General features: G+C 57.8%; 55 protein-coding genes, 3 tRNA genes and 1 pseudogene (2 of these 59 running past the window's edge). 31 read left to right on the top strand and 28 right to left on the bottom strand.

Annotation, left to right across the window (positions count from 1 at the left end; all coding sequences use genetic code 11):
* Positions 1-451: the beginning of an LOG family protein gene (locus KQP88_RS06265; protein WP_216705119.1), read on the bottom strand. 626 nt of this gene lie to the left of the window's left edge; the window shows 451 of its 1,077 coding nt (coding positions 1-451); the start codon lies at positions 449-451; the stop codon falls past the left edge of the window.
* A 225-nt stretch (positions 452-676) separates the two neighbouring features.
* Positions 677-1,096, bottom strand: coding sequence for a quorum-sensing-regulated virulence factor family protein (locus KQP88_RS06270; protein WP_200993487.1), 420 nt, complete (start codon positions 1,094-1,096; stop codon positions 677-679).
* A gap of 222 nt (positions 1,097-1,318) precedes the next feature.
* On the opposite strand from KQP88_RS06270, the gene KQP88_RS06275 reads away from it, so the two are divergent.
* The 3 genes from KQP88_RS06275 to KQP88_RS06285 all read left to right on the top strand — a co-directional run bounded on the left by KQP88_RS06275 (position 1,319) and on the right by KQP88_RS06285 (position 3,295).
* Entirely contained in the window at positions 1,319-2,029 is a 711-nt protein-coding gene (locus KQP88_RS06275) for a tRNA-uridine aminocarboxypropyltransferase (protein ID WP_198724964.1), read from the top strand.
* 177 nt (positions 2,030-2,206) lie between these two features.
* Positions 2,207-2,854, top strand: a complete 648-nt coding sequence (erdR, locus tag KQP88_RS06280; RefSeq protein ID WP_216705120.1) for a response regulator transcription factor ErdR — start codon at positions 2,207-2,209, stop codon at positions 2,852-2,854.
* 72 nt (positions 2,855-2,926) lie between these two features.
* Positions 2,927-3,295, top strand: a complete 369-nt coding sequence (locus tag KQP88_RS06285; protein WP_216705121.1) for a diacylglycerol kinase — start codon at positions 2,927-2,929, stop codon at positions 3,293-3,295.
* Between the two features lie 5 nt (positions 3,296-3,300).
* Here KQP88_RS06285 and KQP88_RS06290 read toward each other — a convergent pair whose 3' ends face one another.
* Complete coding sequence (locus KQP88_RS06290; RefSeq protein WP_025258983.1) at positions 3,301-4,227, bottom strand: LysR family transcriptional regulator; 927 nt, start codon at positions 4,225-4,227, stop codon at positions 3,301-3,303.
* A 123-nt stretch (positions 4,228-4,350) separates the two neighbouring features.
* On the opposite strand from KQP88_RS06290, the gene fpr reads away from it, so the two are divergent.
* Positions 4,351-5,130, top strand: a complete 780-nt coding sequence (gene fpr, locus KQP88_RS06295) for a ferredoxin-NADP reductase (protein WP_007923929.1) — start codon at positions 4,351-4,353, stop codon at positions 5,128-5,130.
* A gap of 47 nt (positions 5,131-5,177) precedes the next feature.
* On the opposite strand, the gene tsaA is transcribed toward fpr, so the two are convergent.
* From tsaA to KQP88_RS06325, 6 genes are all read right to left on the bottom strand, one after another.
* Positions 5,178-5,885, bottom strand: coding sequence for a tRNA (N6-threonylcarbamoyladenosine(37)-N6)-methyltransferase TrmO (gene tsaA, locus KQP88_RS06300; RefSeq protein ID WP_216705122.1), 708 nt, complete (start codon positions 5,883-5,885; stop codon positions 5,178-5,180).
* A 3-nt stretch (positions 5,886-5,888) separates the two neighbouring features.
* Complete coding sequence (locus KQP88_RS06305; RefSeq protein ID WP_198724970.1) at positions 5,889-6,350, bottom strand: YehS family protein; 462 nt, start codon at positions 6,348-6,350, stop codon at positions 5,889-5,891.
* 66 nt (positions 6,351-6,416) lie between these two features.
* Positions 6,417-7,127 carry an rRNA pseudouridine synthase gene (locus KQP88_RS06310; RefSeq protein WP_025258986.1) on the bottom strand — a complete coding sequence of 237 codons (711 nt, stop codon included), beginning with the start codon at positions 7,125-7,127 and terminating at the stop codon, positions 6,417-6,419.
* A gap of 140 nt (positions 7,128-7,267) precedes the next feature.
* Complete coding sequence (locus KQP88_RS06315) at positions 7,268-7,699, bottom strand: GNAT family N-acetyltransferase (RefSeq protein WP_095067031.1); 432 nt, start codon at positions 7,697-7,699, stop codon at positions 7,268-7,270.
* 97 nt (positions 7,700-7,796) lie between these two features.
* Positions 7,797-9,143 (bottom strand): 30S ribosomal protein S12 methylthiotransferase RimO, encoded by a 1,347-nt coding sequence (rimO, locus tag KQP88_RS06320; RefSeq protein ID WP_200993491.1) that lies wholly within the window; start codon positions 9,141-9,143, stop codon positions 7,797-7,799.
* Between the two features lie 166 nt (positions 9,144-9,309).
* The gene (locus tag KQP88_RS06325) at positions 9,310-9,597 is read right to left on the bottom strand and encodes a helix-turn-helix domain-containing protein (protein WP_216705123.1); all 288 of its coding nucleotides are present in this window, start codon (positions 9,595-9,597) and stop codon (positions 9,310-9,312) included.
* Positions 9,598-10,007: 410 nt separating this feature from the next.
* Here KQP88_RS06325 and KQP88_RS06330 point away from each other — a divergent pair, with 410 nt between their 5' ends.
* Positions 10,008-11,903, top strand: a complete 1,896-nt coding sequence (locus tag KQP88_RS06330) for a potassium transporter Kup (RefSeq protein ID WP_216705124.1) — start codon at positions 10,008-10,010, stop codon at positions 11,901-11,903.
* Positions 11,904-11,973: 70 nt separating this feature from the next.
* Here the strand turns inward: KQP88_RS06330 and KQP88_RS06335 are convergent, their stop codons facing one another.
* The 4 genes from KQP88_RS06335 to KQP88_RS06350 form a co-directional block, all read right to left on the bottom strand.
* On the bottom strand, positions 11,974-13,311 hold the full coding sequence (locus tag KQP88_RS06335) for a virulence factor family protein (protein ID WP_216705125.1): 1,338 nt from the start codon (positions 13,309-13,311) through the stop codon (positions 11,974-11,976).
* The gene (gene mprF, locus KQP88_RS06340; RefSeq protein ID WP_216705126.1) at positions 13,311-15,953 is read right to left on the bottom strand and encodes a bifunctional lysylphosphatidylglycerol flippase/synthetase MprF; all 2,643 of its coding nucleotides are present in this window, start codon (positions 15,951-15,953) and stop codon (positions 13,311-13,313) included. The genes KQP88_RS06335 and mprF overlap by 1 nt, the downstream gene beginning before the upstream one ends.
* A 442-nt stretch (positions 15,954-16,395) precedes the next feature.
* Positions 16,396-16,472: transfer RNA gene (locus KQP88_RS06345), tRNA-Met, on the bottom strand.
* Positions 16,473-16,624: 152 nt separating this feature from the next.
* Positions 16,625-16,701 (bottom strand) — tRNA-Met (locus KQP88_RS06350).
* Between the two features lie 247 nt (positions 16,702-16,948).
* Between KQP88_RS06350 and dinB the strand changes: the two genes are divergently transcribed.
* Entirely contained in the window at positions 16,949-18,010 is a 1,062-nt protein-coding gene (dinB, locus tag KQP88_RS06355) for a DNA polymerase IV (RefSeq protein ID WP_200993495.1), read from the top strand.
* A 29-nt stretch (positions 18,011-18,039) separates the two neighbouring features.
* Here dinB and KQP88_RS06360 read toward each other — a convergent pair whose 3' ends face one another.
* The 3 genes from KQP88_RS06360 to KQP88_RS06370 all read right to left on the bottom strand — a co-directional run bounded on the left by KQP88_RS06360 (position 18,040) and on the right by KQP88_RS06370 (position 22,294).
* Entirely contained in the window at positions 18,040-19,002 is a 963-nt protein-coding gene (locus KQP88_RS06360; protein ID WP_025258992.1) for a hypothetical protein, read from the bottom strand.
* Positions 19,003-19,069: 67 nt separating this feature from the next.
* Positions 19,070-20,785, bottom strand: coding sequence for a proline--tRNA ligase (locus KQP88_RS06365; RefSeq protein ID WP_095067028.1), 1,716 nt, complete (start codon positions 20,783-20,785; stop codon positions 19,070-19,072).
* Between the two features lie 174 nt (positions 20,786-20,959).
* Positions 20,960-22,294 (bottom strand): OprD family porin, encoded by a 1,335-nt coding sequence (locus KQP88_RS06370; protein WP_216705127.1) that lies wholly within the window; start codon positions 22,292-22,294, stop codon positions 20,960-20,962.
* A gap of 918 nt (positions 22,295-23,212) precedes the next feature.
* Between KQP88_RS06370 and KQP88_RS06375 the strand changes: the two genes are divergently transcribed.
* Together KQP88_RS06375 and KQP88_RS06380 are read left to right on the top strand one after the other, a co-directional pair.
* A complete protein-coding gene (locus KQP88_RS06375) occupies positions 23,213-23,638 on the top strand; it encodes an HIT domain-containing protein (RefSeq protein WP_216705128.1) in 426 nt (141 codons plus the stop codon).
* A 2-nt stretch (positions 23,639-23,640) separates the two neighbouring features.
* Positions 23,641-23,847, top strand: coding sequence for a SlyX family protein (locus KQP88_RS06380; RefSeq protein ID WP_095067205.1), 207 nt, complete (start codon positions 23,641-23,643; stop codon positions 23,845-23,847).
* A 65-nt stretch (positions 23,848-23,912) separates the two neighbouring features.
* Here KQP88_RS06380 and KQP88_RS25520 read toward each other — a convergent pair whose 3' ends face one another.
* A complete protein-coding gene (locus tag KQP88_RS25520) occupies positions 23,913-24,134 on the bottom strand; it encodes a cold shock domain-containing protein (RefSeq protein WP_004667445.1) in 222 nt (73 codons plus the stop codon).
* A 108-nt stretch (positions 24,135-24,242) separates the two neighbouring features.
* Positions 24,243-24,503, bottom strand: a pseudogene (locus KQP88_RS25525) (cold shock domain-containing protein membrane protein); the annotation flags it as partial.
* A gap of 459 nt (positions 24,504-24,962) precedes the next feature.
* Between KQP88_RS25525 and KQP88_RS06390 the strand changes: the two are divergent.
* The 17 genes from KQP88_RS06390 to KQP88_RS06470 all read left to right on the top strand — a co-directional run bounded on the left by KQP88_RS06390 (position 24,963) and on the right by KQP88_RS06470 (position 38,598).
* Positions 24,963-25,436, top strand: a complete 474-nt coding sequence (locus KQP88_RS06390) for a Dps family protein (RefSeq protein WP_216705129.1) — start codon at positions 24,963-24,965, stop codon at positions 25,434-25,436.
* 337 nt (positions 25,437-25,773) lie between these two features.
* Positions 25,774-26,115: a ribbon-helix-helix domain-containing protein gene (locus KQP88_RS06395; protein ID WP_051427717.1), complete on the top strand. Its 342-nt coding sequence runs from the start codon at positions 25,774-25,776 to the stop codon at positions 26,113-26,115.
* Positions 26,116-26,380: 265 nt separating this feature from the next.
* On the top strand, positions 26,381-28,156 hold the full coding sequence (aspS, locus tag KQP88_RS06400) for an aspartate--tRNA ligase (protein ID WP_200993499.1): 1,776 nt from the start codon (positions 26,381-26,383) through the stop codon (positions 28,154-28,156).
* Positions 28,157-28,273: 117 nt separating this feature from the next.
* Positions 28,274-29,020: a YebC/PmpR family DNA-binding transcriptional regulator gene (locus tag KQP88_RS06405; RefSeq protein ID WP_216705130.1), complete on the top strand. Its 747-nt coding sequence runs from the start codon at positions 28,274-28,276 to the stop codon at positions 29,018-29,020.
* Between the two features lie 130 nt (positions 29,021-29,150).
* Positions 29,151-29,675 (top strand): crossover junction endodeoxyribonuclease RuvC, encoded by a 525-nt coding sequence (gene ruvC, locus KQP88_RS06410; protein ID WP_025259002.1) that lies wholly within the window; start codon positions 29,151-29,153, stop codon positions 29,673-29,675.
* Positions 29,676-29,790: 115 nt separating this feature from the next.
* The gene (gene ruvA, locus KQP88_RS06415) at positions 29,791-30,399 is read left to right on the top strand and encodes a Holliday junction branch migration protein RuvA (RefSeq protein WP_117164654.1); all 609 of its coding nucleotides are present in this window, start codon (positions 29,791-29,793) and stop codon (positions 30,397-30,399) included.
* Positions 30,400-31,458: a Holliday junction branch migration DNA helicase RuvB gene (gene ruvB, locus KQP88_RS06420; RefSeq protein ID WP_200993500.1), complete on the top strand. Its 1,059-nt coding sequence runs from the start codon at positions 30,400-30,402 to the stop codon at positions 31,456-31,458.
* Positions 31,459-31,594: 136 nt separating this feature from the next.
* A complete protein-coding gene (ybgC, locus tag KQP88_RS06425) occupies positions 31,595-32,062 on the top strand; it encodes a tol-pal system-associated acyl-CoA thioesterase (protein ID WP_198724999.1) in 468 nt (155 codons plus the stop codon).
* Complete coding sequence (tolQ, locus tag KQP88_RS06430; protein ID WP_200993501.1) at positions 32,052-32,747, top strand: protein TolQ; 696 nt, start codon at positions 32,052-32,054, stop codon at positions 32,745-32,747. The genes ybgC and tolQ overlap by 11 nt, the downstream gene beginning before the upstream one ends.
* 14 nt (positions 32,748-32,761) lie before the next feature.
* Positions 32,762-33,226, top strand: coding sequence for a protein TolR (tolR, locus tag KQP88_RS06435; RefSeq protein WP_002554654.1), 465 nt, complete (start codon positions 32,762-32,764; stop codon positions 33,224-33,226).
* The gene (gene tolA / locus KQP88_RS06440; RefSeq protein WP_025259007.1) at positions 33,226-34,278 is read left to right on the top strand and encodes a cell envelope integrity protein TolA; all 1,053 of its coding nucleotides are present in this window, start codon (positions 33,226-33,228) and stop codon (positions 34,276-34,278) included. The genes tolR and tolA overlap by 1 nt, the downstream gene beginning before the upstream one ends.
* Entirely contained in the window at positions 34,275-35,576 is a 1,302-nt protein-coding gene (tolB, locus tag KQP88_RS06445) for a Tol-Pal system beta propeller repeat protein TolB (RefSeq protein ID WP_025259008.1), read from the top strand. Before tolA ends, tolB begins: the two co-directional genes overlap by 4 nt.
* Positions 35,577-35,628: 52 nt before the next feature.
* Complete coding sequence (pal, locus tag KQP88_RS06450; RefSeq protein ID WP_025259009.1) at positions 35,629-36,126, top strand: peptidoglycan-associated lipoprotein Pal; 498 nt, start codon at positions 35,629-35,631, stop codon at positions 36,124-36,126.
* 6 nt (positions 36,127-36,132) lie between these two features.
* Entirely contained in the window at positions 36,133-36,948 is an 816-nt protein-coding gene (gene ybgF, locus KQP88_RS06455; protein WP_038399765.1) for a tol-pal system protein YbgF, read from the top strand.
* A 171-nt stretch (positions 36,949-37,119) separates the two neighbouring features.
* Positions 37,120-37,767: a 7-carboxy-7-deazaguanine synthase QueE gene (queE, locus tag KQP88_RS06460; protein ID WP_216705131.1), complete on the top strand. Its 648-nt coding sequence runs from the start codon at positions 37,120-37,122 to the stop codon at positions 37,765-37,767.
* Positions 37,768-37,784: 17 nt separating this feature from the next.
* Positions 37,785-38,459 carry a 7-cyano-7-deazaguanine synthase QueC gene (gene queC, locus KQP88_RS06465; RefSeq protein WP_200993545.1) on the top strand — a complete coding sequence of 225 codons (675 nt, stop codon included), beginning with the start codon at positions 37,785-37,787 and terminating at the stop codon, positions 38,457-38,459.
* A 63-nt stretch (positions 38,460-38,522) separates the two neighbouring features.
* Positions 38,523-38,598, top strand: a tRNA-Lys gene (locus KQP88_RS06470).
* A 247-nt stretch (positions 38,599-38,845) separates the two neighbouring features.
* On the opposite strand, the gene KQP88_RS06475 is transcribed toward KQP88_RS06470, so the two are convergent.
* The gene (locus KQP88_RS06475) at positions 38,846-39,361 is read right to left on the bottom strand and encodes a DUF4142 domain-containing protein (protein ID WP_200993503.1); all 516 of its coding nucleotides are present in this window, start codon (positions 39,359-39,361) and stop codon (positions 38,846-38,848) included.
* 231 nt (positions 39,362-39,592) lie between these two features.
* Between KQP88_RS06475 and KQP88_RS06480 the strand changes: the two genes are divergently transcribed.
* On the top strand, positions 39,593-40,357 hold the full coding sequence (locus tag KQP88_RS06480; RefSeq protein WP_216705132.1) for an OBAP family protein: 765 nt from the start codon (positions 39,593-39,595) through the stop codon (positions 40,355-40,357).
* 108 nt (positions 40,358-40,465) lie between these two features.
* Here KQP88_RS06480 and KQP88_RS06485 read toward each other — a convergent pair whose 3' ends face one another.
* Positions 40,466-40,657, bottom strand: coding sequence for a hypothetical protein (locus KQP88_RS06485; protein ID WP_216705133.1), 192 nt, complete (start codon positions 40,655-40,657; stop codon positions 40,466-40,468).
* On the opposite strand from KQP88_RS06485, the gene KQP88_RS06490 reads away from it, so the two are divergent.
* Positions 40,656-41,924: an OmpP1/FadL family transporter gene (locus KQP88_RS06490; protein ID WP_216705134.1), complete on the top strand. Its 1,269-nt coding sequence runs from the start codon at positions 40,656-40,658 to the stop codon at positions 41,922-41,924. The two genes, KQP88_RS06485 and KQP88_RS06490, sit on opposite strands and share 2 nt — an antisense overlap.
* Before the next feature lie 25 nt (positions 41,925-41,949).
* Here KQP88_RS06490 and KQP88_RS06495 read toward each other — a convergent pair whose 3' ends face one another.
* A complete protein-coding gene (locus tag KQP88_RS06495) occupies positions 41,950-43,545 on the bottom strand; it encodes an ATP-binding response regulator (RefSeq protein ID WP_216705902.1) in 1,596 nt (531 codons plus the stop codon).
* 64 nt (positions 43,546-43,609) lie between these two features.
* Positions 43,610-44,233 carry a response regulator gene (locus tag KQP88_RS06500; protein ID WP_200993507.1) on the bottom strand — a complete coding sequence of 208 codons (624 nt, stop codon included), beginning with the start codon at positions 44,231-44,233 and terminating at the stop codon, positions 43,610-43,612.
* A gap of 200 nt (positions 44,234-44,433) precedes the next feature.
* Between KQP88_RS06500 and KQP88_RS06505 the strand changes: the two genes are divergently transcribed.
* Positions 44,434-46,035, top strand: coding sequence for an ATP-binding response regulator (locus tag KQP88_RS06505; RefSeq protein WP_216705135.1), 1,602 nt, complete (start codon positions 44,434-44,436; stop codon positions 46,033-46,035).
* Positions 46,036-46,275: 240 nt separating this feature from the next.
* On the opposite strand, the gene KQP88_RS06510 is transcribed toward KQP88_RS06505, so the two are convergent.
* Positions 46,276-47,169: a LysR family transcriptional regulator gene (locus KQP88_RS06510; RefSeq protein ID WP_200993509.1), complete on the bottom strand. Its 894-nt coding sequence runs from the start codon at positions 47,167-47,169 to the stop codon at positions 46,276-46,278.
* A gap of 291 nt (positions 47,170-47,460) precedes the next feature.
* On the opposite strand from KQP88_RS06510, the gene KQP88_RS06515 reads away from it, so the two are divergent.
* Entirely contained in the window at positions 47,461-48,477 is a 1,017-nt protein-coding gene (locus KQP88_RS06515; RefSeq protein ID WP_200993510.1) for an XdhC family protein, read from the top strand.
* 44 nt (positions 48,478-48,521) lie between these two features.
* Here the strand turns inward: KQP88_RS06515 and KQP88_RS06520 are convergent, their stop codons facing one another.
* On the bottom strand, positions 48,522-49,442 hold the full coding sequence (locus KQP88_RS06520) for a LysR family transcriptional regulator (RefSeq protein ID WP_216705136.1): 921 nt from the start codon (positions 49,440-49,442) through the stop codon (positions 48,522-48,524).
* Positions 49,443-49,620: 178 nt separating this feature from the next.
* Here KQP88_RS06520 and arfB point away from each other — a divergent pair, with 178 nt between their 5' ends.
* Entirely contained in the window at positions 49,621-50,034 is a 414-nt protein-coding gene (arfB, locus tag KQP88_RS06525; RefSeq protein ID WP_216705137.1) for an alternative ribosome rescue aminoacyl-tRNA hydrolase ArfB, read from the top strand.
* On the opposite strand, the gene KQP88_RS06530 is transcribed toward arfB, so the two are convergent.
* The 4 genes from KQP88_RS06530 to phhA all read right to left on the bottom strand — a co-directional run bounded on the left by KQP88_RS06530 (position 50,031) and on the right by phhA (position 53,131).
* Positions 50,031-51,242 carry an MFS transporter gene (locus KQP88_RS06530; RefSeq protein ID WP_216705138.1) on the bottom strand — a complete coding sequence of 404 codons (1,212 nt, stop codon included), beginning with the start codon at positions 51,240-51,242 and terminating at the stop codon, positions 50,031-50,033. The genes arfB and KQP88_RS06530 overlap by 4 nt on opposite strands.
* Positions 51,243-51,381: 139 nt before the next feature.
* Entirely contained in the window at positions 51,382-51,561 is a 180-nt protein-coding gene (locus KQP88_RS06535) for a hypothetical protein (RefSeq protein ID WP_025259024.1), read from the bottom strand.
* A 395-nt stretch (positions 51,562-51,956) separates the two neighbouring features.
* Complete coding sequence (locus KQP88_RS06540; protein WP_025259025.1) at positions 51,957-52,313, bottom strand: 4a-hydroxytetrahydrobiopterin dehydratase; 357 nt, start codon at positions 52,311-52,313, stop codon at positions 51,957-51,959.
* Between the two features lie 14 nt (positions 52,314-52,327).
* Entirely contained in the window at positions 52,328-53,131 is an 804-nt protein-coding gene (gene phhA, locus KQP88_RS06545) for a phenylalanine 4-monooxygenase (protein WP_200993513.1), read from the bottom strand.
* Positions 53,132-53,343: 212 nt separating this feature from the next.
* On the opposite strand from phhA, the gene acs reads away from it, so the two are divergent.
* Positions 53,344-55,168, top strand: partial view of an acetate--CoA ligase gene (acs, locus tag KQP88_RS06550; RefSeq protein WP_216705139.1) — the 5' portion only. Its footprint extends 131 nt past the window's final position; only the first 1,825 of its 1,956 coding nucleotides appear in the window; it begins with the start codon at positions 53,344-53,346; its stop codon lies beyond the right edge, outside the window.

The following is a 55,168-nucleotide window of genomic DNA, read 5'->3' on the forward strand; positions in this document are numbered from 1 at the left end:
GCTCGAAGGGCAGGGTGATATTGAAGCCCAGGCTGTTGTCACGTCCGGCGCCTTCATGTGCTGCAGCCATGATGCCGCCACCGGCACCGGTGATGACCATCATGTCGGAGCGCGCCAGCTTTCCCCCAAGATCCCTGGCCTGTGCATACAGAGGATGTTCCACCGGCGTGCGTGCCGAGCCGAATACCGTCACCTTGCGGCGCCCCTTGAAGCGTTCCAGCACCCGGAAGGCTCTGTCCAGTTCGCGCAGTGTTTGCAGTGTTATCTTGGCGTCCCAGCGATTACGGCCATCTTCGGCCATGCGCAGGACGGTGAGGATCATGTCCCGATAAAGGGGCAGGTTGGGACTGTCGGGAGCGACCTGGTTGATGTGCTCCTCGATCTTGCTGGTGATATCCAGACCATTGCTCTGAAAGTGTTGCGATAGAACATCGTTAGGTACATACGGCATTCAAGATTTCTCCTCCTGCAGAATGATTTGATCCTGACAAGACTCGTCTCAGGATCGCAAAGCATCGTACGTTGCCGCGCTCTTCAGGTTATATGATGGCTCGATAATGTCCCGCTTTCCTCTAAAAGGCTATCGATTATCGGTGGGTGGCAAGGTGCTGGAAGGGGGCTTTGCGAAGGAGCGCGCCGCCTCCAGGGCAGCGCGCAATGAAGCGAGGGATTTCGTTTACTTGCCGGATTTCTTGACCGCGCAGTCCGAAGCCTGGAAGGTCTGGCTGATGACAGGGCGATTGGTCTTGTATTCGGTGAATTGATATTTCAGCACGGCGCCTTTGGTCATCAACTGGCGATAACCGTTGTTGTGGCAAACGCTGTTGCCCAACTGGCTGCGGACGGCGTCCGGATTGGCACGCATCTGCTGCGCCTGGCCTGCACGCACGCTCAGGTGGTTGATCAACTCCTTGCCGTTGACGGTGTAACCCTGGTCCAGGATGTCTTCGTTGATTGCCCGTGGCGTGCCGACGCTGCTTTCCTTCGCGACTTTTTCCAGCATGGTGCTGAGTTCGAATTCCTGCTTTGACGCTGCCTGCACGGCCAGAGGGGCAACGAGCAAAAGCGTAAGGGTTGGGGCGATGAGGCGCAGCATCAAACTCTCCTGATTCAGTGGCTGGCGGTTTTGACCAGCGACTTCAACGTGTGTTCCGGATAACCTGCCCACGGCGCGGCTCCAATGGCGCGCCAGTATAGGTTAGGAGCAGTCGGCTCGAAAGCAGGTTGAACCGCCGGGGCTCTGGTAAACTGCGCGGACTTTTTACCCCTGTCGAGTTCTTGCTGTGTCGATGCCTTTCTTCAGCGGGCGTGTCTTTCCATGAGCCATGCTGTTTCCCGCCTGCGCGATCAGCGTCTGGCCCGTAGCACCAAGCCCTTCATCGCTCGCGGTTCCCGAGCACCGCGCTGCCCGGATTGTCGGGTGATTTCCAGCTATTGTCTGTGTGGCTGGCGGCCTAAAGTCGCGGCAACTTCGGGCATGTGCCTGCTGATGTATGACACCGAGCCGTTGAAACCGACCAACACCGGCTGGCTGATTGCCGATGTCATCGAGGACACCCACGCCTTTGGCTGGTCGCGCATCGAAGTCGACGAGCAACTGTTGGCCTTGCTGGATGACCCGCAGTGGCAGCCCTATATTGTTTTTCCGGGTGAGTTCGTCGCCAAGGAGCGGGTCGTGACCCGTGTGGCGCTTGAAGAGGGCAAGCGTCCGCTGTTCATTCTTCTGGATGCGACCTGGACCGAAGCGCGCAAGATGTTCCGCAAGAGCCCTTACCTTGAGCGGTTTCCGGTACTGAGCCTGGAGCCGGAGCAGATTTCGCGTTACCGGTTGCGTCGTTCCCGTCGCGATGACCACTTCTGTACCGCCGAGGTCGCCGCGCTCTGTCTGGAGCTGGCTGAAGATACCAGTGCCAGCAGTGTGCTGGATGCTTATCTGGACGTATTCAGCGCTCATTATCTGGGTGCCAAGTTCCAGAGGCCGATCGATCCGGATGATGCTGCTCACAGTTATCTGAAGGCTTTTCTTTGAAGAACCGAGTGCCTGTTGTGCGGATAGAGGCCGATTGCCATTTCGGGTTGGACTCAAGGCAGTATCAAGCTTGACCACTTTTACCGGGCTGGGCATGCTTGGCGCCGCCTGAGCGCTGAACTTGCTGGCCTGGCGTAAACGTGTTCCGGGCGCTCACTATAAAAACAGGATCAAAAAATGACCTACGACATCCTGATCGCCGATGATCATCCGCTGTTTCGTAGCGCGTTGCATCAGGCGTTGAGCATCGGCCTGGGGCCTGATGTGCGGCTGGTCGAGGCAGAGAGCATTGCCCAGATCGAATCTCATCTGGCGCAGAAGGCCGACTGGGATCTTGTCCTGCTGGATCTGAACATGCCGGGTGCCTATGGTTTTTCCGGGCTGGTGTTGTTGCGGGGTCAGTATCCACAGATTCCGGTGGTCATGATTTCGGCCCAGGAAGAGGCTTCAATCGTGGTGCGCTCCCGTGAGTTCGGCGCCAGCGGCTTCATTCCCAAGTCCAGTCCCCTGGAAACCATCCAGAAGGCGGTACGCACCGTGCTTGAGGGTGATGTCTGGTGGCCGCCGCAAGTCAATGAAGTGGTCAGCGTGTCGGATGAAGCCAAGGCAGCCAGTGCCGGCCTTGCCAGCCTGACGCCGCAGCAGTTCCGCGTCTTGACCATGGTCTGTGAAGGCTTGTTGAACAAGCAGATCGCCTATGAACTCAGCGTTTCCGAAGCCACCATCAAGGCTCATGTCACGGCGATTTTCCGCAAGCTCGGGGTTCGCACGCGCACTCAGGCGGCGTTGTTGCTGCAACAGCTGGAATCGGTTTCGGCCAATTGAGCGTCGGTTCTTCACGCTTTTTTGACCCGTGTTGCCTTAGATTTCCTCACCTTTCGACACAGTAGTCTATCCATGCCTTCACCCTTCAAGGGCCAGACCGGCCTGAAACGTATCCTCAATGCTGCAGGTTATTCCTTTGACGGTCTGTCGGCCGCCTTCAAAGGGGAAGCGGCCTTTCGCCAACTGGTGCTGCTCAATGTCGTGCTGATTCCGTTGTCCTTCGTGGTCAACGTCAGCCGTGGCGAGCATGCCCTGTTGATTGCTGTATGCCTGCTGGCCCTGATCATCGAACTGCTCAACTCGGCAGTCGAAGCGGCCATTGACCGCATTTCCCTGGACCTGCACCCGTTGTCCAAGAATGCCAAGGACATGGGCAGCGCCGCCCAGCTGGTCGCGCTGAGCATGATTGCCGTGGTCTGGGGAGTGATCCTGCTCGGCTGACCTTTTCAGTAAAGGCTAGGTATCACGATTTCGTCGCTGCGCTGGACCCCGGCGGTAAAGGCGCGGCACAACTCGAGAAACTCTCGCATGGCAGAGGTCTGGTACTTCTGCTTGTGCCAGATGAAGTAGAACTGCCGCGACAGATCCAGCTCCGGCGTATCCAGAGCCACCAGGCTGCCACGTCGAAATGCGTCGCGCAGTGCCAGCCGGGAAATACAACCGATCCCCAGCCCCGATTCCACCGCTCGTTTGATGGCTTCGGTGTGCTCCAGCTCCAGACGCACGTTCAGCCCGTTACGGTGATGACGCATGGCCTGATCGAAGGTCAGCCGTGTGCCCGAGCCCTGTTCACGCAGAATCCAGGCTTCACGTGTCAGTTCCGCCAGGCTGGCATGGCCGCGTTTGGCCAGTGGATGCTGGGGCGCGCAAAACACCACCAGCTCATCTTCGACCCAGGACTGCACTTCTATATCGGGGTGGCTGCAATCGCCTTCGATCAGACCCAGATCAATTTCGTAATGCGCCACCTGCTGCACGATATGCGCAGTGTTCTGGACATGCAGCTTGACCTGGCTTTCCGGGTGACGCTGCATGAACCCGCCGATCAGCAGGGTCGCCAGGTAATTGCCGATGGTCAGCGTGGCGCCGACCGCCAGTGAGCCGAAGCCCGACTTGCCGTTGAGCAGGTCTTCGATTTCCTTGGCCTGATCCAGCAGAGCCACCGCCTGGGGCAATAACTGGCGTCCGGTCGCGTTGAGGCTCAATCGCTTGCCGGCGCGATCGAACAACTGGCAGCTGGACTGGCGCTCCAGCTCGGTGATGGATGTGCTGGCCGCCGATTGCGAGAGGGAGAGCATGACGGCTGCCCGGGACACGCTTTCCTGCTGGGCAACGGCGACGAAGACTTGAAGCTGACGAAGAGTAAATCGCATATCTATATAACCGATAACCCATATCTTGATAATTAATTTAACAGATATTGTGTCTGCCACTAGAATGTCGCGCAATAGCGCTTATACCCGGCGCAGACGAATTTTTCAGGAGTTCCCACGTACATGAGCAACATGAACCACGAGCGTGTCCTCAGCGTCCATCACTGGAACGACACTCTCTTCAGTTTCAAGTGCACCCGCGATCCGGGTCTGCGTTTCGAGAACGGTCAGTTCGTGATGATCGGTCTGCAGCAGCCTAACGGTCGTCCGCTCATGCGCGCCTATTCGATTGCCAGCCCGAACTGGGAAGAGCATCTGGAATTCTTCAGCATCAAGGTGCCTGATGGTCCGCTGACCTCGCAGTTGCAGCACCTCAAGGAAGGCGACGAGATCATCATCAGCAAGAAGCCTACGGGCACTCTGGTGCTGGATGACCTCAAGCCTGGCAAGCATCTGTACCTGCTGAGCACCGGCACTGGCCTGGCGCCGTTCATGAGCGTCATTCAGGACCCGGAAACCTACGAGCGTTTCGAGAAGGTCATCCTGTGCCACGGCGTACGTTACGTGAACGAAGTCGCCTACCGCGAATTCATCACCGAGCACCTGCCGCAGAACGAGTTCTTCGGTGAAGCGCTGCGCGAAAAACTGATCTACTACCCGACCGTTACCCGTGAGCCTTTCGAGAATGAAGGCCGCCTGACCGACCTGATGCGCAGCGGCAAGCTGTTCAGCGACATCGGTCTGCCACCGATCAATCCTCAGGACGACCGCGCCATGCTGTGCGGCAGCCCGAGCATGCTCGATGAAACCAGCGAAGTGCTGAACAGCTTCGGTCTGACAGTCTCCCCACGCATGCGTGAGCCGGGCGACTACCTGATCGAGCGTGCATTCGTCGAGAAGTAAGCAGGTGTGATAGAAACCGCCTCCCTCTTCCTGAGCGAGGCGGTTTTTTATTGGGCGGGATTTGGAGCCGGTACAACCTCAAGCACCCGGATCAGCCCCGACTGCGGATAGTGCCAGCGCACGTCCATATCCCAGAACTGCGCGCCGTAGCGACGTTCCGGCGCAGGCACCTGATAGGCCGGGCGCGGGTCCTGGGCCAGGCATTGCTCGATCAGTTCCACCAGTGGCTCGCCAAGGCGTTGTGCGTGCTCACGGGCTTGCAGCAGCGCGCTGTCCTCCCAGTGAACAGGGATCAGTTCCGGTGCCGCGCTGGCAATGCGGTTGCTTGCATGGGGCAGGGCATCGGCATAAGGCACATAAGGCTTGATATCCAGCACCGGCGTGCCGTCGAGCAGATCGATACCGGAAATCCACAGTCGTCCCGCCTCAACCTTGTCCAGCCTGACCACGGATTGCCCGATGCCATTGGGCCGGTGCGTTGCACGGGTGGCGAACACGCCCATGGACTGGTTGCCGCCCAGGCGCGGCGGACGCACCTTGAGGCGTGGCTTGTCTTCCAGAGCCTGATGGAACAGAAACAGCAGCCAGACATGGCTGACCTGTTCCAGGCCTTGTACGGCTTCACCCTGATCAAAGGGCGCAACCAGCTCCAGGCAGCCACGGGCGGCTGGAGCCAGTTGTGGCTGGCGCGGAATCGCGAATTTCTCCTTGAAGCAGGAGCGCACGAAACCGACAGGAGAGACGTTGTAGGTCACGAATCAGCCGCGTACGCGCAAGGTCAGGCCCTTGAGGAAGTTGCGCAGCAACTGGTCGCCGCATTCGCGGTAGTTGTTGTGGCCGACCTTGCGGAACAGGGCGCTGAGCTCCGGTTTGGACACCGGGAAGTTCACGGACTTGAGGATGTCGTGCATGTCGTCCTCCTTGAGTTCGAAGGCGACACGCAGTTTCTTGAGCACGATATTGTTGGTGATCGGCAGTTCGATGGGCTGTGGTGGACGGCTGTCGTCCTTGCCGCGCTTGAAGATCACCAGGCCATCGAGGAAGTGGGCCATGATTTCATCGCTGCAATCGAGGTAGCCTTCTTCCTCTTCTTTCCTGGTAAAGGCAATCACGTCGTTCTTGGTGATTTCAAAGCCGGTGAGCTTGGTGATCTCGACAATCTTGCTGTCGCTGATGTCCAGCATATAGCGCACGCTGCGCAGTACATCGTTGTTCATCATGAGGCGTGAGTCCTGGTAAGTCGTTGTAACGGCGCACGAGCTGTCGTGCGCTGCAAAAAATGAAGGTTAGAATTTTTCCTTGGCCGTCATGTAGCGCCACTGGCCCTCAGGCAGTTTGCCCATGGAGACGCCGCCGATGCGGATGCGCCGGACTGCGACGATCTTGAGGCCCACGGCCTCGCACAGTTGGGCAATGATGCCGGGCTGCGGGTTCTTCATGGCAAAGCGCAGGCGGTTCTCGTTCTGCCAGCTGGCTTTGACGGCAGGCAGTTCCTTGCCTTTGTAGCTCAGGCCGTGGTTCAGGCGGTTGAGGCCATGGGCAACCATCTCGCCCGAGACTTCCACGACATATTCCTGTTCTATCTTGCTGCGGTCGTCGGTGAGCTTGCGCAGGATTTTCCAGTCCTGGCTGAACACCATCAGGCCGCTGGCATTGGCTTGCAGGGTCGAAATCGCTTCAAGGCGCAGGAAGTGCCCCTTGAGCGGGCGCTTGCCGAAGCTGTGTTCCTGGGAAAGGGTGCCCGGGGTAATCATTTGCAGCGCGCTTTCGACACTGGCCGAGGCGGGTTTGTGCAGAATGATCGTGACGGCTTCCGGGGTTTCGGCCCTGGCGTCGGGGCTGAGTTCGACCTTCTGGTTCTCGACCTTGAACTGCGGCTCTTCGACCACCTCGCCATCAACAGTCACCCAGCCGCCCTCGATATACAGTTCAGCCTCGCGACGGGAGCAGCCGACCAGTTCGATAAGGCGTTTGGAAAGGCGAATGGGGTCTGTCATGAAAAAGAAGCCGTTACTGATGGGAAAGACGCCATTGTACCTGCGCACGCCTGATAATCGGTGCGAATAATTGATGGATGCCTTGTCGCAGTCAGGGCTTTCCCCGCGTTTGTTGGATCAACTCAAGCAGGGTCGCGCTTCTAGCGCCGCATTCTCAGGATCGGATAAGGTTGCCCCAGCCCGTCCAGTTCGCTGCGGTGGATCACCTCGAAACCTTGCCTGCGATAAAACCCCAGGGCCTGCGGGTTTTGTTCGTTGACGTCCAGCTCGTTGATATTGAAATACTCGATGGCATGGTCGAGCAGGTACTTGCCCAGGCCCTGGCCGCGATGTTCGGGATCGACGAACAACATTTCCAGCTTGTACAGGCTGATGCCTGCAAAACCTGTGATCTTCAAGTGTGCATCGCGGGTGCAGAACAGGGTGACCGAACCCAGGTACTGCGTGAGCAGCAGCTCTTTGAGCATGGCAATGTAGCTGTCGGGCAGGAAGTCGTGGGTCGCACGTACCGAGCGTTCCCAGAGGTTGGCCAGTTCCTGAAAGTCGTTTTGCTCGGGCGTGTACAGGTCCATTTCGATGGGCTCTTGTGGTGGGCTGCATGATGTAGACAACCCGGACCGATAAAAAAGCCCCGCCGTTTTCAAGGGCGGGGCTGATTCGGCTTCAACTTCAGTCGATGATTTCGGCCCACAGATCGTATTCGTCGGCGTCGGTCACGCGGCACATGATCTTGTCACCGGGTTTGACCGGGCTGTCGTCTTCAAGGCCGATGTAGACGTTGCCGTCGATTTCCGGCGCATCGAAGAAGCAGCGGCCTACGGCACCGCGCTCATCGACTTCATCGATCAGGACTTCGATGTCCTTGCCGATCTTCATCTGCAGGCGGGCAGCGCTGATGGCCTGTTGATGGGCCATGAAGCGATCCCAGCGATCCTGCTTCACGTCGTCCGGTACGATTTCTGCGTCCAGCAGATTGGCTGGCGCGCCTTCGACCGGCGAGTACTGGAAGCAGCCGACGCGGTCGAGCTGGGCTTCGGTCAGCCAGTCCAGCAGGTACTGGAAGTCTTCTTCGGTTTCACCGGGGAAGCCGACGATGAAGGTGGAGCGGATGATCAGGTCCGGGCACTGTTCGCGCCAGTTCTTGATGCGCGCCAGGGTCTTGTCTTCAAAGGCCGGGCGCTTCATGTTCTTGAGCACTTTCGGGCTGGCGTGCTGGAACGGAATGTCCAGGTACGGCAGGATTTTCCCGGCGGCCATCAGCGGGATCAACTCATCGACGTGCGGGTATGGATAAACGTAGTGCAGACGAACCCAGACGCCCAGTGAGCTGAGTGCCTGACACAGTTCGGTCATGCGGGTCTTGACCGGCTGGCCATTCCAGAAACCGGTGCGGTATTTGACGTCGACGCCGTAGGCGCTGGTGTCCTGGGAAATCACCAGCAGCTCTTTCACGCCGGATTTGACCAGACGCTGGGCTTCATCGAGCACATCGCCCACCGGACGGCTGACCAGTTTGCCGCGCATAGACGGGATGATGCAGAAGCTGCAGCTATGGTTGCAGCCTTCGGAAATCTTCAGGTAGGCGTAATGACGCGGTGTCAGCTTGATGCCTTGTGGCGGCACCAGATCGATCAGCGGGTTGTGGTCCAGCTTCGGTGGCACGACCTCATGCACGGCATTGACCACTTGCTCGTATTGCTGAGGACCGGTGACCGACAGCACGCTCGGGTGCACGTTGCGGATGACGCTTTCGTCCACGCCCATGCAGCCGGTCACGATCACCTTGCCGTTTTCGGCAATGGCCTCGCCAATCACTTCCAGGGATTCCGCCTTGGCGGTATCGATGAAACCGCAGGTGTTGACGACAACCACGTCAGCATCTTCGTAGGTCGGAACGACTTCGTAACCTTCCATGCGCAGTTGGGTCAGGATGCGCTCGGAGTCGACCAGAGCTTTCGGGCAACCCAGAGAAACGAATCCTACCTTGGGGGCGGACGGCGTGGTGACGGTGGACATGGCAAACCTCGGCGTGAAGGGTGCCTGGCTCAATACGCGGGCACCGATTGGGCGCTTGGTGCGCCTCTGATCAAAAAGTGCGCAATTCTAGCGATGAGTGCGTGCGATGACCAGTGTTAAACAGAGAATTACGACGAGTGCTGCGCGGCATTGCCCGCTTGAAATATCAGCTCAATGCAGCAAGCACGTGTTCCGGGTCGTTGTGTATCGCACGGAGCAATGCACGAGCGGGACCTTCAGGCTCGCGGCGACCCTGTTCCCAGTTGCGCAGAGTTCCTATTGCAACATCGATGCGTTTGGCAAAGGAGGCCTGAGAGAGCCCTGTTGCCTGACGGATCTTTTTGATCTGAAGCGCATCAATGTGGAATTCACGGGATGGCTGACGCTCACCACGATCAATCTCATCCATTTGAGTCATGCTTTCCACAAGACGATTGAAGAGATCCTTTTCCATCATTTCCTCTTGGTCCACCGCTCATCATCGAGCTAGACGCAACGTCATGAGTTGAAGGGGGCAGTGCAGACCGGGTGAAAACTAATGCGCTCGCTCATGCTGCGTTGAAAACAGTCTGAGTGGGAGCGAATTTATTCGCGAGAGGCCCGTACATCCGAAGAGAATCTACCGCTTTCAATGACGTCTCGCGAATTAATTCGCTCCTACAACTGCCAGCCAGGCGCGTGCTGGTGATCGGGTCAAAAAGCGCCGTTCTATGGATGAGGGAGTAAACAGAGAATTACGACGAGTGCTGCGCTATGCTTCGCGGCGTTGCGCCAACGCATGTCAATAATTGGCGCGATCGGAATTGTTACGTGGTGTGAAGTTCATAGTGCTTTGGGCCTCAAGTCTTGTTTCAGGAGTATTGGATGAGTCAGGCAAGCAGTCATGCTGAGACTGGAAGCACTGCAAAACCCGTGGGGCTGCTGATCGCGGCCGTGGGAGTGGTGTATGGGGATATCGGTACGAGCCCGCTGTATACGCTCAAGGAGGTCTTTCAGGGGGGGTATGGGGTCGAAGTCACCCATGACGCGATACTGGGCATCCTTTCGCTGATTTTCTGGTCGCTCATCTGGGTGGTGTCGTTCAAGTACATGGCTTTCATCCTGCGCGCCGATAACCAGGGCGAAGGCGGGATCATGGCTCTCACGGCTCTGGCGCGACGCGCAACGGCTCACTACCCCAGGCTGCAAATGCTGATGGTAGTGTTCGGTCTGTTCGGCGCGGCTCTGTTCTACGGCGACAGCATGATTACCCCGGCGGTGTCGGTTCTGTCGGCGATGGAAGGGCTGGAGCTGGCCTTCGACGGGCTTGAGCACTGGATCGTGCCCATGGCGCTGGTGGTGCTGGTTGGCCTGTTCCTGATCCAGAAGCACGGGACGGCCCGCATCGGCGTGTTGTTCGGGCCGGTGATGGTGACCTGGTTTCTGGTGCTGGGGGCGCTCGGTATCTACGGCATCATGCATTCGCCTGAAGTGCTCAAGGCTGTGAATCCGATGTGGGCGATCCGGTTCTTCATTCTGCATCCGGGTATCGGAGTCGCCATTCTCGGTGCGGTCGTGCTGGCGCTGACCGGTGCCGAAGCGCTGTACGCCGACATGGGGCACTTCGGACGCAAACCCATTTCAAGGGCCTGGTTCATCCTGGTGCTGCCTGCGCTGCTGCTCAACTATTTCGGGCAGGGCGCGCTGGTGCTGGAAAACCCCGAGGCAGTGCGCAACCCGTTCTATCTGCTGGCGCCGGGGTGGGCACTGTTGCCGCTGATCGGGCTGTCGACACTGGCCACGGTCATCGCTTCCCAGGCGGTGATCTCCGGTGCGTTTTCCATGACCCTGCAGGCCATTCAGCTCGGTTACATCCCGCGCATGTACATCCAGCACACTTCCAGTGACGCACAGGGCCAGATCTACATCGGTGCCGTGAACTGGGCGTTGATGGTGGGCGTTGTGTTGCTGGTGATCGGTTTCGAGTCTTCCGGCGCGCTGGCTTCGGCTTATGGCGTTGCCGTGACCGGCACCATGCTCTGCACCACGATTCTGGTGTCGTCGGTGATGTTGCTGTTGTGGAAGTGGCCAGCGGTGCTGGCGGTTCCCTTGCTGCTGGGCCTGTTGCTGGTGGACGGCCTGTTCTTTGCTGCCAACGTGCCGAAAGTCGTGCAGGGCGGTGCCTTCCCGGTGCTGGCGGGTGCGGCGCTGTTCATCCTGATGACCACCTGGAAGCGTGGCAAGCAGTTGCTGGCCGATCGTATCGACGAAGGCGGCCTGCCGCTGCCGATCTTCATTGGCAGCATTCGTGTGCAGCCGCCGCACCGGGTTCAGGGTACGGCCGTGTTCCTGACGGCGCGCAGCGACGCGGTGCCCCATGCGCTGCTGCATAACATGTTGCACAACCAGGTGCTTCACGAGCAGGTGGTGTTGCTGACTGTTGTCTATGAAGACCGGCCGCGGGTTCCGGCCCATGAGCGTTTCGAAGTGGAGTGCTACGGCGAAGGTTTCTACCGGGTGATCCTGCACTTCGGCTTTATCGACGAGCCGGACGTACCGGCTGCGCTGGCGCTGTGTCATCTGGACGATCTGGATTTCAGCCCGATGCGCACCACTTACTTCCTGAGCCGCGAAACCGTCATTCCGTCCAAGATGGTGGGCATGGCGCGCTGGCGTGAAGCCCTGTTCGCTTTCATGCTCAAGAATGCCAACGGCAACCTGCGCTTCTTCAAGCTGCCGTACAACCGGGTGATCGAACTGGGTACCCAGGTCGAGATGTAGCGTTTCCCCTGGTACAAAAAATCCCGGTCACCTCGCGGTGCCGGGATTTTTCATGTCTGCCGATCAGGACTTATTGAGAGGCAGGCTTGCCTTGCCATTTGTTGATCGCATTGATCAGACGCTTGGCCAGTGCCGGGTAGTTCTCATCGAAGTGATGACCGCCCGGTAGCTCGATCACTTCACCGACTGCGGTGGTATCGGTGCAGCCACTGGTTTTCTTCTCTTCCAGGCCATAGACGCACAGCACTTTGGACGCTGGCAGCTTGGCCATTTCCTGGCCTGTAGTCGCTTCCTTGCCTGCATTGCCGAGCCAGCCGTCTACGTGAATCTCGAAGCTGCCGGAGCGAGCGAAGGCCAGCAGGATGATCCCGTCGATACGGTTCTGGTCTTCCGGTGCGAGGCGGTTATAGACCGCAGGCATGACATCGGCACCGAAGGAGTAACCGGCCAGGATGAAGCGTTTGGTGCCCCATTTCTGACGGTAGTGATTCATCAGGTCGGTGAGGTCGATAGCGGTCTGTTCTGGCGTCTTGTGCTCCCAGTAGTAGCGCAGCACATCGATACCGACTACCGGATAACCCATCTTCGCCATATCGCCAGCCACGACCTTGTCCAGATCGCGCCAGCCGCCGTCGCCGGACATGAACAGGGTCACGGTGTCGGCGCTCTGGTTGGCTGCCACAGGCACTTCAACCGTCGGGATGCCCAGGCCGCCCGCGTCATTTTCACCCAGCAGCAGGTGACGAAGCTCGGTGTTGAGCACTTGCGGCAGAGAGATGTCGTAATCGCTGATGCTGGTTTCGGCGTTCGTCTGATCGCGTACGAAAGCAGCGCTCGGATCGTCCGGTGCGTCGTTCCAGGCGGCCAGCCAGTGGCCGTGTGGCGCCTTCTGCGGCAGCGGCACGTCGCAGATCTGCGGCGGGGTTTCATCCTGTTCCACCACCGGAGGCGGGTTGGAAACATGTTCCAGGGCAAAACCGACCGAGATGGCCTGGGCCTTGTCGTCTTTCTGTTCGGCCAGCCAGCGCCATGCCAGCGTAGCACCCGGGCCAATGCCGCCTACAACCAGAGGCGCGCCATCAAGCTTTTGCAGGGCGTTCTGGAACGTCTTCTGTTGCAGGACGCAGTCATCCTTGGGCAGGACCACTTGAACGATGCGCGCCGAGGCGTCCTTGCTGATGGCCAGCAGTTGCTTGTCAGTCAGCATTTCTTCAGCGGTCACGGCCAGGGCAATCCGGGTCTTGACCTTGGTCGCCGGTGTGACGCTGGTCAGTGGCGTGCCATCGTCAAGGCTCAGGCGTTCAAGGCTGGCAGGTGGAGCAGGGCGGGTCCATAGCCAGAAGCCGAGTGCCGCCAGCAGAACAACACCCAGAGCAGCAAGCAAATAGCGCGAAAAGCGTCGAATCATCAGCGTTTCACCAATCCAGTCAGGCCGCCCGCAATCAGGGCGGCGGTGTCAGCCAGTGCCACAAGCGGATCGAGTCCGGCAGGCACGGCCATATAGCGAGGTTCCCAGTCCGGTTGGAACTTGTCCTTGAAGCGGCGCAGGCCCTGGAAGTTGTAGAGCTGTTCGCCACGGCGGAACACCATCGAACCCAGGCGCTGGGTCAAGGGGGCGCCGCGTCGTGGCTGCAGGCCTGACAACGGCACCATGCCCAGGCTGAAGCGTGCATAGCCCTGCTGTTTGTAATGCAGGATCAGGCCGACCATCATGAACTCCATGGTCAGCTTGGGGGCGTCCGGGTGCGAGCGCATCAGGTCCAGGCTGGCGAGTTCGAGGCTGGAGGTTTCCAGCAGGTTCGCAAACGCCACCGGCTTGCCTTCGAAGTGGATGATCGCGATGCGGAAGTACTTCAGGTACTCCGGGCTGAAACGGCCCAGGGAGAAGCCTTTTTCGCGAACATTCTTGCCGGTCAGCCAGGCATCGGAAATGGCTTTCAGCTCATCCAGCGGCGCCTGCCCGGCTTCGTAGATCTCCAGTGACAGACCGTCGCGGCCACCCCGGTTCCAGGTGTAGCGCAGGTCTTTCATTTCCTTGCCTTTGGCGTCGATATCGAAGCGCCGCAGGTCTACCCGTGCTTCCTCGCCCAGCTTGATCGCCGTCAGGCCGATGTCCATGTAATACGGCAGGTTCTCTGCACGGACCTGATAGAACACGGGGCGGGCATGGTGAACGTCGCACAGGTCACGGAATTGCCAGATCAGTTCGGCGCGCTGCTGAGTCGGGCCGATCGGGTCATACAGGGCCACGAGGCTGCGTCCGCGATGGGAGTACATCAGGAAGGCGTTTTCGTTGGGGTGGAACAGGATCGCCTTGTCACCGGTCAGCACCAGTCCGCCATCGGGCTGGCTGGAGGCCTTGAGGATTTCGGCAGCCTTGTCCAGCTCGGCGGCGTTCGGCAGCTTGATGACCGGACGTGCCGTGCGCAGCAGCCAGGTCAGGGACACCACCACCAGCAGCACCGCACTGCCCAGAGCGGAGCGCAGACCCCGTGGCGCATCGGCGTCGAGGGTGAACTGCCACCAGAGCTGATGGCTGTAAGGCACGTCCTGATAGGCAAACAGCAGCAGCCAGATCGAGGCCCCAACAACACAGGCACTGGCGATCAGGTAAAGCGGCGAGAAGGGCAGCTCAAGCAGGCGGCTCGGGCGGTAGAACGAGCGGCGGAAGGTAGCCAGCAGAGCGGCCGTCAGCAGCAACAGACTGGCTTCTTCCCAGTCGAAGCCCTTGAGCATCGACAGGACCGCGCCCACCAGCAGCAGAATCACCGTCAGCATCCACGCTGCCGACAGACGACGTCGCAACCCTTGGGCCAGCAACAGACACAGCACGCCCACCAGACTGGCACCAAAGTGCGAGGCGTTGATCAGGCGATGGGGAATCATGAAGCCGACGTTTTCCAGTCGGGTGTCGATTTCCGGTGTAGCGCCGGAGAACAGCAGCACAACGCCGGACAGGAACACCAGCAGCGCCAGGATTGGCGCAGCAAGCCCGGAGGCCACGCGCATGGCCTGACGGGTGGGCAGCAGGCGCTGGGCTTCGGTAAAGAGCAGCGTCAGGCATGCCAGCAGCAGCGGCAGCACGACATAGATCAGGCGATACAGCAGCAAGGCAGCCGCCAGTGGCGCGGCGCCCAGTTCGTTGGCGAAGGCTGCCAGCAGAATCGCTTCGAAAACCCCTACGCCGCCCGGTACGTGGCTCAGTACGCCTGCGGCAAGGGCCAGCAGGTAAATGAGGATGAAAGCGCCCAGTGGCGGTGCTGACGGCAGCAGCAGGTAAAGCACCATGGCTGCGGCGACCACGTCCAGGGCAGTGATGACCAGCTGGATCAGCGTCAGGCGCAGGTCGGGAAGACGCAAGGTGCGTCGGCCGGCCCTGACCAGAATATTGTGGGGGATGGTCTGTTCCGGCAGGCGACGGCGATAGACCGCAACCGCCAGCAGAACACTGGCGACCAGCACTGCGGTAGCGATAACGGCCAGCACATCCACCGGCAGTTTCAGTGCCAGTGACGCGCCGGGCAGGTTGCTCAGGGTTGCTACGGCTGCCAGTGGTGGCAAGGCGCAGCCCAGCGACAGGCTGGCGAACAGGGTCATGCGGGCGATTTCCATCGCTCCGATGCCATGACGTGAATACAGCCGGTAACGCACCGATCCGCCGGAGAGCATGGAAAGGCCCACGGCATTGCCAATCGCAAAGGAGGTAAAGCCTCCAAGCAGCAAGGTGCGGGTCGGCAGGTTGACGTTGGCGTAACGGCTGGCTGACAGCTCGTAGCCCATCAGGATGATGAAGCCGATTATCGCGGCCAGCAGAGCGCCGCCCAGGGAGGGCAGGGGCACGGCGAACAGCGAGTCGCGCAGCGCAAAGAAGTCCATTTCGATCAGCATGTGACGACAGGCGATCAAGGCCATGCCGAACAGCAGCAGCATGACGGCCAACCCGATGGGTTGTCGGTACTTGCTGAGCAGTTCCAGCCAGCGGAAGCGGACAGGTTTTATCGAACTATTTGCAGCAACTGCTTCGTTGGTATCTGACGGGTTGTCGCGCATCAATCACTCCTTGGATCGTGCGCGACAGGATGGAGGTATGCAGCCAAGTTACCAATCCCTACGCAAAAAATATTTCGAGATGTTATCGCGTCAACGTCTCATGGGCGAACTGCTAATGGCTTGAGCGGGTACCGTTCAGCTTTGATTCAGCTTAGGCGTATGTAACAAAAATGACTACGTTGTGTCATGCCGCATTGAAGAGAGCCTGGGGCGTCGGGCATGACGATCGCGTGCCGATTTTTCCTACTACGTCTCGTAATGATTCTATCGGCCGTACATGAAAAAACTGTCGTACCCAGAAATATTACGTTACGTACGTGATGATAGGGTTTCAGGGGGCGGGGGAAATAGTCTTTTTTTGTCAGACAGTTAGCAGGGCTAGCCCCATGCTTTTTCAGCGGATACAAAAAAGGCCAATCTTTCGATTGGCCTTTTTTGGTGTTGGTTGCGGGAGCCGGATTTGAACCGACGACCTTCGGGTTATGAGCCCGACGAGCTACCAGGCTGCTCCATCCCGCGTCTGTGTGGCGGCATTCTACAGCCGAATCCAGAAGTGTCAACCTTTAATGCAGAAAACATGAAAATTAATACTGTTTGCTGCCGGTTGACGGATGTTGGCACCAGAATGCAAAAGGCCCGCTTTGTGGGCGGGCCTTCTACTTTACTGCGTTTGGTTGCGGGAGCCGGATTTGAACCGACGACCTTCGGGTTATGAGCCCGACGAGCTACCAGGCTGCTCCATCCCGCGTCTGATAGGGCGGCATTCTACAGGGGAAGCTGAATCTGTCAATCATTAGTTTCAAAAAATGCTTTTTTCTTCAATTGGTTAGCGCTGTAAGGCCAGTGCTACAGGGGATATGACGGTTTGTCTGACAATCCGAAACGATCGTGGTGTAGCGGGCGAACGTTTTTCTGATGCATTCATTTGGCGTCATGAGTGTCACTTCCTGATACCAGTGCGATACTGCACGACCATTGATTGCAAATCGCCGTTCATGACTCAGCGCAAAATCATCCACATCGATTGTGACTGCTTCTATGCAGCCATCGAAATGCGAGACGACCCGAGCCTGGCCACCAAGCCGCTGGCTGTCGGCGGGTCGCCGGACAAGAGAGGGGTGATTGCGACCTGCAATTATGAAGCGCGAGCCTATGGGGTGCGTTCGGCGATGTCCTCGCGTCACGCCCTGAAGCTGTGCCCGGAACTGACCATCGTCAAGCCGCGCATGGATGCCTATAAGGAAGCGTCCCGGGAAATTCAGGGCATCTTTCGCGATTACACCGATCTGATCGAGCCGCTGTCGCTGGACGAGGCGTATCTGGATGTCTCCGATGCCAGTCATTTTTCCGGTAGCGCGACTCGTATCGCCCAAGATATCCGGCGTCGGGTTTCGAATCAGTTGCACATCACGGTCTCGGCGGGTGTGGCCCCCAACAAGTTTCTGGCCAAGATTGCCAGTGACTGGAAGAAGCCCAACGGCTTGTTCGTGATTACTCCGGATCAGGTCGAGGATTTTGTCGAGTCCCTGCCGGTCAGCAAGTTGCATGGCGTCGGCAAGGTGACGGCTGACAAGCTGGGACGGCTGGGCATCATTACCTGCATGGACTTGCGTCGCTGGAGCAAGCTGGCGCTGGTGCGCGAGTTCGGCAGCTTTGGTGAGCGGCTCTGGAGTCTGGCGTTCGGGATCGATGAGCGTCCGGTGCAGACGGACAGCAGGCGTCAGTCCGTGAGTGTCGAAAATACCTACGATACGGATTTACCCGATCTGGCCAGTTGCCTGGAAAAACTGCCAGCCTTGCTGGAAACCCTGGCTGTGCGCATGGAGCGAATGGCCGGGCAATATCGCCCCGGCAAGCCATTCGTGAAAGTGAAATTCCATGATTTTACCCAGACCACGCTGGAGCAGTCGGGGGCAGGGCGGGATCTGGCCAGTTACGAGCAATTGCTGACCCAGGCTTTTGCCCGTGGCGCCAAGCCGGTGCGATTACTGGGCATCGGCGTGCGCCTGCATGATTTGCGTGGCGCTCATGAGCAATTGGAGCTGTTTACCCAATAGTTGCAGGCTCCTTGCAAGGAGCCTGGTTGTCATTCGCTATCAGGTTCTGTGGCGGGTGCCACAAGGCGGCCAGCATCCTTGGCCAGAGACTTCAGAAACTCGTTCTGCAGTTGTGGGTCGTTGCGTGTCAGCTCGATCAGGCTCTGCTCCAGTTCGCTGGCTTCTTCTTCAAGACCCAGTTCCGAAAGACGCTTGACGCGATGCACCCACTGTTTGACTTCGTCGTCTTCGAGGTCGTCGTAGATCAGCTCGTGAGCTTCCAGAAGCTTGCCTCGCAGTGACTGGCTGATCGGCAGGCTGGCATTGGCGTGAGCATTGTCCTGATCGTCCTCGATGTTGAGGTACAGACGCGTGACCCGGCTCAGGTCCTGTTCGGCAAACGGGCTGTCGAGCAGGTTGAGGCGCAGAATCCCGTTGCGATCGGTATTCAGCTCATGGGTTTCGTTGCCCGCTTTCACCATGACCGGACGCTCGTTCCAGGGCAGGGTGGAGTTCTCGATTCTCTTGTCCTTCTGGACTTCATCGATACTGGCCAGGTTCTGCTGCGCACGGCCGTGGGACGGTGCGTTCATGAACGGGTTGAGGCCCGCCACGCCGTAATTGATCCAGTCCTTGGTCACGCTGTCCGGCAGGCTGCCGAGAGTGAAGACGTTGACCACGTTGGCGCCGATACCGGCGACCACTGCGACGGCGCCCAGCGGAATCTCGTAGATTTCCCGCCAGGGTTGATAGGGGGTGTAACGGTCGTAATGACGGGTCACTTCAAAGTCGGTGACCTCGAAGGATTTATGCTCGTGAATCCGCACCCGGCGTTGTGGCAGCTCAAGGGTCTTGGGCTCGCCGATATCGATCTGCAGGGTGTGTTCCAGCAGTTTGCGCTCTATGCGTTCTTCGTGCTCGCTGCGCTGTGACAGCTGATTGGCACAACCGCTGACGAGGAAGGTGCCGCACAGAACGGCGCTGCCGAGGCTTAGGGTGCTTCGTCTGAACATGGGATCTCTTGATGCGGATTGGGGCGTGTGATGAGTGGCGCGCCCGCACAGCGAGCGCGCCTTTGACTCAGCGTTTCACGCGACCCTGGATGAACGACAGCACGTCGGCGACCGCAATGGCTTGCGGTTGCGACTCGGTTCGGCTCTTGTATTCCAGATTGCCTTCGGCCAGACCACGATCACTGACCACGATGCGATGCGGAATACCGATCAGCTCCATGTCGGCGAACTTGATGCCCGGGCTGGTTTTCTTGTCGCGGTCATCGAGCAGGACTTCAAAGCCCGCGGCAGTCAGTTCGGCATACAGCTTGTCGGTCGCTTCGCGAACGGCGTCCGTTTCATAGCGCAGTGGAACCAGGGCGATATGGAAAGGCGCCAGGGTATCGTTCCAGATGATCCCGTTTTCATCGCTGTTCTGCTCGATGGCAGCCGCCACGACGCGGGAGACGCCGATACCGTAGCAACCCATGGACAGGTTGACGGGTTTGCCGTTTTCGCCCAGCACCTGGCACTTCATGGCTTCGCTGTACTTGGTGCCCAACTGGAAGATGTGGCCGACTTCGATGCCGCGCTTGATTTCAAGCGTGCCTTTGCCGTCCGGGCTCGGGTCGCCGGCGACGACGTTGCGCAGGTCGGCAACGGTCGGTACGGGCAGGTCGCGTTCCCAGTTGACGCCGAAGTAGTGCTTGTCGTCGATGTTGGCGCCGACCGCGAAGTCGCTCATCAGCTCGACCGAACGGTCGATGATGCACGGCAGTGGCAGGTTCAGCGGGCCCAGGGAGCCTGCGCCTGCGCCGATGGCGTCACGCAGTTCGGCTTCGGAAGCCATCACCAGCGGATTGGCGACCTGCTCCAGCTTGGTGGCCTTGATTTCGTTGAGTTCGTGGTCGCCACGAATGATCAGCGCGATCAGCTTGCCTTCTTCGGCAGCGTGGACAACCAGCGTCTTGACCGTCTTCTCGATAGGCAGGTTGAAGCCTTCGACCAGTTGCGCGATGGTCTTGGTGTCAGGTGTATCCACCAGACGCAGCTCTTCGGTTGCAGCACCGCGAGCCTTCTCGCGAGGTACGGCTTCGGCCTTCTCGATGTTGGCGGCGTAGTCGGAGCCATCGCTGAACACGATGTCGTCTTCACCGGAATCTGCCAGCACGTGGAATTCGTGGGAGCCAGCACCGCCGATGGAGCCGTTGTCGGCTTCTACAGGACGGAATTTCAGGCCCAGACGGGTGAACACGTTGCTGTAGGCCTGATGCATGCGGTCGTAGGTTTCCTGCAACGAAGCATGATCGGCGTGGAAGGAGTAGGCGTCCTTCATGACGAACTCGCGGCCGCGCATCAGGCCGAAGCGCGGGCGGATCTCGTCACGGAATTTGGTCTGGATCTGGTACATGTTGATCGGCAACTGCTTGTAGCTGTTGAGCTCGTTGCGGGCCAGATCGGTAATGACTTCCTCGTGGGTCGGGCCCAGGCAGAAGTCACGGTTGTGGCGGTCGACCAGGCGCATCAGCTCGGGGCCGTACTGCTCCCAGCGGCCGGATTCCTGCCACAGTTCAGCGGGCTGGATGCCCGGCATCAGGATTTCGAGTGCGCCGGCAGCGTCCATTTCTTCGCGAACGATGGCTTCGACCTTGCGCAGCACGCGCAGGCCCATGGGCAGCCAGGTGTAGAGGCCGGAAGCCAGCTTGCGGATCATGCCAGCGCGCAGCAGCAGCTGATGGCTGACCACGACTGCATCGGAAGGGGTTTCTTTCTGTGTGGCGAGCAAAAATTGACTGGTGCGCATGGTTGGCCGTTGTCTGTTGCTGGGACTGGAAATGACCCGGCATTGTACGGTGGTGTGCCGGTCGCGTACAGGGCGCGGCTGGCGCTGAGTCACAGGGAGGTACTTTTCGGGCGCATGAAAAAGCCCGGCATTTGGTCTGCCGGGCTTTTTGAGTAGCCGATACCTGAGTTGCGGTTACAGAACCGAAATCGGGTAGTCGACGATCAGGCGGAACTCGTTGACGTCGCCGTCGGCCTGGGCATCGTTACCACGGTGCCATGCTTGACGGATACGGAAGGACAGGTCCTTGGCTGGGCCGGCCTGTACGACGTACTTGGCTTCGAAGTTGGTTTCGTGGTGTTTGCCGTCTTCGCCATAGATGCCTGCGTATGAGCTGCCAGTTGGAGTCTTGGTGCCGTCGATGTCATAGCCGCGCAGGTAGCGAGTCATGAAGCTCAGGCCAGGAACGCCATAGGGAGCCATGTTCAGGTCGTAACGAACCTGCCAGGATTTCTCGTTAGGTGCGTTGAAGTCGGAGTACTGAACGGAGTTGTTCAGGAAGATTGAATCGCCACCGCGGTTGTTGTCGCCGATACCGATATAGTCGAACGGAGTATCACCGTCGACCTTCTGGAAGGCCAGCGTTACGGTGTGTGCCGCTGCGAAGGAGTAAGCGACGGAACCCGAGGCCGTGGTGTTATTGATCGAGCCTACTTTTGCACTACCTTCATCAAGTGTGCGGTAGATATTGGCATCGAATGCCAGAGACTGATCACCGCCCAGAGGCAATGCATAGTTCACGTTGGCGTAGTACTGGTTCCAGATGTCTTCCAATTTTGCGCCGTAGAATGCAACGCCCAGATTTTCGGTGATGGCATATTTACCACCAACAAAATCAGCGCTATTAGCCTCTACGCCAGCATAGTTCGCAAAAATTTTGCCGCTACGGTTGGTGTCATCCTGGCTGGTGCCAGAGTAGAAGTGACCGGCTTCCAGGTCCAGGCCTTTGAACTCGCTGCTTTGAAGGCTGATACCGCTGGCAGTTTGAGGAACAAGGCGGCTACCGCCAACTGCAAATACTGGGCTGGTAGGTTGCATGTCGCCGACTTTCAGCTCGGTTTTCGATACGCGGAATTTGACCGCGCCGCCGCCTTTGCCAAAGCTGTCTTCGTTGGAGCCGTCGGAGCTGGTCACCAGGTTGCCGGAGCCGGAGTATTTTTTCTGGCCGTCCAGTTTCAGGCCGAAGTAGCCGAATGCTTCGACGCCGACACCAACGGTGCCTTGGGTGTAACCGGAGCTGTAGTTGACCCACAGACCTTGAGTCCAGTCTTTATCATCGCGACGGTTAGGGCCAGTGGTGTTTTTCTTGTCACGGTCGTAATAGTAGTTGCGCAACTTCAGGTCAAGAGTGCTGCCTTCGACAAAGCCCTTGGCTTCAGCCTGGTCACTAACAAACGGTGCTGCTGTTGCCATCTGGGCGCTGGCTGCAGTAACTGCCAGTGCGATTGCGCTCCACTTCATCACTCTCATCGTGATTGCTCCTTTGGTTTTAAGAAGTTTCAGGCCGTCCCACCTGTTTTTTATCTGGGCGGCTCTTTCTTTTTTTGTCGGCGAAAATCTATATCACGCTGACCGTGGTTACGATAGTTGCAAACCTGTCTTTCCGAAATCTTTACGGCGATGTCGTTAAACGTTTCGCACAGGTCGCATGTGCATCATTCCTTATCTCGTCCTCAGCCTCGATACCCTTGAAATCTCGTATCCGGATTGCAACAAAGCGGCTACAGAGAGGCTTCAGGGTGTGTGCTCGAAGCTGCGAGCTGTTGCTTCCCTTGGTCCTGATGCCTGTGTTTTCCGCCAGAAGCATCGTGACCATGCTGAGGGTTAAAGCAACAAGCGTGCACAAAGTTCAAATTTTTCGAAAAAAAATGTGAAAATTCAGTTTTTACCGGGTGTTATGACCATAACCTCATGATTTTGATCGGGTTGTCCGAGCAGATGAAAGCGATGCTGTGCAGGCTGCTGGACAGTCGTTCGAGGGGGGAGATGCAATAAAATGTTACTGCATGCACCGGGATTTGAGTAAATCCTGTGTCAGTGCTCTGCTTGGTATACCAAAGTGTTTCTTTTTGGTGCATTGACTCGCAGCGCTGCCACAACCTGGATCCCCGTTTTCATCTGCCCATAGGGTTGGCATGACGTTGTTTCATTTTTATGTCTGTGTGTCGTTTTTTGCCGTTTTTGCGTATCGAAGGCAAGCCCGCGGGGCTGGCCGGTAAGTGATGTGGGTGGATCAAGTTGGTGCAATTGCCGGGGGCGGGTGAGCAAGTTGGTGCGCAGGCCCTGACGGTGTACTCGCCGCTTCGCGATAAAATGCATCCTGCAGGGTGAAGCGTCGCTCGATCCTGCGTATCCTGCGGGGCAGACATTCAACCTGGGAGCTTTATCGTGTTCGTTCTGGATTCACGTCTCAAGCAGGACACCTTGCCTGTCGGCGATTTCCCGTTGTGCCGGCTGTTGCTGTCCAATGATTCCCGTTACCCATGGTTCATCCTGGTGCCGCGTCGCCCGGAGATCAGTGAAGTCTTTCAGCTTGAGGTGCAGGATCAGTTGCAGTTGTGGCAGGAAACCACCGTTCTGTCTCAAATCCTGAAGGGCGCGTTCGACGCTGATAAACTCAATGTCGCGGCGTTGGGTAATGTTGTCAGTCAGCTTCACATGCACGTCATCGTTCGCAAGCGTGACGATGCTGCCTGGCCAGCGCCTGTATGGGGCAAACATCCGGCTCTTCCTTATACGGACGAGCAGTTCGCAGCGGTTCTCGAACGCTTGAGGCCGGTGTTGACGCAAGACTTTCGATTTGAGGGTGAATGACCATGAATCTTGAAGAGCGAGTCATGGAGCTGGAAAGCCGCCTGACCTTTCAGGAGGACACGCTTCAGGCGTTGAATGATGTGCTGGTGGTGCAGCGACGTGAGCTGGATCGTCTGCAATTGCAAATGAGCGCGATGCTCAAGCGTCAGGAAGAAATGGGCAGTCAGTTCGATACGTTCGTCGAGGACGCTCCGCCGCCTCATTACTGAGGGTTGCTGCATAAAAAACCGCGCTTTCCCGGAGGAAGGCGCGGTTTTTTATTGGGCGGTAGAAATCAGCGGCGCGGCAATGCGGCGATGACGTCTTCGGCCTGCAGGCCTTTGTCGCGGTTCATTACGGAGAACTCGACACGCTGGCCTTCGACGAGTACGCGATGACCTTCGCCGCGAATGGCGCGAAAGTGCACGAAGATATCGTCACCCGAGTCACGGGAGATGAAGCCGAAGCCCTTGGACGTGTTGAACCACTTCACGGTGCCAGTATCGCGATTGCCCAGGTCCTGGCTTTGAGGTGCTGGAGAAGGAGAGGATCTGTAGAAGCTCACTCCCAGATGCAGAGCAACGGCAGCCACAGCGACGATCAGACTGATCATGACGGCTGGCAGGCCAGCGATTTTATCGAGTGGAACAAGCAGGGTAAGGATTTGGATGATGACAGCAAGAACAAGCAGAGCACTGACCAGATTTTGCAGGTTGTGACGCGGTCCCCGGTTCCAATAGGGGATCACTGGAGCAAGCACCAGATTGAGCAGCCCGAAGAAAGCGAGATAAAGCGCATCGGGTTGGAGCATTTCACTACGCAGGCTGGGTATGAGGGACAACAGCAGGGCTGCTGCTCCTGTTACCAGGTGGACGATTTTCAACATTTTTAAAAAGCTCACATTAAGAAGGATCACAAGGAAATAGCTGGTAGCGCCCGGTACGCTTCTGAAAAAGTGGAGGCGTGATGCACGAGCGATGGTCCAGCCTATGCGCTACAGCCGGATGGCAGGATCGGTAGCGACACGCCGTGTATTTAACAGCAAAGCCGAACTCTACTCAAATCAAGTACCTGTGAGGCCTCGCCGGTTTTGTTGGCGCCAGTAAAGCGTCTGCTCCAATAGCCGCTGGCGACCTTGAGCCAGAGCCTCTGGCTGGCCTTTGACGAATTCATGGAACTCGTTTTGTCGGGGCGGGGTCAGACAGGCTTGACGAATCAGGCGCTACTTTCCTGTATGGATGTGCCTATTTGAGCGAGTGCACCAATAGAAGGCTGCGCCCGTTGGCGTCTCTTGATAAAGTAGCTCTGTTACTGCTTTCCAATCCTCATTAAAAGGGCATGAAACATGGCAATCGATATCGGTATCAGTGAAGAGGATCGCAAATCGATCGTAGACGGTCTTTCGCATCTGCTTGCGGATACTTATGTACTTTACCTCAAGACTCACAACTTTCACTGGAACGTCAGTGGGCCGATGTTTCGCACACTGCACCTGATGTTTGAAGAGCAATACAACGAACTGGCACTGGCTGTCGACTCCATTGCCGAGCGTATTCGTGCTCTGGGCTTTCCAGCGCCAGGTACGTATTCAACTTATGCTCGTCTGTCTTCGATCAAGGAAGAAGAAGGCGTGCCAAGTGCTGAAGATATGATCAGAAGTCTGGTTCAGGGCCAAGAGGCTGTTGTCCGCACGGCTCGTAGTCTTTTTCCTCTGCTGGATAAAGTAAGTGATGAGCCGACGGCAGACCTGCTGACCCAGCGCATGCAGGTTCACGAAAAGACTGCATGGATGTTGCGCTCGATGCTCGAGTCCCGCTGACAGCAGGGCTCTTGCCCTTCTGCCCGGAGCGCGTTGCCGTCCCATGCAACCTGTATGGCAACGCGCTGCAGTCGAGCCTTCCTGTGTTCGATCTGATGATACACTTGTAGCCTGTTTTTAAAAGTATAAATATTAAACGCATCGGCGAACTTTTCTTAAGTTATAGCGCTTTTGGTGTTTCCTTATTCTGTATTCTTTTGTAGTCATCTCCTACAGAAACAAGGTAATGGTTCCGCTGGATATAAGATCTTTAATCGGGCCTTATAGGAGTCGCATTTATTTATTTTTAAATGTTTCTTATCGGGATTCGAATTGATTTTTTAGAGGTGGAATAGCCATGGTCAGAGGTGTTGAACGTGAGGTCAAAGATTTAAGCAGGCATTCGTCCATACGCAATGATCCTTTTGTCGAGGATTTCAATATGAATCTGGCACAGCCGCATTCCAAGTCGGTGCGCCTTAACGGTCTGGCGACGTGTCTGCGTCTGGAAAAGGTCTACTGGAATATATTGTCGGCGATAGCCCGGTCCAATAACTGCTCCGTGAATGCAGTGCTTTCCTATATCGACAGGGAGGTTCATCTGCGTTACGGCGGTGTGAAGAACTTCAGCGGGCTGATCCGCGTCGTGTGTGTTGCGCACCTTTTGAAGGCTGATCGCCTTGAGCAGGTTCAAGCCTGATATTTCTCCGGACTCGCTGCTGACGGGTCCTTTCGAGCGGTGTCGCAAGCCTGTTGCCCGGCACTAATACGAACTTATCCAGACAGGATGAGTTCGTTCGGCTGCACGGCCTCGATTAACTCTATATAATCCTTCGCCTTGCTGACGGGCATGGCTCCGCGTGGCAGGGACTGGCTTGAACTGGATGCCGGTGCCTTGCACTATTGAGCGGCCAGGAGCGAAAGCCCCCACCGAATTTCGAATTACGAGAAGTGAACACACCATCATGATGCGCAGCCATTATTGCGGCCAACTGAACGAAAGTCTGGAAGGTCAGGAAATTACCCTTTGCGGATGGGTCCACCGTCGTCGTGACCACGGAGGCGTGATCTTCCTCGATATCCGCGACCGTGAAGGCATGGCCCAGGTGGTGTTCGATCCCGATCGTGCCGATACCTTTGCCGCTGCCGACCGTGTGCGCAGCGAATATGTCGTCAAGGTCGTCGGCAAGGTGCGTGCCCGTCCTGCCGGTGCCGTCAATGCCAACATGGCTTCCGGCGCCATCGAAGTGCTGGGCTACGAGCTGGAAGTCCTGAACGAATCCGAGACTCCGCCGTTCCCGCTGAACGAATACTCCGACGTCGGCGAAGAAACCCGCCTGCGCTATCGCTTCATCGATCTGCGTCGCCCGGAAATGGCCGAGAAGCTGCGTCTGCGCTCGCGCATCACCACCAGCATCCGTCGCTACCTGGATGACAACGGCTTCCTGGATGTCGAGACTCCGATCCTGACTCGCGCCACGCCTGAAGGCGCTCGCGACTATCTGGTACCAAGCCGTACACACCCTGGCAGCTTCTTTGCCTTGCCGCAGTCGCCTCAGTTGTTCAAGCAATTGCTGATGGTTGCCGGCTTCGACCGTTACTACCAGATCGCCAAATGCTTCCGTGACGAAGACCTGCGTGCCGACCGTCAGCCTGAGTTCACTCAGATCGACATCGAGACCAGCTTCCTCAGTGAAGAAGACATCATCGGCCTGACCGAGAAGATGGTTCGTCAGCTGTTCAAGGAAGTCCTGGATCTGGAATTCGGTGAATTCCCGCACATGACTTTCGAAGAAGCCATGCGTCGCTATGGTTCCGACAAGCCTGACCTGCGCAACCCTCTGGAGCTGGTGGATGTTGCCGATCAGCTCAAGGACGTCGAGTTCAAGGTCTTCAGCGGCCCTGCCAACGATCCGAAGTGCCGGATTGCCGCATTGCGCGTTCCGGGCGGTGCAAGTATGCCGCGCAAACAGATCGACGATTACACCAAGTTCGTCAGCATCTATGGTGCCAAGGGCCTGGCGTACATCAAGGTCAACGATCGCGCCAACGGCGTTGATGGCCTGCAATCGCCCATCGTCAAGAACATCCCGGAAGCCAACCTCAATGTGATCCTCGATCGCGTTGGCGCGGTTGATGGCGATATCGTGTTCTTCGGTGCGGACAAGGCCAAGATCGTCAGCGAGGCCTTGGGCGCGCTGCGTATCAAGGTGGGTAACGACTTCAAGCTGCACACCTGCGAGTGGGCACCGATGTGGGTCGTGGACTTCCCGATGTTCGAAGAGAACGACGACGGCAGCTTCAGCGCGTTGCACCACCCCTTCACGGCGCCGAAGTGCACCCCTGAAGAGCTGGAAGCCAACCCTGGCAAGGCGCTGTCCCGCGCTTACGACATGGTACTCAACGGTACCGAGCTGGGCGGCGGTTCGATCCGTATCCACCGCAAGGAAATGCAGCAGGCTGTATTCCGCCTGCTGGGTATCGCCGAAGACGAGCAGCAAGAGAAGTTCGGCTTCCTCCTCGACGCACTGAAATACGGCGCACCGCCTCATGGTGGCCTGGCTTTCGGTCTGGACCGTCTGGTGATGCTGATGACCGGCGCCCAGTCGATTCGTGAAGTGATTGCCTTCCCGAAAACCCAGAGCGCGGCCGATGTCATGACCCAGGCTCCTGGCGTCGTGGATGCCAAGGCTCTGCGTGAACTGCACATTCGCCTGCGCGAGCAGCAGAAGGCCGAGTGATGCCGGTGCAGGGCGCATTTTTGATGCGCTCTGCAGTGCGCCTGTCGAGTAAAAAGCCTTTTGCCCGTGTACGCGGGTAAAAGGTGAAGGTGTTTCAAAAAGAATCTGGAGCGAGAAATGGCAGGTCATTCTAAGTGGGCGAACATCAAGCACCGCAAAGAGCGTCAGGATGCCAAGAAAGGCAAGATCTTCACCAAGTGGATTCGTGAGCTGACTGTCGCTGCCCGTCAGGGTGGTGGTGATCCAGGTTCCAACCCGCGTCTGCGTCTGGCGCTGGACAAGGCGCTTGGCGCCAACATGACCCGCGACACCATTGACCGTGCTGTTGCACGTGGCGTCGGTGCCGACGATGGCAATGATGTCGAGGAACTGGGTTACGAGGGCTACGGCCCCGGTGGCGTTGCCATCATGGTTGAAGCCATGACCGATAACCGCAACCGTACTGCCGCTGCCGTTCGTCATGCCTTCACCAAGTGTGGCGGCAACCTGGGTACTGACGGTTCCGTGGCTTATCTGTTCGACCGCAAGGGGCAGATCTCCTTTGCTGCCGGTGTCGATGAAGACGCACTGATTGAAGCGGCAATGGAGGCTGATGCCGACGATGTCGTGAGCAACGAAGATGGCTCCATCGACGTGTTCACCTCGTTCGCCGGTTTCTATGCCGTGCGTAACGCGCTGGAGGCCTCGGGTTTCAAGGCTTCTGACGCGGAAATCGTCATGTTGCCCACCACCAGTGCCGTGCTCGATCTGGAAACCGCTGAAAAGGTACTCAAGCTGATCGATATGCTTGAAGACCTGGATGACGTGCAGAACGTCTACTCCAACGCGGAAATTCCGGATGACGTTCTGGAGCAGCTTGGCTGATTGCAGGTTGTTTCGCTGTACATTGGAGGCCGGAGGCAGGAAGCGGTGATGATCACGCCGCTATCGGCCTCCGGCTTCTGCCTTTATGCTGCATCAATTGTTTTGCGTTACTTTTCAAGTTGCGGGCGTTATGACTCTTATTCTTGGCATCGACCCCGGTTCGCGAATCACCGGTTATGGCGTTGTACGTGATACCGGGCGCGGCTGTGTCTATGTGGCTTCGGGTTGCATTCGCACGGGAGCCGGTGAGCTTCAGGAGCGGCTGCAGATTGTGTTTCGCGGTGTGCGTGAAGTCATCCAGACTCATGGTCCTGTCACCATGGGGATCGAAAAGGTTTTCATGGCGCGCAATGCCGATTCTGCGCTGAAACTGGGCCAGGCCCGGGGCGCGGCCATTGTGGCGGGTGCCGAGGAAGGGCTGGAGATTGCCGAATACACGGCCACTCAGGTCAAGCAGGCGGTTGCCGGCACCGGTGGTGCCAACAAGGAGCAGGTGATGATGATGGTCATGCATTTGCTCAAGCTGACCCAGAAACCCCAGATCGACGCCTCCGATGCGCTGGCCATCGCGCTGTGTCATGCGCACACGCGTTCAAGCCTCATTCCCCATGGTCTGGGGACTGCACGCAGTCGTGGTGGTCGGTTGCGTCTCTGACTGCATCATCCGCATGCATATTTTTGCTTGCAGGTCTGGCTACTCCTGTGATGATGGTGTTCATATTTTTTGCACTGGCGACGCCAGCGATGGGCAACACGAAAGGATCTGATACGTGATTGGACGTTTACGTGGCTTTCTCGCCGAGAAGCAGCCACCGCATCTGGTACTGGACGTCAATGGCGTCGGCTATGAGCTGGAAGTACCCATGACAACGCTTTATCGTTTGCCGCATGTCGGTGAGCCGGTGACTTTGCATACCCATCTGGTGGTTCGCGAAGATGCGCATCTGCTCTATGGTTTTTACGAGAAGCGCGAGCGTGAGCTGTTTCGTGAGCTGATTCGCCTCAATGGCGTCGGCCCGAAACTGGCGCTGGCGCTGATGTCGGGCCTTGAGGTCGATGAACTGGTGCGTTGCGTCCAGGCGCAGGATACTTCGGCCTTGACCCGGATTCCGGGGGTCGGGAAGAAGACCGCCGAGCGTCTGCTGGTCGAGCTCAAGGACCGCTTCAAGGCCTGGGAAGCATTGCCGGGCACGTTTGCGCTGGTTTCCGATGGCCCGAATCAGGCCGAACCTGTGGCATCTGCCGAGTCCGATGCGGTCAGCGCGCTGATTTCTCTGGGCTACAAACCTCAAGAGGCGAGCAAGGCCGTCTCCGCGATCAAGGAAAAAGGCTTGAGCAGTGCAGATCTGATCCGACGTGCTTTGAAGGGGATGGCGTAAGTGATTGAAGCTGATCGCCTGATTACCGCCAGCAGTGGCCGTGATCGTGAGGAACAACTGGACCGTGCCATTCGTCCTCTGAGCCTGGCTGACTACATCGGTCAGCCGACCGTGCGCGAGCAGATGGAATTGTTCATCCAGGCTGCGCGCGGGCGCAACGAGTCGCTGGATCACACCCTGATCTTCGGCCCGCCGGGGCTGGGCAAGACCACGCTGGCCAATATCATTGCCCAGGAAATGTCGGTGTCGATCAAGAGCACGTCCGGCCCTGTGCTGGAGCGTCCGGGTGACCTGGCGGCGATTCTGACCAATCTCGAACCTCACGACGTGCTGTTCATCGACGAAATCCATCGCCTGTCGCCAATCGTCGAAGAGGTTCTGTATCCGGCCATGGAAGACTTCCAGCTGGATATCATGATTGGCGAAGGTCCTGCGGCCCGCTCCATCAAGCTCGATCTGCCTCCTTTCACCCTGGTGGGGGCGACGACTCGCGCTGGCATGCTGACCAACCCGCTGCGTGACCGTTTCGGGATCGTTCAGCGTCTGGAGTTCTACAGCATCGCCGACCTGTCGACCATTGTGTCGCGCTCAGCCGGTATTCTGGGGCTGGCCATCGAGCCGGAAGGGGCCTTTGAAATTGCCCGTCGTGCTCGTGGCACTCCCCGTATCGCCAACCGCCTGTTGCGACGCGTACGGGATTTCGCCCAGGTTCGCAGTAATGGCCACATCACCCGGCAAACGGCCGACAAGGCACTGAACCTGCTGGATGTCGACGAGCACGGTTTCGATCATCAGGACCGGCGCCTGCTGCTGACCATGATCGAGAAGTTCGACGGCGGTCCTGTTGGCGTAGACAGCCTGGCGGCTGCCATCAGTGAGGAGCGGCACACCATCGAAGATGTGCTGGAACCCTATTTGATCCAGCAAGGCTATATCATGCGCACACCGCGTGGACGGGTCGTTACCCGGCATGCCTACCTGCATTTCGGGTTGAACATTCCTTCGCGAATGGGCGAAATGCCAGCGTCGGAGGACTTTGCAGATGGCCCGACGTATTAATAGTGGCCATGAGCGACTTATTTGCACTTTTGATGGTCACACTGCCAGCGTGATGGCAGAAGCCATCAATAAGTGGCCAAACCATGAAAAACAGTTGCCTGACCCGATTGGCAACCCGAGGAGTAAGCACTAGAGTATGCGCGCGCAAAACGGGGCTCCGTCGTTCGCACATCGCTGTCGCGTTTATTACGAGGACACGGATGCAGGCGGCATCGTCTACTACGTCAACTATTTGAAATTCATGGAGCGGGCTCGTACCGAGCAACTGCGAGAGCTGGGTTTTGCCCAGTCCGAGCTTGCGAAGGAGGACCTGCTGTTTGTCGTGCATTCAAGTGAGGCTCGTTATCACAAGCCTGCGCGTCTGGACGATGAGCTGCTGGTAAGCGCTGAAGTAATCGAATTGAACCGTGTCAGCCTGCGCTTCAAGCAGCAGGTCAGGCTGGCTGCGGATGCAACGCTGCTCTGTGAGGGGCAGTTTTTGGTGGCGTGTGTACGCGCCGATAGTTTGAAACCCCGGGCCATTCCCGAAGCTTTGCGAGCGGCCTTTGCCGGCCAGAGCGGCGCGGGCATACATTCAGAGCAGGAGATAAAGCGTGGAAGCTAACGTAGTCGACCATTCCTCCATGTGGAGTTTGGTCAGCAATGCCAGCATTGTTGTTCAGTTGGTGATGCTGATGCTTGTGGCTGCTTCAGTCACTTCGTGGATCGTGATTTTTCAGCGCGGCAACATGCTGCGTGCCGGTCGACGCGCACTGGACAGCTTCGAGGAGCGTTTCTGGTCGGGCATCGATCTGTCCAAGCTGTATCGTCAGGCGGGCAGCAACCCTGACCCGGATTCCGGCGTCGAGCAGATCTTCCGTGCCGGCTTCAAGGAATTCTCCCGTCTGCGCCAGCAGGCTGGCGTCGATCCCGATGCCGTGATGGAAGGCGTGGCCCGTGCCATGCGCGTTGCGATCTCCCGCGAAGAAGAAAAGCTGGAAGCCGGCCTGCCGTTCCTGGCTACCGTAGGTTCCACCAGCCCTTATATCGGTCTGTTCGGTACGGTCTGGGGCATCATGAACTCCTTCCGCGGTCTGGCGACTGCACAGCAGGCAACCCTGGCCACTGTGGCGCCGGGTATTGCCGAGGCACTGATCGCAACGGCCATCGGCCTGTTCGCGGCCATTCCGGCTGTTATCGCCTACAACCGTTTTTCCGCTCGCAGCGAAACCCTGATCAGTCGTTACTACACGTTCGCCGAAGAATTCCAGGCGATCCTGCACCGTAAAGTGCATACCAGCGAAGAGTGAGCAGGTAATTCCCCATGGCTTTAATCGCTCGAGATCGTCGCAGAAAACGCAAGCCGGTCGCCGAAATGAACGTGGTGCCATACATCGACGTGATGCTGGTGCTGCTCGTCATCTTCATGGTGACCGCTCCCATGATCAACCAGGGCGTGAAAGTCGACTTGCCCAAGGTCTCCAGCGAGGCTTTGCCGCAGGACAACAACAATCAGGTCCTGACCATTTCGATCAAGGCTGACAAGACCTACTACTGGAACCTTGGCAGCGAAGTCGATACCGACAAACAGATGGACAAGGCAATGACCCTGCCGCAACTGACCGCTGCCGTGACCAAGATAGTCGCTGCCGGTCGTGATGCAGGCAAGCAGACGCAGGTGTTCATTCGTGGTGACAAGACCGTTGATTACGGTTCTGTCATGGGCACGATGGGCGGGCTGCAGAAAGCTGGTGTAGGGAATGTTGGCTTGATTACTGAGGCCCCCTGATGCAGCCGATTCGAGAGCCGTCCGCCTCGGAAAGCTACTTCTGGCCCTCTGTCTGGGCCGTTGGCCTGCATATCCTGATTTTTGGCATGCTTTTCGTGAGCTTTGCCATGACTCCCGAGTTGCCGGAGGCCAAGCCTGTGGTTCAGGCTACTCTGTATCAACTCAAGTCCAAGAGTCAGGCGACGACCCAGACCAACCAGAAGATTGCCGGCGAGGCAAAGAAAGCCGCTGCACGACAGACTGAAGTCGAGCAGCTGGAGCAGAAGAAGATCGAGCAGCAGAAACAGGAAGCTGTAAAGGCTGCGGAACAAAAGAAAGAAGAGGCTGCTCAAAAAGCCGAAGAACAGAAGGCTGCTGACGAGGCGAAGAAAGCCGAGCAGAAAGCCGAGGAAGCCAAAAAGGCCGATGACGCCAAGAAAGCTGCCGATGCGAAAAAGGCCGAAGAGAAACAATTGGCTGATGTAGCCAAGAAGAAGGCCGAAGAAGAGGCGAAGAAAAAAGCCGAGGAAGACGCCAAGAAGGCCGCCGCCGAGGAAGCCAAGAAACAGGCTGCCGATGAAGCGAAGAAAAAAGCGGCTGAAGACGCGAAGAAAAAGGCTGCCGAGGACGCCAAGAAGAAAGCTGCTGCCGACTCAGCCAAAAAGGCTCAGGAAGCTGCGCGCAAGGCTGCCGAGGACAAGAAGGCACAGGCTCTGGCCGACCTGCTTTCCGACAAGCCTCAGCGTCAACAGGCTCTGGCCGATGAAGTGGGCGATGAGGTAGCGGGTAACTTCGATGACCTGATTCGTCTGCGTGCATCCGAAGGCTGGGCTCGCCCACCCTCGGCGCGCAAAGGCATGGCAGTGGTATTGCAGATCGGCATGTTGCCGGACGGCACAGTGACTTCGGTGACTATTGCCAGGTCCAGTGGTGACGGTCCGTTCGACAGTTCGGCAGTGGCAGCGGTCAAGAATATTGGTCGTTTGACAGAAATGCAGGGTTTGAAGCCAGCGGACTTCGCTCCCTATCGTTCATTCAAGATGACATTCACACCTGAGGATCTAGCCTTGTGATTAACCTTCTTCGAGGACTGCTTTTGGTTCTTTGCTGTGCGGCGGGCTTAGCCGTTGCGGAAGAAAAGAACATCATGGTCACCAGCGGAAGTGACCGCGCCACTCCGATTGCTGTGGTGCCTTTTGGCTGGCAGGGCGGCAATGTGCTGCCTGAGGACATGGCCGATATCGTGAGTAACGACCTGCGCAACTCGGGTTACTACTCGCCGATTCCAAAACAGAACATGATCAGCCTGCCGACCCAGGCAAGCGAAATCATCTTCCGTGACTGGAAGGCCCTGAATGCGCAGTACGTCATGGTCGGCAACATCGTCCCTGCGGGCGGTCGTCTGCAGATCCAGTACGCTCTGTTCAACGTGGCCACCGAGCAGCAGGTCCTGACCGGCAGCGTGTCGGGCACCAATGACCAGTTGCGGGACATGGCGCACTACATCGCCGACCAGTCGTTCGAAAAACTGACCGGCATCAAGGGCGCGTTCTCCACCCGCATGCTGTACGTGACCGCCGAACGCTTCTCGGAAAGCAACACCCGTTACACCCTGCAACGTTCGGACTACGACGGTGCACGTGCTGTAACGCTGCTGCAGTCCCGTGAGCCGATCCTGTCGCCACGCTTTGCGCCGGATGGCAAGCGTATCGCCTACGTATCGTTCGAGCAGAAGCGTCCACGTATTTTCGTGCAGCACATCGACACCGGTCGTCGTGAGCAGATCACCAACTTCGAAGGCCTCAACGGCGCGCCTGCATGGTCGCCCGATGGCGGCAAGCTGGCGTTCGTACTGTCCAAGGACGGCAACCCCGAGGTTTACGTGATCAACCTGGCTTCCCGTCAGCTGACTCGCGTGACCAACGATTCGTCCATCGATACCGAACCGTTTTTCGGCAAGGACGGCTCTACGCTGTACTTCACGTCGGACCGTGGCGGCAAGCCACAGATCTACAAGACCAACATCAATGGCGGTGGTGCCGAGCGTGTAACGTTCGTGGGTAACTACAATGCCAACCCGAAATTGTCAGCCGATGAAAAGACGCTGGTAATGATTCACCGGCAGGACGGCTTCACGAATTTCAAGGTAGCGGTACAGGATTTGGCTCGCGGAAGTGTAAAAATCCTTACAGATAGCAACCTTGATGAGTCGCCTACTGTTGCGCCCAACGGCACCATGGTAATCTACGCCACCCGCCAGCAGGGCCGGGGAGTCTTGATGCTCGTGTCCATTAACGGACGCGTAAGGCTCCCGCTTCCTACCGCTCAAGGCGAAGTCAGAGAACCTTCCTGGTCCCCTTACCTGAACTGACGCGGCGCTACACGATTTGCTTAACACACTGGGGTTCATTAGGAGTTTCAAGATGGAAATGTTGAAGTTTGGTAAGTTTGCTGCGCTGGCTCTGGCCATGGCTGTAGCTGTTGGTTGCTCGTCCAAAGGCGGCGATAACGCTGGCGCTGGCGCTGTTGACCCTAACGCTGGTTACGGTGCCAACACTGGCGCTGTAGATGGCAGCCTGAGCGAAGAAGCTGCTCTGCGTGCAATCACCACCTTCTACTTCGAATACGACAGTTCGGATCTGAAGCCAGAAGCACTGCGTGCTCTGGACGTGCATGCCAAGGACCTGAAAGCAAACGGCGCTCGCGTCGTTCTGGAAGGCAACACCGACGAGCGTGGTACTCGTGAGTACAACATGGCTCTGGGCGAGCGTCGTGCGAAAGCCGTTCAACGCTACCTGGTTCTGCAAGGTGTTTCCCCAGCTCAGCTGGAACTGGTTTCCTACGGCGAAGAGCGTCCAGTTGCTACCGGCAACGACGAGCAGTCCTGGGCTCAAAACCGTCGCGTCGAACTGCGTAAGTAATTTGACATGCGAACGTGCCGACGTGCTCTAACCGTTTTGGCCCTCACTCTCCCGCTTTCAGCGTGGGGTGCGGTTCCCGTGGTCGATGACAATTCTGGCTCTGGCAGCAGCAGTTATCCGCCAGCTGGTTATGGCACGTCCGGCGCCTATGCCGGGGGAGGGGTTTCGGCCCCGACCTCGGCAAATGGTCAGCTGTTCATGCAATTGCAGCAAATGCAGGAAGAAATCGCGCGCTTGCGTGGTCTCGTTGAAGTCCAGCAGAACGATATTCAGCGCATGAAGCAGGAAGCGCTGGAGCGTTATCAGGATCTCGACTCGCGTATCTCCAGTGGCGCAGCCGCTGCAGCTACCAATAATTCCCAACCTTCTGGCGGCAGTATCGACGCCAGCGGGACGCCTTCGGCCCCAGCGGCCCAGGCTCCGGCAGCAGGCACAGAGCCTCCTGATCCGGCGAAGGAAAAGCTCTATTACGAAGCTGCCTTCGATTTGATCAAGGCCAAGGATTTCGATAAAGCCAGCCAGGCTTTTACCGCTTTCCTGCGCAAGTACCCAAACAGCTCGTATGCGGGCAACGCCCAATACTGGCTGGGTGAAGTGAACCTGGCCAAAGGCGACCTTCAAGGCGCTGGTCAGGCATTTGCCAAGGTCAGTCAGTTGTACCCGAAGCACGCCAAGGTGCCTGATTCGCTTTACAAGCTTGCCGATGTCGAGCGTCGCCTCGGTCACACCGACAAGGTCAAAGGCATCCTGCAGCAAGTCGTGGCCCAATATCCAGGCACTTCGGCTGCACAATTGGCACAGCGGGATCTTCAGCGTCTCTGATGCCTGAGCCCGTCATTCAAGAAAGCCGCGCTTGTCGCGGCTTTTTTCGTTAGAATTTCGCACCCGAAATTCCGGTAATTATTACGCTTCACTGGATTCTGCGAGTGCAGGGTGCCTTGAAGTGCCTGACGGAGGCGGACGGCCTGTTTAGCTGTTACGCCCGTGGCCCATATGCAAGACACATTACGTATCACCGAAATCTTTTACTCGTTGCAGGGTGAAACTCGTACGGCTGGGTTGCCCACCGTATTCGTGCGCCTCACGGGTTGCCCGCTGCGCTGCCAGTATTGCGACAGTGCCTATGCATTCAGCGGCGGAAAGATCCTGTCGCTGGAAGACATCCTTGAGCAGGTTGCTGCCTATCGTCCGCGTTATGTCTGTGTAACCGGTGGCGAACCTCTTGCCCAGCCCAATGCCATTCCCTTGCTCGAGCGTCTGTGTGACGCCGGCTACGAGGTTTCGCTGGAAACCAGCGGTGCCCTGGATATCTCGGCTGTAGACAGTCGTGTCAGCCGCGTCGTCGATCTGAAGACGCCTGGCTCGCTGGAAGTCTCTCGCAACCGCTACGAAAACATGGAATTGCTGACGCCCAACGATCAGGTCAAGTTCGTGATCTGTTCCAGGGACGACTATGACTGGGCTGTCTCCAAGCTGATTCAGTACGGGCTGGACAAGCGTGCAGGTGAAGTGCTGTTCTCTGCCAGCCACCATGAGCTGAAAGGCCGTGACCTGGCCGACTGGATCGTGGCAGACAACCTGCCGGTCCGCTTGCAGATGCAGTTGCATAAAATTCTTTGGGACGACGAGCCGGGGCGCTGAAAATGAGTGAATTGACCATGACCGAGAAACGAGCCGTAATCCTGCTGTCCGGCGGGCTTGATTCAGCTACTGTCGTTGCCATGGCCCGTGCCGAAGGTTACGCCTGCTACACCATGAGTTTCGACTATGGCCAGCGCCACCGGGCAGAGCTGAACGCTGCTGCACGTGTCGCTCGGGACCTGGGCGCCATCGAGCACAAGGTCATCGGCCTCAACCTCAATGGCATCGGTGGTTCGGCATTGACCGACAGCTCCATTGCCGTTCCCGAGGCACCGACTGAAGGTATTCCGGTCACTTACGTGCCAGCGCGCAATACCGTGTTCCTGTCCCTGGCTCTCGGCTGGGCAGAAGTGCTGGAAGCCCGCGACATCTTTATCGGCGTCAATGCCGTGGACTATTCGGGCTACCCGGATTGTCGTCCCGAGTTCGTCGAGTCGTTCGAGCGCATGGCCAATCTGGCCACCAAGGCCGGTGTGGAAGGTCAGGGCTTCACTATCCGTGCGCCGCTGCAAAACCTCAGCAAGTCCGACATCGTCAAGGCGGGTGTGGCTCTGGGCGTCGATTACGGACTGACCGTTTCCTGCTATCAGGCCGATGATGAAGGTCGTGCCTGTGGCAAATGCGACAGCTGCCGCCTGCGCGCAGAAGGCTTCGCAGCCGCTGGTGTTGCAGACCCGACACGCTATTTTTAAATTTTTTACAGAAAGGTGTTGAATTACTGATAGAAATCAGTAATATACGCGCCACGCAACAGAGGGTCGTTAGCTCAGTTGGTAGAGCAGTTGGCTTTTAACCAATTGGTCGTAGGTTCGAATCCTACACGACCCACCATTTCCTTGGCCTTGAGCGACATGTTCAAGGCCTGCCAAAAAGATCCAGTCACGCGATCTTATCCGAAACAAAATCCTTACTGCACTTCCAATAAAGCAACATATCTGCTTTCGATGCTATAGGTTTTCCTGCAATACCTCCCATACTTTTTGCAGCTTGCAGCTTGCAGCTTGCAGCTTGCAGCTTGCAGCTTGCAGCTTGCAGCTTGCAGCTTCGCCAGACCCGCAAGTCTGGCGAAGCGCGAGCTTCAATTGCCGGTGTCGCCACCATGAACTTTTGCCAGCTCCTTCGCATGAGCGAGATGTTCCTTCAGTTTGGGCAGTGTATCTGCAGCGAAAGCCTTGAGTTCGGCGTCCTCGCCGTTTGCCGCTTCCTCCTCGAAGAGGGCGATGGTTTCCTCGTGAGCCTTCACCTGATTATTGATATATGCCCGATCGAAAGGCTTGGCGTCGCGTAGTTCCAACATCATCGACTTCATTTTATCCATCATTGTCGTGTCATCCGAAACCTCCAGATTCTTGCTTTCGGCCAGGGCCTTGAGCTTGTTGTTGGCTGCCGTGTGGTCCTGGACCATCTGTCTGGCAAATTTTTTCACATCCTCAGAGCTGCCTTTTTCCTGCGCAAGCTTGCCCGCTTCCACTTCGGCAATGCCTTTGGCAGAGGCATCCTCCACGAAGTCGTCGCTATCCTGAGCGGCGATGGCCGTCTGGCCAGCCAGAGAAATCAACAGTGCGAGTGCGGATGTTTTGATTAAGTGAGCCATTTGATCCTTCCTTTTATCAGTCTTATGGGGCATGCATGTACGGCTTGTATGAGTTCGGACTGAGGGGGTTCTCGATTCGTTCAGCCTTTTTCCCGAAGTGCATGCGCCTGATCGGCCCGTTTTCATACCTGCTGTCCCCTGACTGGCAGAAAGTCGAAACCTGGCGGTAGGCGAGGGTTCTGAACCTTGTTGTCGTCACCGGTTCGACCTCGAACGGTCAGGGAGGGGAAGATGAAGGGTTTCAATTGGCGTATAGCGCTGGAGTGTTCAACCGTTTCGCTGTGCCTGGGGATGTTGCTGGCATGTGGCGAGAGCAATACACGATCTGCAGTGGTGGCGCCGGGGGAAGCCAAGGCGCCGCTGACCCAGGCGCTTGATGTGGGTGCGGATGCGTTGCAGAGTCGTCCGCCCATCAATGAACTGAATGCCTACCTCAACGGTTTCCATTTTTACAATGGCCGCATGCAAGACCAGATGGAAGCCCATCATTACTGCTCGATCCTTAACGAAGAGGTCATTCAGTGCACGATTTTCGACGGCAATATGAAAGATGCCAAGTTGATGGGCGTGGAGTACATCATCAGCGAGCAACTGTTCAGCACGCTTCCCGAACAGGAAAAGGCGCTCTGGCATAGCCATGTGCATGAGGTCAAATCCGGCCAGCTATTCGCGCCGGGTATCCCGCAGCCGGCAGAGCATGCGTTGATGGAAAAGCTTGTGGGGACCTACGGCAAGACGTGGCATACCTGGCATACCGATATGGATAAGCAACTGCCGCTGGGCGTTCCTCAATTGATGATGGGCTTTACCGCTGATGGTCAGGCAGATGAGAAGAGGGTGTCAGAGCGTGATGAGCGGTTTGGCAGCAGCAGTGCTGAACGAAAGGCTGCCAGGGCCGATATCGTTGCACCCGCGGTGTTGCCGGGCGCTGATGCGTGGCGCGAAGGGCGGGTGATACAGATTCAGGACCCTACGGTTAGTCAGCCTCACAAATAGGCTCACCTGGGCCGAAAAAGGAAGTGATGTGCCCGACCAGCGCTTCGACGGGCCGAGTGGCGCTGGCCGGTTTCATGAAAGTGCGGGATTTCATATAGCACATGTGCACTATGGAGCGATCTTTTTGCTGCTGATACCCTTGCCCGCTTGCGTCGAATTCCTGATCTCCTCACGAACTCTTCTCTGATTGCCATGAATGGACTCTCTTTCGGCAAGGCGCCGACCCATGGCGGCAATATGAACATCGTGACGATGTTTCGCCGCTGACGAATAACGAGTTCCATGAATTGAAATGACCATGCTCAAGACCTCCCTTGGCCTCACCGCTGCCCTTGTATCGACTCAACTGCTGGCCGGGGGCTTTGCCCGAACCGAACAAAGTATCAGTGGCATGGGGATCGGTCAGGCCGGGCGTGCGTCGGCGGCTGAAGATGCCAGTACGGTCTATGGCAACCCGGCCGGCATGGCTCGTCTTGAGGGCCGACAAATCACGGCGGGCGTGGCGTTCATCGATGCGTCCACTGACATCAGCCATGTCAGCGGCCGCTCCAGTGGCAGCAATGACGGCGACATGGTGCCGTTCAGCAGCGTTCCGTTCGGTTTCTATACCCAGCAACTCGATGAGCACTGGGCGTTCGGCTTCGGCGTCTACGCACCGTTCGGCCTGTCGACCGATTATGAAAACGGTTTTCAGGGCCGCATGTTTGCCAGCAAGAGCGACATCAAGGTCGTGACCTTGCAACCCACCATCAGTTACGCCTTCAATGACAGGCTGTCGATTGGCTTCGGGCCGACCTTGAACCGGATTGCGGGCACCCTGGAGTCTGACATTACCCTCAGCCCGGCGATTCCCGACACCCATGTGAAGGTCAAGGGCGACGATACGGCCCTTGGCTTCAATGTCGGCGTATTGTTCAATGCGACCGATACCACTCGGGTCGGGCTGACCTACCACTCCAAAGTGGACTACAAACTGGATTGCCACACCCAGGTGGCTACGGGGGCCGGAACCCCGCCGCTGTTACTGGCCAGCAATCGTTATGACTGCACCCTGAAAGTGACCACGCCCGAGTCCTACGATTTTTCGGTCACTCAGGAACTGAGCGATGCCTGGACGCTTTATGCCAGCGCGACCTGGACAGGCTGGAGTCGCCTGCAGGACCTGAGTCTGCGTAATCAGCCGATTTCCGCTGCGCAAGGTGGCTCGCTGGCCTCGGCCTTGACCGGTTCGATCCAGGAAGGCCTGAACTGGCACGACACCTGGGCCTATGCCATCGGCACCGCTTACCGGTTGAACCCGCAATGGGTGTTGCGTACCGGCTTGATGTTCGATCAGTCGCCGACCAGCAATACCAACCGTTCGCCGCGTACACCGACCGGGGATCGGCGCATATTCAGCCTGGGCGTCGGCTACAACGTGACGCCGCAACTGACGCTTGATCTGGCTTACTCTTACCTCAGGGAAGAAAGTGTCGATGTGAGTCGTGCCAATGCGCTGGGCAGTTACAGTGCCACTTATCAAAGCGATGCCAGTCTGTTTGGCGTCGGGGCAACATACCGCTTCTGATCTGGGAAAGTCTTGATGCAGCGCTTCAGGCCGAGGCGCGCAACAGCCTCATTCTGAAGCTCAACAGCAGCGAACGCAGTTCTGCCGGGCGCAGGGGTTTGGAGAGGACCGGGATCTCTGGATCGTTCAGCGATTGTTGAACGTGCTGGATTTCGTGGCCGGTGATCACGATGGCGGGTATCTGTCGACCGTGCAACTGGCTCAGGTAAGCGATGCAGTCCGCACCGGTGGCGCTGCGATCAAGGTCGAAGTCGGTGACCACAAGGTCGCAATCGACACGGGTCTTGGGGATGGCCGATGCGGTCTGCACTTCGCAGCCCCATTTGCGCAGCAGCATGGCAGTGGCTTGCAGCACGTTGATGTTGTCCTCGATCAGCAAGACGCGCAAACCGCTCAGCAGACGCTTGTTCCAGTCGATATCAAGGGTTGGTGCGGCAGGGCTTGCGGCTACGGTTTGCAGGCCACTGATAACCACTGCCGTGCCACGCTCGGGGCGCGAGCCGATATTGACCTTCAGTTCCAGGAGTCGGGCAATACGGTTGACGATACTCAGGCCCAGCCCGACGCCTTCAATGTCCTGATCCCGCTCTTCGCGCACCCGGTAAAACTCGTTGCACAGATGAGGTAGGTGTTCTGCCGGGATGCCGCGGCCCAGGTCATAGACACCGATGCTCAGTCTGCCCTTATGGTGTCGGCAGCCGATCAGCATCGGTTTGCCGGGAGCATATTTGAAAGCATTGGAGATCAGGTTCTGCAACAGTGTGCGCAGCAGCGCCGGGTCGCTGTAGACATGTTGTCGGCAGGGGCGCACGCGGATTTCGACTCCGGCCCAGTTGGCTGCCTCGCTGTTCTGGCTGGCCAGATCGTTCAGCAGTGCATCGACATCGACGGTTTCCGGGCGTGGCGTCACTTCGCCCTGATTGAGTGTGTGGCTGTCCAGCAATGAACGGAAAAGCTGCTCGACCGCGCTGAGCGCCCGGTCGATATTGTCCACCAGACGGCGCTCGTCCATACCCAGTTTCGCGTCCCGCAGGCAGGCGGTGAACAGGCTGATGGAGTGAATGGGCTGACGCAGGTCATGACTGGCCTGAGCCAGAAAGCGCGATTTGGCCTCATTGGCTGCCTGGGTTTCTTCCAGGGCGATATGCAGGCGTGAGAGCAGGAAGTACACGAACAGCGGCAGCACCAGCATGGTCAGGATCATCAGCACCGCGACAGCGGGGTGTTCCTGCAGGAACGGCGTGAGCTGGATGATGATCGCCAGTGAAGCCAGGGCAAAGCCGGTGGCCAGCAACAGGTAGTTGCGCCCGTAACGCATGCCGTAACCGACGGTCATGCTGAGCATCACCGAATACACCGGCAACATCGGTTCGCCGCCCACGGTAATGGTGACAATCCCGGCCATATTGTCGAGAACCAGTGCGAATACCCGACGTCTTGTGGACGTGCCCGGTCGCTGGGCGATGCGCACGATCAGGCCGGTGCCGACGATACCGAAGCCCAGGCAATAGGCCAGAATCACCCACATCCGGGTTTCGGACATATCGTCCAGGGCAAACATGATCAACGCATAGAGTGCGGACGTGGCGATCACCGCCATTCGCAGCAGGGCCTGGATCATTTCCAGGTCTTTGCATTTGGAGAGTATCGACATCGCGGTTCCTGGCTGGCAGTGAGGCGAAGAGTTACTTGATGGCGAGGCTGGAGAACTGCGCCGCGGCGGCAGAACGTGTGGATACGCCAAGCACCTTGAGCAGGCTGGACACATGGATGCGCACCGTGAAAGGCGAGATACCCAGTTCCTTGGCAATTTCCTTGTTGGTCTTTCCGGCGGCGACCAAGCCCAGCACCTGCTTCTGACGGAAAGTGAGCGCACTGAGAACGCTGATCGTCGAGTCGCTCAGAATCGAGCCTTCGGACTTGTACTTGACCACAACTTCGCCCTGACGAATGGCGATGATGGACTCGGTTATTTCTAGCGGGTCGATGTTCTTGCCGATAAAACCATCGGCACCATGAGCCATGACCTGGGAAATGGTTTCCATATCATCGATCATTGAAACAACTATGATCGATGTGCGTCGGAATTCGTCCCTTAGTTCGGCAATATTCTGCATCGAATCCAGGCCGGGAAAGCGCAGGTCGAGAATCAGCGTATCGACTTCATCACCCGAGCGTGCAAGGGTCAGGACTTCATTGAGGTTACCGGCTTGCTCGATGATCGCTTCAGGCAGCAACCGCTCGATGGTGCGTAGCATGCCTTCACGAAATAAGGGGTGGTCGTCGGCCACGATGATTCTGCACGACATGCCTCTGCTTCCGAATTTTGAGTGCGCTCATCATACTCGATAGAGACAATATGTATCATAAATGATACGCCTTTAACTTGATTCTTTATCGGTTGGCGACATTGTCGAACCGTTTCCTTTTAAGTGATATTAGGACGCCAGTATTTATTTTAAGTTCAGGAAAGGTTTTCAACTTTTCCGGCCTGAAATCAGGAGTAAACATGCAGGAGCGCAAAAACGCCGAACTGGATCAGGCGACATTGAGGCTGATCGTTGCCACGGTTGCCATCGTCTATGTGGGGGCGATCGGTTTCCTGCCGAATTTCGACGTCGCTCAGTACGAGCCGATCATTGCCTACTACTCGGGTTTTCTGGTGGTTTCCTTGCTCCTGCGCCAGCACATCGTTCGCTATCCAGGCGTGTATCCGGTGCGTCGTGTGCTGGGGATGCTGCATGACTACACCGGTATTTCCGTCGGGCTGATCGTCGGCGGGGAGGCGACCTTGCCGATCTTCAGTGTCATGGTCTGGGTCACGCTCGGTAACGGCATGCGCTTCGGCTCGCGTTACCTGGCGATTGCCGCGGGGCTGGCGATGCTCTCGATACTGATCACTTACCAATTGACGCCGTATTGGCAGTCTCAGCCGTTCATGGTCCTGATGCTGATTTCGGTGACCATTCTGGTGCCGGGCTATGCCCATATCCTGCTGGTCAGAGCCCGGGAAGCTTCGGAGCAGGCAACCGTTGCCAACCGGGAGAAAGAGCGCTTTCTGGCTCAGGCCAGTCATGACCTTCGCCAGCCCATTCACTCCATCGGCATGTTTACCGCGTGCCTGCGTTCCAGTTCGCTGGGCGACTATGAGCGCAAACTGGTCGACAGCATCGATCGTTCCCTGCATAACGTTTCGCAACTGTTTCGCTCCATTCTGGATATCTACACCCTGGACAGCGGCAAGGTGTCGGCCAGCTCGGATATGGTGAACCTGGACGAGATGCTGGCCGAGATCGTCCAGCAAAACAGTGCGGCGGCACGCTGGGCGGGTGTCGAGCTGCGGGTCCGGGCCTGTCGGCGCTGGGTCAGGACCGATGGCACGCTACTCAGCACGATGGTCCAGAACATTCTCTCCAACGCACTCAAATATGCTCCCGGTCAGCCGGTGCTGATCGGTGTCCGTAAACGCAAGGATGGCCTGTCGATCAGCATCCACGATCAGGGCCGTGGCATGGCCGCCGAGCATCTGCCCAAGGTCTGCGACGAGTTCTACCGGATCCGCCACGAGCGTGACAAGGACGTGGAGGGCGTGGGACTTGGATTGTCCATCGTCAAGCGGCTCAGTCAGATTCTCGGCGTGCAGGTGGGTATCGATTCGCGGGTGGATCGTGGCACGACGGTGACGATTCACGGGCTTGAAGAGGTGGCCGCGCCTGCGCAGCCTGCACGCAGGAAGACGCTGGGCGACAGCCTGCTCAACGGCGTGAAGATCTGCCTGGTGGAAGATGACAGCAACGTCTTGATGGCCACCGCTGCGCTGCTGGAAAAGTGGGGCTGCGAGGTGCAGATGGCCAATTCTGCCGAAGGCCTGACGACCGATTGCGACATCATCGTTGCCGATTACGATCTGGGCACCACCGCCAACGGTCTGGACTGCATCGACAGCATACGGGCTGATCGTGGCTGGGATGTTCCGGCCCTGATCGTCACCGGGCGCGAGGTGGAAATGGTCCAGTCAGCCTTGCAGGGCCGTAAAGTCTCGGTGCTGTCCAAGCCGCTACGGCCTTCGGAGTTGCGCCTGAGCCTGCTGGAGATGCGCGAGAAAGCTTGAGTTGGCCAGTTTGATGACTCTGGCTCATGACGCCATTCGATCAGTTAAGGTCAATGAATCACTTTGTGGGAGGCAGCTTGCTGGCGACTTCACGTACAGACGCAGAATATCTGCCGATTTCAGGATTTTTTCGCCAGCAAGCTGCCTCCCACAAGTGTTGTATGTGCCTTGACTGATCGGCACTAACCCTTGTAATTCATGATGTTACGTCTTGTTTGATTAAAGCTTGCAGTAATAGGGCTACTGTTCGTAACGCAATTCATCGATGAGGGTCTGCATGGCCCGTGATTTTTCCCGCTTGCTGGAATAATAGAGGTGCAGGCCCGGGAAGCTCGGCCACCAGTTTTCCAGTACCGGGAGCAGGGTGCCGTCATCGAAATGAGGCTGGGCCATGTCTTCGGGCACAAAGGCCAGCCCGAAGCCGGATACGGCGGCATTGAGGATCTGCTTGATGCCGTTGAAAATCAGTTTGCCTTTGACCCTCACGTTGATCTCGTGGTCGCCATTCTTCAATTCCCAGGCATACAGCCCGCCGCGCGTCGGCAGGCGCATGTTGATGCATTCATGATCCGTCAGGTCCTGAGGCCGGGCGGGCATTGTGTGCGACTCAAGGTAAGACGGTGCGCCGACGATCACCAGACGCATGTCGGGCGCGATACGCACGGCCTCGGTTTCCTTGGTCAGCCCGTCTCCGAGGCGAACACCGAAGTCGAAGTTTTCGGCCACGATATCGGTCAGGCCATAGTCGATGACCATTTCCACACTGATTTGCGGATACTTGGGCAGAATCTGCGCGAGCTTTGGCCAGAGCAGGGTATCGATGGCATGGTCGGTGGCTGTGATGCGGATATTGCCAGCAGGTGTGTTACCGAACTCGGCCACGGCGATCAGTTCGGACTCAATGGCCTTGAGGCGCGGTTCGACTGTCTGCAGCAAGCGCTCTCCGGCCTCGGTTACCGAAACACTGCGGGTGGTACGAGTCAGAAGGCGCACGCCCAGCCGTGCCTCCAACCCCTGGATGGTATGGCTGAGCATGGATTGAGAAATCCCCAACTGAGAGGCCGCTCGCGTGAAGCTGCGTTCGCGCGCAACTGCAATCAGGGCGAGCAGATCGCTGTAGTTTTCCTTGGGCATTAATCAATTCTCTGCATGGGAGGCGCGCAACTGTATCAAGACAGACACAGCGCCGCAGCACTCATGAATGCAGTATTTCTGCTTCAATCCATGGGGACGATATTGATCGACAGGGCTCATGACTCTATTCGGTTTCAGGGGCTTTTCCCGGAGGCATCCCGGCCTTTTAATGAGTCATGACCCGCAAAGGGCAGGGTGCTGATTGCAGTCCTGTCCGCTTTTCGTATTTACCGCTGAGTACACACATGGACCAGGCTTTTCGCCGCATCTTGAATGGACAGGACGTTGATCATGGCGAGTATTGATGTCCTGGTATTGCGCACGGCCTGTGACTGGCTTGCCAGCGGTCACAGGGTTCTGCTGGCCACCGTGGTGCGTACCTGGGGTTCATCGCCCCGGCCTGTCGGCTCAATGATGGTGCTCCGTGATGATGGCCGGGCCGTTGGCAGTGTGTCCGGTGGTTGCATCGAGGACGACCTGATCCACCGTTACACCACGGCTTACAGTGCGGGTAGTCTTCCCCTGACGCCGCCTGAAGTGGTGCGTTATGGCGTCAGTGCCGACGAGGCTCACCGGTTCGGGCTGCCTTGTGGCGGTACGCTGGAGCTGGTCCTGGAATTCAGTCCTCTGCTGCAAACCCTTGAGCAACTGGTTACCCGGCTTGAGCAGGGTTCTCTGGTGCAACGTATTCTGAACCTCGCCGATGGCAGCGTGAGCCTGGAGACAACGCTTGTCCCCGAAGAACTCAGGTTCGATGGTGATTGCCTGGTCAATACCCTGGGTCCCGGCTATCGCATGCTGCTGATCGGTGCTGGTGCCCTGGCCGAATATGTCTCGATCATGGCGTTGTTCAATGGCTTCAAGGTAACCGTGTGCGATCCGCGCATCGAATACATGGATACCTGGGCTGTGCCAGGCGTGGAGAAGAGCAGCGGCATGCCTGACGATGTGGTGGCCGCGTTTCGCCCCGATCTTCGGACCTGCATTATCGCCCTCAGCCACGACCCCAAGCTGGATGACCTTGCGCTGCTGGAGGCCCTGAAAAGTCAGGCGTTTTACATTGGCGCAATCGGCTCGCGGCGCAACAACCAGAGTCGCAGAGAGCGGCTGATGACCCACTTTGGCGAAACCGAGGCGTCATTGCAGCGCCTGCGCGGCCCTATTGGCGTCTATATCGGCAGCAAAACCCCGGCGGAAATTGCTGTCAGCGTCATGGCCGAAATTCTTGCTGCCAAGAACAATGTGCCATTGCCCAGAGAGGCGTCGGTGGCTATAGCGAAGCAGTATGAGGAAAGTTGCAAGCTTTAAGCGGCAAGCCTCAAGCCAAAAGCTTCTAGCTTGCCGCTTGCAGCTTACAACTTGTCGCTGCTTTCATGCCTCAACTCCGCAATCAGCAACGACATCGCCCCTGAAGGCTGTCTGCGGCTGGGGTAGTAGAGGTGAAATCCCGACCAGAACGGGCACCACTCTTCCAGGCACTGGATGAGGTGTCCGGAGCGGATGTAAGGGCGGGCCATGTCTTCCGGGATGTAGGCCAGGCCAAGGCCGGCAATCACTGCGTCCAGCACTTCATGAGTGCTGTTATAGACAAGCTGGCCGTCGACGCGCACGTTGAGCTGGCTGCCTTCCCGTTCGAATTCCCAGGGCCACAACCCACCGTGGGTCGCGAGCCGGATGTTGATGCAGTTCTGGTCGACCAAGTCGCCGGGCGTCTGGGGGACAGGGTGCCGGGCGAAGTAAGCCTTGGTGGCCACTACCGCAAAGCGGATATCGGGGCTGATGCGGACTGCAATCATGTCCTGATCAAGGTGTTCGCCGAGTCGGACACCGGCGTCGTAGCGCTGCGCCGCGATGTCCACTATCTGGTTTTCGGAGACGATTTCTACCTTGATGGCGGGATACTTGGGCAAGAATTTCTTCAGTTTTGCTGACAACACGCTGCGGATGGCATGGTCGGAGGCCGTGATACGGATCGTGCCGGTCGGGGTGTCCCTTTGTGCCTGAAGTGACGCCAGTTCTGCATCGATTTCCTCGAACTGCGGGGCGACGTTTTTCAGCAGCCGCTCACCGGCCTCGGTGGGGATGACGGTGCGGGTATTGCGCGCCAGCAGGCGTACGCCAAGAGAGGTTTCCAGGCCGCGTACTGCATGGCTGACGGCCGATTGTGAGAGGCCCAGTTGTGCGGCGCCACGGGTGAAACTGCGCTCGCGGGCCACGGCAATGAATGCCAGCAGTCCGCTGAAATAGTCGCGCAGTGCGAAATCCCTGATCATCGATGGCTCTCTTGTGTGGTTCCGGGCTCCTCCCGGCCCGGCAGCATACCCCGATTGCTCATGAGCCTGAAAAGCCTGCAAGGTTGCATAAGGTCATGAATCAGATTGATCAATGCAGAGGGTTAAGTGATCTTTTGAACGCGAGTAAGATGCTCTCTGCAATTGCCACGAGAACCCAATGCTAATCATCTCCAACAATGTTCACCTGCCGGATGCCGAGATCGAGTGGACAGCCATTCGTGCGCAAGGCGCGGGTGGGCAGAACGTCAACAAGGTGTCGAGTGCGGTGCATTTGCGTTTCGACATCAACGCTTCGTCGCTGCCGCCGTTCTACAAGGAGCGCTTGCTGGCCCTGCGCGACAGCCGCATTACCGGTGACGGGGTGATCGTGATCAAGGCGCAGCATTACCGTACCCAGGAACAGAACCGGGCTGATGCGTTGCTGCGTTTGAGCGAGTTGATCGTCAGCGCCACCAAGGTCGAAAAGAAGCGCCGTCCGACCAAGCCGACGCTGGGTTCCAAGACCCGGCGCCTGGATTCCAAGAGCAAGCGAGGCTCGATAAAGGCCGGGCGCGGCAAGGTGGATTTCTAAGAGGCGTTGAGGTTTTTCTGTTCGCGCATCACCTGCGCCTGTTTATACAGATAGATGCTCAGGAGCAGCCCGCTCAGGGACGCCAGCGCAGCGAACAGGAAGATCGAGACAAAGCCGAATCCGGCTGCAATGGCGCCGGCCAGCGGGCCGGTAATCCCCAGAGACAGATCAACGAACAGCGAATAGGCACCAACCGCTGCGCCACGACTGGATGCCGGGACCAGATTCACGGCTTCTACCCCCAGCGCCGGAAATACCAGTGAGAACCCGAAACCGCTCAAGGCGGCGCCCGCCAGCGCAAGGCTTGGGTTGGGCGCGATCCAGAGCAGCAACAGGCCCAGGCTTTCCACCGACAGGCAGGCAATGGCCACGCGAAAGCCGCCCAGGCGATTGATGAGGTTGCCGAACAGCAGGCGCGCGATGATGAAGCAGGCGCCGAACAGACTCAGGCACAAGACCGCATCGGGCCAGTTATTGCTGGCGTAATACAGGGTGATGAAAGTCGCGATGGTGCCGAACCCGATAGCGCCCAGCGCCAGGCCCATCCCGTGAGGGAAAACCAGCTTCAGTACGTGGGTAAACGCCATGCGTTCGCCCTGCACGATAGGGGCTGCCTGTTTTTTCAGGGTCAGCAACAGGCCGAACGAGGACAGGGCAATGATGCTGACGCCCATGGTCCACAGGCCCAGGGATTTGACCAGCCATACACCCAGTGGAGCGCCAATCGCCAAGGCGCCATAGCTGGCGATGCCGTTCCAGGAAATGACCTTGGCGGTGTTGTGTGCGCCAACCCGGCCGATGCCCCAGCCAATGGAGCCGGAGCCCACAAGACTCTCCGCGCTGCCCAGCAGAATACGGCCGACAAACAGGCTGATCAGGCTCGCAACAGGCCAGTTGGGCATGCCGATGGGCAACAGCATGAAGACGCCACTGAGTCCGCATCCTGCCAGACCGTACTGCACGGCTTTCTTGCAGCCCAGGTTATCGATGATGCGCCCCGCCCAGGGCCTGCTGACCAGTGTCGCCAGATACTGCACGCTGATCACCAGCCCGGCGGTTATCGCGCCGAAGCCCAGATCGGTGTGGACATAGCCCGGCAGAACCGCGAGAGGGATACCAATGTTCAGGTAGCCGATAAACGTGAAAACCACGATTGAAGCGACCTGCAACGTCACCTTCAAAGGCGGTGTGTCTTGTATCTGGGACATGGGAGTAGCGGACCCTTCTGGCAGCGGGTTGGCGAAAGGTGCAGGTCAAACCCTTAGCAAGCTTTCGAAGTTGCCATGATAACGATCCAGCAAGCGATGCAGGGGATAAAAGCGAAATTTAAAGTGCAGGCGTAGACGTTCAGCCTTTGCTGGAGCCTACAAGCTGGGTGGTGATCAAGGCGGCCAGGGCGTTTTCCTGGGTACCGAAACGTGCGAGCAGGGCGCTCTGTTTCTCCGGGCTGAGGCGTTCCCAGATATCGATCATCTTTTCGGCTGCGCCAATGAGGGCTTTGGCCTGGTGTTCGGTGAAGTCGGTCATGAATCCGCTTTCTTGTGTTGGTTTTTCAGGCGTATCGAAACCTGGTCAGACCGGCTTCCATACGCCTGAAAACAGTTGCCTTCAGTCTTTGCGTCGGGCTTTTTGGCTGGTTTGAGCCAGCGATGCTGCTTTCATTGCGGCAGTTTGACCAAGCTCCTGTTGAGCCAGGGGAGACTGCTTTGGTTCCTGTTGACTTGGGAAGGGGAAGTTTGGAATTTCATGCATCGTCGTCGCCTCACAAGGGTTTGCAGATTGAACCGTGCTTTAAAAAGCTTCTGCAGGATACAACACTGAAAATGACAAACCGGATATTTTTTTCAATCCGTTCGTCCTTTGGTGAAACAAAAAACGATTTTCAGTGTCCCGTGCGAGGCGCTTCGATGCTGGAAAAACCCTTACTTGCGGCCCTCGGCGTCCTGCGCCACCTGATCGGTACGGGCAGCCATGATGAAGTCGTTGCGATGCAGCCCCTTGATCGAATGGCTCCACCAGGTCACGGTCACCTTGCCCCATTCGGTCAGCAGCCCCGGGTGATGACCTTCGGCTTCGGCAATGGCACCCACCGCATTGGTGAAAGCCAGGGCGAATCTGAAATTCTTGAAGAGATAGACCTTTTCCAGCTGCATCACGCTGTCGCGTACTTCTATGTTCCAGTCGGGGATCTGTTTGATCAGCTCGGCCAGTTCGGCTTCGCTGACCTGCGGAGCATCAGCTCGGCAGGCTTCGCAATGGGCTTGGTTGAGAGATGACATGCCAGGACTCCTGTTCAGGCCGCATGGTTTCGGGTGGGCGGCCGTGGTTCGAATTTGGGTGAATGCAGGCCCAGCTGCGTGGCCTGGTGAACCAGTCCCATGATGTCTTCATGGGCAAGTTCGAACAGGCGCTTGAGCTCGGGCAATACGAAATACACGGGTTGCAGGATGTCGATGCGATAAGGCGTACGCATCGCTTCCAGTGGATCGAAAACCTGATGTTCCGGCGCCGTGGATAAACTGTAAACCGCCTCTTTGGGCGAAGAGAGAATGCCGCCACCATAGATCCTGCGACCCTGGGCGGTATCCACCAGACCGAACTCGATGGTCATCCAGTAGAGTCGCGCCAGATAGACGCGCTGCTCCTTGCTCGCACTCAGGCCCAGCTTGCCGTAGGTGTGGGTGAATTCGGCGAACCAGGGATTGGTCAGTAGCGGGCAGTGGCCGAATATCTCGTGGAAGATGTCGGGTTCCTGCAGGTAGTCGAGTTCTTCCGGGGTGCGGATGAAGGTTGCCACCGGAAAGCGTTTGCTGGCCAGCAGCTCGAAGAAAGTCTGGAAGGGAATCAATGCCGGAACCCGCTCGACCTGCCAGCCGGTGGTGGCGCCCAGCACCTTGTTGATCTCGCCCAGTTGCGGAATGCGATCGTGGGGCAGGTTCAACTGTGCGATACCGTCCAGATATTCCTGGCAGGCACGGTTCTCGATCACCTTCATCTGACGGGTGATCAGGGTGTTCCAGACTGCGTGTTCGGCAGGTGGATAATCGATGAAGCCTTTGTCGTCGGGTTCACGGGCCACGTATTGCGTCTGGCTCATGCTGACCTCCCAGGGGAGTTATTGTTTTTTTACAGGGTAGCCTGATTGCCTTGGCGGCGACACCGGGTTATCAGCCTTTTCTTTGGCGTGTCCCCCTTGCGTAGGGGAGTGTGAAAGAGTAAAGCGGTAAGACCATCGTCGAATGGCCCCACAAGATATGGCGGGATACAACAGAGTCATAAAACAACAACTATTCCACCGAGGTATCCAAGATGAGTGCAGCTTCTCTGTACCCCGTGCGTCCAGAAGTCGCAGCGAACACGCTGACCGACGAGGCGACCTACAAGGCCATGTACCAACAGTCCGTGGTCAACCCGGATGGTTTCTGGCGCGAGCAGGCCGAGCGCCTCGATTGGATAAAACCCTTCACCCACGTCAAGCAGACCTCCTTCGACGATCACCGTGTCGATATCAAATGGTTTGCCGACGGCACACTGAACGTCGCTTACAACTGTCTGGACCGCCATCTCGAAGAGCGTGGCGACAGCATCGCAATCATCTGGGAAGGCGATGATCCTTCCGAACACCGCAACATCACCTACCGCGAACTGCATGAGGAAGTCTGCAAGTTCGCCAACGCCTTGCGCGGCCAGGATGTGCATCGCGGTGATGTCGTCACCATCTATATGCCCATGATCCCCGAGGCTGTGGTCGCCATGCTGGCCTGTGCCCGGATCGGTGCGATTCACTCGGTGGTGTTCGGCGGCTTCTCGCCAGAAGCATTGGCCGGCCGGATCATCGACTGCCATTCCAAGGTCGTCATCACCGCCGACGAAGGTCTGCGCGGCGGCAAGAAAACCCCGCTCAAGGCCAACGTCGACCGCGCGCTGACCAACCCTGAAACCAGCAGTGTGCAGAAGGTCATCGTCTGCAAACGCACCGGTGGCGAGATCGAGTGGAACCGTCACCGCGACATCTGGTACCACGCGCTGCTGGAAGTGGCATCGAGCACCTGCGCGCCGAAAGAAATGGGTGCCGAAGAGTCGCTGTTCATCCTTTATACCTCCGGTTCTACCGGCAAACCCAAGGGTGTGCTGCACACCACGGCCGGCTATCTTCTGTATGCCGCGCTGACCCACGAGCGCGTGTTCGATTACAAGCCGGGCGAAATCTACTGGTGCACGGCAGACGTGGGCTGGGTCACTGGCCACAGCTATATCGTCTATGGTCCGCTGGCCAATGGCGCGACCACCCTGTTGTTCGAAGGCGTGCCGAACTATCCGGATATCACGCGCCTGTCGAAGGTCGTCGACAAGCACAAGGTCAATATTCTTTACACCGCTCCGACCGCGATTCGCGCCATGATGGCCGAAGGTACCAAGTCGATGGAGGGCGCCGATGGCTCCAGCCTGCGTCTGCTGGGTTCGGTGGGCGAGCCGATCAACCCTGAAGCCTGGGGCTGGTACTACGACACTGTTGGCAAGCAGAACTGCCCGATTGTCGATACCTGGTGGCAGACCGAAACCGGCGGCATCCTGATCAGTCCGTTGCCCGGCGCAACGGCCCTGAAACCAGGTTCGGCGACACGTCCGTTCTTTGGCGTGATTCCGGCACTGGTGGATAACCTGGGCAACCTGATCGAAGGTGCCGCTGAAGGGAATCTGGTGATTCTGGACTCCTGGCCAGGTCAGTCACGTTCGCTGTATGGCGACCATGACCGCTTCGTCGATACCTACTTCAAGACCTTCCGTGGCATGTACTTCACGGGTGACGGCGCCCGTCGCGATGAAGACGGCTACTACTGGATCACCGGGCGCGTGGACGATGTGCTCAACGTTTCCGGTCACCGCATGGGCACCGCCGAAATCGAGAGCGCGATGGTTGCGCACCCGAAAGTCGCCGAAGCCGCTGTGGTGGGTGTGCCTCATGATCTGAAAGGGCAGGGCATCTACGTCTACGTCACCCTCAATGCAGGTGAGGTGCCGGACGAAGCGCTGCGTATCGAACTGCGCAACTGGGTGCGCAAGGAAATCGGTCCGATTGCCTCGCCTGACTTTATCCAGTGGGCACCGGGGCTTCCGAAAACCCGTTCGGGCA

Source organism: Pseudomonas lijiangensis, from assembly GCF_018968705.1.
In the GTDB taxonomy this organism is placed as follows: Bacteria; Pseudomonadota; Gammaproteobacteria; order Pseudomonadales; family Pseudomonadaceae; genus Aquipseudomonas; species Aquipseudomonas lijiangensis.

What these genes read in the sequence shown, in the direction of transcription:
- KQP88_RS06505 (WP_216705135.1), top strand. Translation starts at nt 44,434, where the DNA reads ATGCAGGAGCGCAAAAACGCCGAACTGGATCAGGCGACATTGAGGCTG.
- KQP88_RS06520 (WP_216705136.1), bottom strand. Translation starts at nt 49,442, where the DNA reads ATGATCAGGGATTTCGCACTGCGCGACTATTTCAGCGGACTGCTGGCA.
- KQP88_RS06495 (WP_216705902.1), bottom strand. Translation starts at nt 43,545, where the DNA reads ATGATCCAGGCCCTGCTGCGAATGGCGGTGATCGCCACGTCCGCACTC.
- KQP88_RS06275 (WP_198724964.1), top strand. Translation starts at nt 1,319, where the DNA reads ATGAGCCATGCTGTTTCCCGCCTGCGCGATCAGCGTCTGGCCCGTAGC.
- KQP88_RS06500 (WP_200993507.1), bottom strand. Translation starts at nt 44,233, where the DNA reads ATGTCGTGCAGAATCATCGTGGCCGACGACCACCCCTTATTTCGTGAA.
- aspS (WP_200993499.1), top strand. Translation starts at nt 26,381, where the DNA reads ATGATGCGCAGCCATTATTGCGGCCAACTGAACGAAAGTCTGGAAGGT.
- KQP88_RS06510 (WP_200993509.1), bottom strand. Translation starts at nt 47,169, where the DNA reads ATGCCCAAGGAAAACTACAGCGATCTGCTCGCCCTGATTGCAGTTGCG.
- ybgC (WP_198724999.1), top strand. Translation starts at nt 31,595, where the DNA reads ATGCGCGCGCAAAACGGGGCTCCGTCGTTCGCACATCGCTGTCGCGTT.
- queE (WP_216705131.1), top strand. Translation starts at nt 37,120, where the DNA reads ATGCAAGACACATTACGTATCACCGAAATCTTTTACTCGTTGCAGGGT.
- KQP88_RS06480 (WP_216705132.1), top strand. Translation starts at nt 39,593, where the DNA reads ATGAAGGGTTTCAATTGGCGTATAGCGCTGGAGTGTTCAACCGTTTCG.
- rimO (WP_200993491.1), bottom strand. Translation starts at nt 9,143, where the DNA reads ATGTCCACCGTCACCACGCCGTCCGCCCCCAAGGTAGGATTCGTTTCT.
- KQP88_RS06370 (WP_216705127.1), bottom strand. Translation starts at nt 22,294, where the DNA reads ATGAGAGTGATGAAGTGGAGCGCAATCGCACTGGCAGTTACTGCAGCC.
- ybgF (WP_038399765.1), top strand. Translation starts at nt 36,133, where the DNA reads ATGCGAACGTGCCGACGTGCTCTAACCGTTTTGGCCCTCACTCTCCCG.
- KQP88_RS06490 (WP_216705134.1), top strand. Translation starts at nt 40,656, where the DNA reads ATGCTCAAGACCTCCCTTGGCCTCACCGCTGCCCTTGTATCGACTCAA.
- arfB (WP_216705137.1), top strand. Translation starts at nt 49,621, where the DNA reads ATGCTAATCATCTCCAACAATGTTCACCTGCCGGATGCCGAGATCGAG.
- KQP88_RS06390 (WP_216705129.1), top strand. Translation starts at nt 24,963, where the DNA reads ATGGCAATCGATATCGGTATCAGTGAAGAGGATCGCAAATCGATCGTA.
- KQP88_RS06535 (WP_025259024.1), bottom strand. Translation starts at nt 51,561, where the DNA reads ATGACCGACTTCACCGAACACCAGGCCAAAGCCCTCATTGGCGCAGCC.
- ruvC (WP_025259002.1), top strand. Translation starts at nt 29,151, where the DNA reads ATGACTCTTATTCTTGGCATCGACCCCGGTTCGCGAATCACCGGTTAT.
- KQP88_RS06310 (WP_025258986.1), bottom strand. Translation starts at nt 7,127, where the DNA reads ATGACAGACCCCATTCGCCTTTCCAAACGCCTTATCGAACTGGTCGGC.
- phhA (WP_200993513.1), bottom strand. Translation starts at nt 53,131, where the DNA reads ATGAGCCAGACGCAATACGTGGCCCGTGAACCCGACGACAAAGGCTTC.
- KQP88_RS06405 (WP_216705130.1), top strand. Translation starts at nt 28,274, where the DNA reads ATGGCAGGTCATTCTAAGTGGGCGAACATCAAGCACCGCAAAGAGCGT.
- KQP88_RS06330 (WP_216705124.1), top strand. Translation starts at nt 10,008, where the DNA reads ATGAGTCAGGCAAGCAGTCATGCTGAGACTGGAAGCACTGCAAAACCC.
- KQP88_RS06540 (WP_025259025.1), bottom strand. Translation starts at nt 52,313, where the DNA reads ATGTCATCTCTCAACCAAGCCCATTGCGAAGCCTGCCGAGCTGATGCT.
- KQP88_RS06290 (WP_025258983.1), bottom strand. Translation starts at nt 4,227, where the DNA reads ATGCGATTTACTCTTCGTCAGCTTCAAGTCTTCGTCGCCGTTGCCCAG.
- KQP88_RS06305 (WP_198724970.1), bottom strand. Translation starts at nt 6,350, where the DNA reads ATGATGAACAACGATGTACTGCGCAGCGTGCGCTATATGCTGGACATC.
- mprF (WP_216705126.1), bottom strand. Translation starts at nt 15,953, where the DNA reads ATGCGCGACAACCCGTCAGATACCAACGAAGCAGTTGCTGCAAATAGT.
- KQP88_RS06360 (WP_025258992.1), bottom strand. Translation starts at nt 19,002, where the DNA reads ATGTTCAGACGAAGCACCCTAAGCCTCGGCAGCGCCGTTCTGTGCGGC.
- fpr (WP_007923929.1), top strand. Translation starts at nt 4,351, where the DNA reads ATGAGCAACATGAACCACGAGCGTGTCCTCAGCGTCCATCACTGGAAC.
- KQP88_RS06325 (WP_216705123.1), bottom strand. Translation starts at nt 9,597, where the DNA reads ATGGAAAAGGATCTCTTCAATCGTCTTGTGGAAAGCATGACTCAAATG.
- tolA (WP_025259007.1), top strand. Translation starts at nt 33,226, where the DNA reads ATGCAGCCGATTCGAGAGCCGTCCGCCTCGGAAAGCTACTTCTGGCCC.
- KQP88_RS06365 (WP_095067028.1), bottom strand. Translation starts at nt 20,785, where the DNA reads ATGCGCACCAGTCAATTTTTGCTCGCCACACAGAAAGAAACCCCTTCC.
- dinB (WP_200993495.1), top strand. Translation starts at nt 16,949, where the DNA reads ATGACTCAGCGCAAAATCATCCACATCGATTGTGACTGCTTCTATGCA.
- erdR (WP_216705120.1), top strand. Translation starts at nt 2,207, where the DNA reads ATGACCTACGACATCCTGATCGCCGATGATCATCCGCTGTTTCGTAGC.
- pal (WP_025259009.1), top strand. Translation starts at nt 35,629, where the DNA reads ATGGAAATGTTGAAGTTTGGTAAGTTTGCTGCGCTGGCTCTGGCCATG.
- KQP88_RS06530 (WP_216705138.1), bottom strand. Translation starts at nt 51,242, where the DNA reads ATGTCCCAGATACAAGACACACCGCCTTTGAAGGTGACGTTGCAGGTC.
- queC (WP_200993545.1), top strand. Translation starts at nt 37,785, where the DNA reads ATGACCGAGAAACGAGCCGTAATCCTGCTGTCCGGCGGGCTTGATTCA.
- tolR (WP_002554654.1), top strand. Translation starts at nt 32,762, where the DNA reads ATGGCTTTAATCGCTCGAGATCGTCGCAGAAAACGCAAGCCGGTCGCC.
- KQP88_RS06395 (WP_051427717.1), top strand. Translation starts at nt 25,774, where the DNA reads ATGGTCAGAGGTGTTGAACGTGAGGTCAAAGATTTAAGCAGGCATTCG.
- KQP88_RS06335 (WP_216705125.1), bottom strand. Translation starts at nt 13,311, where the DNA reads ATGATTCGACGCTTTTCGCGCTATTTGCTTGCTGCTCTGGGTGTTGTT.
- KQP88_RS06485 (WP_216705133.1), bottom strand. Translation starts at nt 40,657, where the DNA reads ATGGTCATTTCAATTCATGGAACTCGTTATTCGTCAGCGGCGAAACAT.
- KQP88_RS06270 (WP_200993487.1), bottom strand. Translation starts at nt 1,096, where the DNA reads ATGCTGCGCCTCATCGCCCCAACCCTTACGCTTTTGCTCGTTGCCCCT.
- KQP88_RS06315 (WP_095067031.1), bottom strand. Translation starts at nt 7,699, where the DNA reads ATGGACCTGTACACGCCCGAGCAAAACGACTTTCAGGAACTGGCCAAC.
- KQP88_RS06515 (WP_200993510.1), top strand. Translation starts at nt 47,461, where the DNA reads ATGGCGAGTATTGATGTCCTGGTATTGCGCACGGCCTGTGACTGGCTT.
- KQP88_RS06380 (WP_095067205.1), top strand. Translation starts at nt 23,641, where the DNA reads ATGAATCTTGAAGAGCGAGTCATGGAGCTGGAAAGCCGCCTGACCTTT.
- KQP88_RS06285 (WP_216705121.1), top strand. Translation starts at nt 2,927, where the DNA reads ATGCCTTCACCCTTCAAGGGCCAGACCGGCCTGAAACGTATCCTCAAT.
- KQP88_RS06475 (WP_200993503.1), bottom strand. Translation starts at nt 39,361, where the DNA reads ATGGCTCACTTAATCAAAACATCCGCACTCGCACTGTTGATTTCTCTG.